General features: G+C 72.8%; 47 protein-coding genes, 1 tRNA gene and 1 pseudogene (1 of these 49 only partly in view). 20 read left to right on the top strand and 29 right to left on the bottom strand.

What is annotated here, in order from left to right:
* Positions 1-407: the final stretch of a S41 family peptidase gene (locus ACIO9K_RS32475; protein ID WP_400335167.1), read on the top strand. It extends 646 nt beyond the left edge of the window; the window shows 407 of its 1,053 coding nt (coding positions 647-1,053); its start codon lies beyond the left edge, outside the window; its stop codon occupies positions 405-407.
* Here the strand turns inward: ACIO9K_RS32475 and ACIO9K_RS32470 are convergent.
* The gene (locus tag ACIO9K_RS32470) at positions 404-2,476 is read right to left on the bottom strand and encodes an MFS transporter (protein WP_363625181.1); all 2,073 of its coding nucleotides are present in this window, start codon (positions 2,474-2,476) and stop codon (positions 404-406) included. The two genes, ACIO9K_RS32475 and ACIO9K_RS32470, sit on opposite strands and share 4 nt — an antisense overlap.
* Before the next feature lie 403 nt (positions 2,477-2,879).
* On the opposite strand from ACIO9K_RS32470, the gene ACIO9K_RS32465 reads away from it, so the two are divergent.
* Complete coding sequence (locus ACIO9K_RS32465) at positions 2,880-4,022, top strand: peptidoglycan-binding protein (protein ID WP_400335164.1); 1,143 nt, start codon at positions 2,880-2,882, stop codon at positions 4,020-4,022.
* Between the two features lie 17 nt (positions 4,023-4,039).
* Here ACIO9K_RS32465 and ACIO9K_RS32460 read toward each other — a convergent pair whose 3' ends face one another.
* The 4 genes from ACIO9K_RS32460 to ACIO9K_RS32445 form a co-directional block, all read right to left on the bottom strand.
* The gene (locus ACIO9K_RS32460; RefSeq protein ID WP_350878273.1) at positions 4,040-4,630 is read right to left on the bottom strand and encodes a TMEM165/GDT1 family protein; all 591 of its coding nucleotides are present in this window, start codon (positions 4,628-4,630) and stop codon (positions 4,040-4,042) included.
* A 327-nt stretch (positions 4,631-4,957) separates the two neighbouring features.
* The gene (locus tag ACIO9K_RS32455) at positions 4,958-5,674 is read right to left on the bottom strand and encodes an ABC transporter permease (protein WP_363580974.1); all 717 of its coding nucleotides are present in this window, start codon (positions 5,672-5,674) and stop codon (positions 4,958-4,960) included.
* A gap of 50 nt (positions 5,675-5,724) precedes the next feature.
* A complete protein-coding gene (locus ACIO9K_RS32450; protein WP_363625185.1) occupies positions 5,725-7,347 on the bottom strand; it encodes a phospholipid carrier-dependent glycosyltransferase in 1,623 nt (540 codons plus the stop codon).
* Between the two features lie 232 nt (positions 7,348-7,579).
* The gene (locus ACIO9K_RS32445; RefSeq protein ID WP_400335162.1) at positions 7,580-8,884 is read right to left on the bottom strand and encodes an MFS transporter; all 1,305 of its coding nucleotides are present in this window, start codon (positions 8,882-8,884) and stop codon (positions 7,580-7,582) included.
* Between the two features lie 146 nt (positions 8,885-9,030).
* On the opposite strand from ACIO9K_RS32445, the gene ACIO9K_RS32440 reads away from it, so the two are divergent.
* Positions 9,031-9,591, top strand: a complete 561-nt coding sequence (locus ACIO9K_RS32440; RefSeq protein WP_363580762.1) for a MarR family transcriptional regulator — start codon at positions 9,031-9,033, stop codon at positions 9,589-9,591.
* Between the two features lie 145 nt (positions 9,592-9,736).
* Here ACIO9K_RS32440 and ACIO9K_RS32435 read toward each other — a convergent pair whose 3' ends face one another.
* The 3 genes from ACIO9K_RS32435 to ACIO9K_RS32425 form a co-directional block, all read right to left on the bottom strand.
* Positions 9,737-11,566 carry a glycosyl hydrolase family 18 protein gene (locus ACIO9K_RS32435; protein ID WP_363580760.1) on the bottom strand — a complete coding sequence of 610 codons (1,830 nt, stop codon included), beginning with the start codon at positions 11,564-11,566 and terminating at the stop codon, positions 9,737-9,739.
* Positions 11,567-11,929: 363 nt separating this feature from the next.
* Complete coding sequence (locus ACIO9K_RS32430; RefSeq protein WP_363625189.1) at positions 11,930-12,556, bottom strand: hypothetical protein; 627 nt, start codon at positions 12,554-12,556, stop codon at positions 11,930-11,932.
* 151 nt (positions 12,557-12,707) lie between these two features.
* Positions 12,708-13,268 (bottom strand): DoxX family membrane protein, encoded by a 561-nt coding sequence (locus ACIO9K_RS32425; RefSeq protein ID WP_363580756.1) that lies wholly within the window; start codon positions 13,266-13,268, stop codon positions 12,708-12,710.
* Between the two features lie 200 nt (positions 13,269-13,468).
* Here ACIO9K_RS32425 and ACIO9K_RS32420 point away from each other — a divergent pair, with 200 nt between their 5' ends.
* Positions 13,469-14,101, top strand: coding sequence for a MarC family protein (locus ACIO9K_RS32420; RefSeq protein ID WP_363625191.1), 633 nt, complete (start codon positions 13,469-13,471; stop codon positions 14,099-14,101).
* A 31-nt stretch (positions 14,102-14,132) separates the two neighbouring features.
* Here the strand turns inward: ACIO9K_RS32420 and ACIO9K_RS32415 are convergent, their stop codons facing one another.
* Together ACIO9K_RS32415 and ACIO9K_RS32410 are read right to left on the bottom strand one after the other, a co-directional pair.
* The gene (locus ACIO9K_RS32415; RefSeq protein WP_400335159.1) at positions 14,133-14,678 is read right to left on the bottom strand and encodes an NADPH-dependent FMN reductase; all 546 of its coding nucleotides are present in this window, start codon (positions 14,676-14,678) and stop codon (positions 14,133-14,135) included.
* A gap of 76 nt (positions 14,679-14,754) precedes the next feature.
* A complete protein-coding gene (locus tag ACIO9K_RS32410; RefSeq protein WP_063347413.1) occupies positions 14,755-15,198 on the bottom strand; it encodes an Lrp/AsnC family transcriptional regulator in 444 nt (147 codons plus the stop codon).
* Between the two features lie 215 nt (positions 15,199-15,413).
* On the opposite strand from ACIO9K_RS32410, the gene ACIO9K_RS32405 reads away from it, so the two are divergent.
* The 3 genes from ACIO9K_RS32405 (at position 15,414) to ACIO9K_RS32395 (ending at position 18,109) form a co-directional block, all read left to right on the top strand.
* A complete protein-coding gene (locus ACIO9K_RS32405; protein ID WP_363580750.1) occupies positions 15,414-16,244 on the top strand; it encodes a tryptophan 2,3-dioxygenase family protein in 831 nt (276 codons plus the stop codon).
* Positions 16,245-16,258: 14 nt separating this feature from the next.
* Entirely contained in the window at positions 16,259-17,485 is a 1,227-nt protein-coding gene (gene kynU / locus ACIO9K_RS32400; protein WP_400335156.1) for a kynureninase, read from the top strand.
* A gap of 126 nt (positions 17,486-17,611) precedes the next feature.
* A complete protein-coding gene (locus tag ACIO9K_RS32395) occupies positions 17,612-18,109 on the top strand; it encodes a hypothetical protein (protein WP_400335154.1) in 498 nt (165 codons plus the stop codon).
* Positions 18,110-18,270: 161 nt separating this feature from the next.
* Here ACIO9K_RS32395 and ACIO9K_RS32390 read toward each other — a convergent pair whose 3' ends face one another.
* On the bottom strand, positions 18,271-19,719 hold the full coding sequence (locus tag ACIO9K_RS32390) for a choice-of-anchor A family protein (protein WP_400335152.1): 1,449 nt from the start codon (positions 19,717-19,719) through the stop codon (positions 18,271-18,273).
* 284 nt (positions 19,720-20,003) lie between these two features.
* On the opposite strand from ACIO9K_RS32390, the gene ACIO9K_RS32385 reads away from it, so the two are divergent.
* The 3 genes from ACIO9K_RS32385 to ACIO9K_RS32375 all read left to right on the top strand — a co-directional run bounded on the left by ACIO9K_RS32385 (position 20,004) and on the right by ACIO9K_RS32375 (position 22,320).
* Entirely contained in the window at positions 20,004-20,711 is a 708-nt protein-coding gene (locus tag ACIO9K_RS32385) for a 4'-phosphopantetheinyl transferase superfamily protein (RefSeq protein ID WP_363625199.1), read from the top strand.
* 154 nt (positions 20,712-20,865) lie between these two features.
* The gene (locus ACIO9K_RS32380) at positions 20,866-21,348 is read left to right on the top strand and encodes a DUF2269 family protein (protein WP_063347418.1); all 483 of its coding nucleotides are present in this window, start codon (positions 20,866-20,868) and stop codon (positions 21,346-21,348) included.
* A 135-nt stretch (positions 21,349-21,483) separates the two neighbouring features.
* Complete coding sequence (locus ACIO9K_RS32375; protein ID WP_363580740.1) at positions 21,484-22,320, top strand: helix-turn-helix transcriptional regulator; 837 nt, start codon at positions 21,484-21,486, stop codon at positions 22,318-22,320.
* 7 nt (positions 22,321-22,327) lie between these two features.
* Here the strand turns inward: ACIO9K_RS32375 and ACIO9K_RS32370 are convergent, their stop codons facing one another.
* The 6 genes from ACIO9K_RS32370 to ACIO9K_RS32345 all read right to left on the bottom strand — a co-directional run bounded on the left by ACIO9K_RS32370 (position 22,328) and on the right by ACIO9K_RS32345 (position 28,930).
* Positions 22,328-22,798 (bottom strand): hypothetical protein, encoded by a 471-nt coding sequence (locus ACIO9K_RS32370; RefSeq protein WP_400335149.1) that lies wholly within the window; start codon positions 22,796-22,798, stop codon positions 22,328-22,330.
* Positions 22,799-22,964: 166 nt separating this feature from the next.
* A complete protein-coding gene (locus ACIO9K_RS32365) occupies positions 22,965-23,843 on the bottom strand; it encodes an amidohydrolase family protein (RefSeq protein ID WP_400335147.1) in 879 nt (292 codons plus the stop codon).
* Positions 23,840-25,474, bottom strand: coding sequence for an acyl-CoA dehydrogenase family protein (locus ACIO9K_RS32360; RefSeq protein WP_400335145.1), 1,635 nt, complete (start codon positions 25,472-25,474; stop codon positions 23,840-23,842). Before ACIO9K_RS32360 ends, ACIO9K_RS32365 begins: the two co-directional genes overlap by 4 nt.
* Complete coding sequence (locus tag ACIO9K_RS32355) at positions 25,458-26,123, bottom strand: TetR/AcrR family transcriptional regulator (RefSeq protein WP_400335143.1); 666 nt, start codon at positions 26,121-26,123, stop codon at positions 25,458-25,460. Before ACIO9K_RS32355 ends, ACIO9K_RS32360 begins: the two co-directional genes overlap by 17 nt.
* 140 nt (positions 26,124-26,263) lie before the next feature.
* Complete coding sequence (locus tag ACIO9K_RS32350; protein ID WP_363625209.1) at positions 26,264-27,754, bottom strand: S28 family serine protease; 1,491 nt, start codon at positions 27,752-27,754, stop codon at positions 26,264-26,266.
* Between the two features lie 261 nt (positions 27,755-28,015).
* Positions 28,016-28,930 carry a serine protease gene (locus ACIO9K_RS32345; RefSeq protein WP_363580728.1) on the bottom strand — a complete coding sequence of 305 codons (915 nt, stop codon included), beginning with the start codon at positions 28,928-28,930 and terminating at the stop codon, positions 28,016-28,018.
* A gap of 225 nt (positions 28,931-29,155) precedes the next feature.
* Between ACIO9K_RS32345 and ACIO9K_RS32340 the strand changes: the two genes are divergently transcribed.
* Entirely contained in the window at positions 29,156-30,031 is an 876-nt protein-coding gene (locus ACIO9K_RS32340; RefSeq protein WP_363625211.1) for a metallophosphoesterase, read from the top strand.
* 54 nt (positions 30,032-30,085) lie between these two features.
* Here the strand turns inward: ACIO9K_RS32340 and ACIO9K_RS32335 are convergent, their stop codons facing one another.
* Together ACIO9K_RS32335 and ACIO9K_RS32330 are read right to left on the bottom strand one after the other, a co-directional pair.
* Positions 30,086-32,659 (bottom strand): ATP-dependent Clp protease ATP-binding subunit, encoded by a 2,574-nt coding sequence (locus ACIO9K_RS32335; RefSeq protein ID WP_400335181.1) that lies wholly within the window; start codon positions 32,657-32,659, stop codon positions 30,086-30,088.
* 205 nt (positions 32,660-32,864) lie between these two features.
* Positions 32,865-32,939 (bottom strand) — tRNA-Val (locus tag ACIO9K_RS32330).
* Between the two features lie 162 nt (positions 32,940-33,101).
* Here ACIO9K_RS32330 and ACIO9K_RS32325 point away from each other — a divergent pair.
* Together ACIO9K_RS32325 and ACIO9K_RS32320 are read left to right on the top strand one after the other, a co-directional pair.
* Positions 33,102-34,469, top strand: a complete 1,368-nt coding sequence (locus ACIO9K_RS32325; protein WP_400335140.1) for a hypothetical protein — start codon at positions 33,102-33,104, stop codon at positions 34,467-34,469.
* A gap of 115 nt (positions 34,470-34,584) precedes the next feature.
* Entirely contained in the window at positions 34,585-34,815 is a 231-nt protein-coding gene (locus tag ACIO9K_RS32320; protein WP_063347431.1) for a zinc ribbon domain-containing protein, read from the top strand.
* A 10-nt stretch (positions 34,816-34,825) separates the two neighbouring features.
* On the opposite strand, the gene ACIO9K_RS32315 is transcribed toward ACIO9K_RS32320, so the two are convergent.
* The 3 genes from ACIO9K_RS32315 to ACIO9K_RS32305 all read right to left on the bottom strand — a co-directional run bounded on the left by ACIO9K_RS32315 (position 34,826) and on the right by ACIO9K_RS32305 (position 39,489).
* On the bottom strand, positions 34,826-35,692 hold the full coding sequence (locus ACIO9K_RS32315) for an HAD family hydrolase (protein ID WP_400335138.1): 867 nt from the start codon (positions 35,690-35,692) through the stop codon (positions 34,826-34,828).
* Complete coding sequence (locus tag ACIO9K_RS32310) at positions 35,692-38,130, bottom strand: phosphoribosyltransferase (RefSeq protein ID WP_400335136.1); 2,439 nt, start codon at positions 38,128-38,130, stop codon at positions 35,692-35,694. The genes ACIO9K_RS32315 and ACIO9K_RS32310 overlap by 1 nt, the downstream gene beginning before the upstream one ends.
* A 162-nt stretch (positions 38,131-38,292) precedes the next feature.
* Entirely contained in the window at positions 38,293-39,489 is a 1,197-nt protein-coding gene (locus tag ACIO9K_RS32305; RefSeq protein WP_363620385.1) for an HpcH/HpaI aldolase/citrate lyase family protein, read from the bottom strand.
* Positions 39,490-39,862: 373 nt separating this feature from the next.
* On the opposite strand from ACIO9K_RS32305, the gene ACIO9K_RS32300 reads away from it, so the two are divergent.
* Positions 39,863-41,029: a TerD family protein gene (locus ACIO9K_RS32300; protein WP_363620383.1), complete on the top strand. Its 1,167-nt coding sequence runs from the start codon at positions 39,863-39,865 to the stop codon at positions 41,027-41,029.
* 101 nt (positions 41,030-41,130) lie between these two features.
* Here the strand turns inward: ACIO9K_RS32300 and ACIO9K_RS32295 are convergent, their stop codons facing one another.
* Positions 41,131-41,877, bottom strand: a complete 747-nt coding sequence (locus ACIO9K_RS32295; RefSeq protein WP_350878113.1) for a Tellurium resistance — start codon at positions 41,875-41,877, stop codon at positions 41,131-41,133.
* 373 nt (positions 41,878-42,250) lie between these two features.
* Here ACIO9K_RS32295 and ACIO9K_RS32290 point away from each other — a divergent pair, with 373 nt between their 5' ends.
* Positions 42,251-43,417, top strand: a complete 1,167-nt coding sequence (locus ACIO9K_RS32290) for a DUF2637 domain-containing protein (RefSeq protein ID WP_400335134.1) — start codon at positions 42,251-42,253, stop codon at positions 43,415-43,417.
* Positions 43,418-43,487: 70 nt separating this feature from the next.
* Here the strand turns inward: ACIO9K_RS32290 and ACIO9K_RS32285 are convergent, their stop codons facing one another.
* The 5 genes from ACIO9K_RS32285 to ACIO9K_RS32265 form a co-directional block, all read right to left on the bottom strand.
* Complete coding sequence (locus ACIO9K_RS32285) at positions 43,488-44,591, bottom strand: DUF475 domain-containing protein (RefSeq protein WP_363620379.1); 1,104 nt, start codon at positions 44,589-44,591, stop codon at positions 43,488-43,490.
* Between the two features lie 157 nt (positions 44,592-44,748).
* Positions 44,749-45,327: a TerD family protein gene (locus ACIO9K_RS32280; RefSeq protein ID WP_363580697.1), complete on the bottom strand. Its 579-nt coding sequence runs from the start codon at positions 45,325-45,327 to the stop codon at positions 44,749-44,751.
* Between the two features lie 242 nt (positions 45,328-45,569).
* On the bottom strand, positions 45,570-46,145 hold the full coding sequence (locus tag ACIO9K_RS32275) for a TerD family protein (RefSeq protein ID WP_363620377.1): 576 nt from the start codon (positions 46,143-46,145) through the stop codon (positions 45,570-45,572).
* Between the two features lie 208 nt (positions 46,146-46,353).
* Positions 46,354-46,812: a peroxiredoxin gene (locus tag ACIO9K_RS32270; protein WP_363580694.1), complete on the bottom strand. Its 459-nt coding sequence runs from the start codon at positions 46,810-46,812 to the stop codon at positions 46,354-46,356.
* A gap of 289 nt (positions 46,813-47,101) precedes the next feature.
* Positions 47,102-47,542, bottom strand: a complete 441-nt coding sequence (locus tag ACIO9K_RS32265) for a DUF3052 domain-containing protein (RefSeq protein ID WP_363580692.1) — start codon at positions 47,540-47,542, stop codon at positions 47,102-47,104.
* A 517-nt stretch (positions 47,543-48,059) separates the two neighbouring features.
* Here ACIO9K_RS32265 and aceE point away from each other — a divergent pair.
* Positions 48,060-50,810, top strand: coding sequence for a pyruvate dehydrogenase (acetyl-transferring), homodimeric type (gene aceE / locus ACIO9K_RS32260; RefSeq protein WP_363620375.1), 2,751 nt, complete (start codon positions 48,060-48,062; stop codon positions 50,808-50,810).
* Positions 50,811-50,993: 183 nt separating this feature from the next.
* Here the strand turns inward: aceE and ACIO9K_RS32255 are convergent, their stop codons facing one another.
* Complete coding sequence (locus ACIO9K_RS32255; RefSeq protein WP_363580688.1) at positions 50,994-52,598, bottom strand: MFS transporter; 1,605 nt, start codon at positions 52,596-52,598, stop codon at positions 50,994-50,996.
* Positions 52,599-52,813: 215 nt separating this feature from the next.
* Here ACIO9K_RS32255 and ACIO9K_RS32250 point away from each other — a divergent pair, with 215 nt between their 5' ends.
* From ACIO9K_RS32250 to ACIO9K_RS32235, 4 genes and pseudogenes are all read left to right on the top strand, one after another.
* Complete coding sequence (locus ACIO9K_RS32250; protein WP_363620373.1) at positions 52,814-53,503, top strand: TetR family transcriptional regulator; 690 nt, start codon at positions 52,814-52,816, stop codon at positions 53,501-53,503.
* 171 nt (positions 53,504-53,674) lie between these two features.
* Positions 53,675-54,979, top strand: a complete 1,305-nt coding sequence (locus ACIO9K_RS32245; RefSeq protein ID WP_363580684.1) for a sensor histidine kinase — start codon at positions 53,675-53,677, stop codon at positions 54,977-54,979.
* Entirely contained in the window at positions 54,976-55,650 is a 675-nt protein-coding gene (locus tag ACIO9K_RS32240; protein WP_063347446.1) for a response regulator transcription factor, read from the top strand. Before ACIO9K_RS32245 ends, ACIO9K_RS32240 begins: the two co-directional genes overlap by 4 nt.
* 185 nt (positions 55,651-55,835) lie before the next feature.
* Positions 55,836-56,430: pseudogene (locus tag ACIO9K_RS32235) on the top strand (hypothetical protein); the annotation flags it as partial.

The raw sequence follows: 56,430 nt of genomic DNA, 5'->3' as shown, positions 1-56,430 counted from the left end.
TGCCGTACCTGGACGACGCCCCGCAGGCTTCCCCCGCCACCCAGCACGACAAGGCGCCCACCCACCACGACAAGACGCCCGGAACGCCCGTCGCCGTCCTCACCGGCCGCGCGACCGGCAGCGCGGGCGAGGCGGTCGCCATCGCCTTCATCGGCCGCCCGGCCACCCGCAGCTTCGGCCAGCCCACCTACGGGGTGCCCACCGGCAACGCCGCCCACCGGCTGTCGGACGGCGCCGTCCTGCTGCTCACCGGCGCCGCCGAGGCCGACCGCACCGGCAGGGTGCACGAGGGCCCGATCGAGCCGGACGAGGCGGTCGAAACGGCCGACCCCCGCAAGGACGACGACCCCACGCTCGCCGCCGCCGTCACCTGGCTCTCCCACCAGACCCCCTGCGAGGCGGGCTAGAACGACCGCCCCTCGCCCCGGTACGGCGGCTCGTGGGCCGGTCGGTCGGGGCGGTCGCGCCGGTCGGCGCAGAGGGTGGAACTGAGGCGGGTGAGCAGGTCGGCGAGGTCGGCGTACTGCTGCTCGTCCCAGTCGCCGAGCAGGTCGGCGAGTTGCGAGCGCCGGGCGGCGACCAGCTTGACGGCCGCCTCCGCCCCCGGTTCGGTGAGCCGTAGCGGCAGCCCGCCGCTGCGGACGGCGAGGCCCCGGCCCTCGACTTCCCGGACGGCGCTCTCGATGACGGCGATCGGGATGATCCGCCGCTCGGCGAGTTCGGCCGGCTCGACCGAGCCGTGGTGGTGCATCTGCAACAGCAGCCAGCTGGAGGCGGGTTGGAGGTCCAGCCCGGCCCCCTCGGTGATCCGCCGGAAGAGGTCGCGCCGGGCCTCGCGGGAGCTCAGCACCGAGAGCGCGCGGGCGATCTCGTCCAGCGACGAGCGTTGGACGGGGTTGAGGCCGATGGATCCGCTCAGGTCGGGCGCGGTGGCGGTGGAGCGCAGCTTCTGCTCGCGCAGGAACAGCGACAGCACGAAGGCGACCATCGCGACGGGCACCGCGTACAGGAACACCCTGGTGATCGACTCGGCGTACGCGTGGTGGACGGCTTCCTGGGCGACGGCGGGCAGCCGGGTGATCACCCGTGGGTCGGAGGTGACGGCCTCGGGGTGGAAGCCGGGCGGCAGCGGCAGGCCGGTGAGGGCGTCGGCGAGCCGGTCGCGCAGCCCGCTGGCGAACAGGGTGCCGAAGATGGAGACGCCGAAGGAGGCGCCGATGGAGCGGAAGAAGGTGGCGCCGGCGGTGGCGACGCCGAGGTCCTGGTAGCCGACGGAGTTCTGCACGATCAGCACCAGTACCTGCATGACCAGGCCCAGCCCGAGGCCGAAGACCAGGAAGTAGAGGCTCATCTCCGTGGTGCTGCTGTGCTCGTCGAGCCGGGAGAGCAGCAGCAGGCCGACGGTGGTGACGGCCGTCCCGGCGATCGGGAAGATCCGGTAGTGGCCGGTGCGGGCGACGATCTGGCCGGAGCCGATCGAGGTGAACAGCATGCCGAGCACCATCGGCAGCATGTGGATGCCGGACAGGGTGGGCGAGACCTGCATGACGACCTGGAGGAAGGTCGGCAGGTAGGTGAGGGCGCCGAACATCGCGAAGCCGACCACGAAGGAGATCACCGCGACCAGGCTGAACGTCCGGGAGCGGAACAGCCGCAGCGGCAGCACCGGTTCGCTGGCCGTCCGCTCGACCAGGACGAAGGCGAGCAGCAGCACCAGGCCGAGCACGCCGAGCCCGACGATCTGCCAGGAGGTCCAGCCCCAGGTGGTGCCGCCGAGGGAGGTCATCAGCACCAGGCAGGTGGCGACGGCGGCGATCAGCACGGTGCCGAGGTAGTCGATCCGGTGCCGGCGCCTGACCTCCTGCCCGTGCAGGACGGCGGCGATCACCACCAGGGCGACGATGCCGATCGGCAGGTTGATGTAGAAGACCCAGCGCCAGCTGAGGTTGTCGACGAACAGGCCGCCGAGCAGCGGCCCGAGGACGCTGGTCACGCCGAAGACGGCGCCGAAGAGGCCCTGGTACTTGCCGCGGTCCCGGGGGGAGACGAGGTCGCCGACGATGGCCTGGGTGAGCACGATCAGCCCGCCGCCGCCCAGGCCCTGCAGCGCGCGGAAGGCGATGAGTTCGCCCATGTTCTGGGCGATGCCGCAGAGTACGGAGCCGAGCAGGAAGATCACGATGGAGGCCTGGAAGAAGCGCTTCCGGCCGTACATGTCGCCGAGCTTGCCCCAGAGCGGGGTGGCGGCGGTGGAGGCCAGCAGGTAGGCGGTGACCACCCAGGAGATGTGGTCCAGGCCGCCGAGGTCGCTGACGATGGTGGGCAGCGCGGTGGAGACGATGGTCTGGTCGAGGGCGGCGAGCAGCATCGCCAGCAGCAGGGCGCCGATCGGCACCCAGAGGTTGGGGGTGGTGACCTCCGGCGGGCCGGGCTCGTACGCCGGGCTGCGGTCGGACGCGGCGCGCGAGTCCGTCATGGCGGCTCCGTAGGGTCGCGGGCCCCGGCCGAGGCGGCGGGCCCGTGCGGATGATCACTCCCAGCTCACCATGCTGTCAGAAATGCCCTGGTTTGCTCCCCCGGATTGAGCCGAACGTAGCCTCCGGGCCTGCCCGAGCGGACCCTCCGGGCCTGCCGACCCAGGACGCACCGAGCCGAGCCGACCACACCCACCGCACCGACCCGACCGCCGGCACCGGGGACATCCGCCGCCCCCCGACCGTTCCTCGGGAGACAACCGCCACCAACCGGCACAACACCCCCGCCCGGGTCCGGACGCCCCTGTCCCCCCTCCGGGACGTCCTGCATAATCAGGCGCGATCGTGAGCCCGGGAACCGCCCCGGGGCACGGAGACCGCCCGAGAACCGAGGAGGACCGGCCGATGCCGGACCAGCACTGCCCGACGTGCGGCACCGCACGCTCCACCGGGTGCGGCTGCGTCCCGGACCCGAGCCTCACCGAGACGGCCGTCCTCCCGCACCTCGAAGGCCCGCCGCTGGTCCGCCCGTACGTGCCGCAGGCGGTCGGCCAGGTCGCCGAGGAGCCCGTGGCGGACGTCCCCGCCGTCGACCCGTTCGCGACCGCCGTCCTGCCGCCGGTCGCCCCGGGACAGCCGGCCCCCGTCCACCCCGCCGCGCCCCCGCCCGCCGCTGCCCCGCCCGTGGTTCCCCCGCTGGGGCCGGACGCCGACGCCTACGCCACCACCGTGCTGCCGCCGGTGCCCGCCTCCGGGCCGGGCGCTTACGCGGCGGCGACGGCCCCGCAGGCCGCGTCCGGCGGCGACCTCGGAGTCTTCCCCTTCGACCACGCGACGCCCGGGCCCGAGCCGGAGCCCGTCGGCGGCCGGGCCGCGCGCAGAGCCGCCGAGCAGGCCGCGCAGAACCCGCTGGCCCGGCACAAGCTGCTGCTGGCCGGGGTGGGCGCCGGCCTGGTCGCGCTCACCATCGGCATCGCGTACGCGGTGACGCCCTCGCCCGCGCCGACGACCCGGCAGGCGCAGCCGCTGCCCACCACCCTGGCGCCCGCGCCGGTGGAGCCGACCGCCCCGGCACCGACGGACCCGGCCACCCCGCCGCCGACCAGCGAGGCGCCGAGTCCGACGTCGTCCCCCACCCGCAAGCCGAGCCCGACGAAGACGGCCACCCCGGCGCCGACGCCGACCACCCAGGCCCCGGTCGCCGCTCCCCCGGCCCCGGCTTCCGCCCCGACCGCACCCCCGACACCCACGCCCACCCCCACCACCGCGACGCCCTCGCCGACTCCGACGCCGACCCCCACCCCGACCCCGACCCCGACCACCCGGGTGCTCCAGATCGGGATGACCGGCGCCGACGTCAAGGACATGCAGCAGCGGTTGTGGGCGGCCGAGTGCGGATACGTCGACAAGTCGATGATCACTGGCACCTTCGACTTCTGGACCAGGTCGGTGCTCGGCGACTACCAGACCAGCAACCGGATCAAGGGCGAGACCTACGTCTACGGCCCGAAGACCCGGGCCGCCCTGGAGGCCGACCCGGGCTGCTGAGCCCCGCGAACAAGGGATCAGCCGGTGATCGCCCCGAAGATGCTGATGCCGGCCAGCACCACCATGATCGCCGCCGCGACCCGGATGATCAGCTTCATCGGCACGTACTTGAGCAGCTTCTGCCCGCCCACGATGGCGAGCCCGCCGACCGCGCACAGCGCCAGCCAGGCGCCGAGGCCGACGGCCAGCGGATCGGCGTACTTGGCGGCCAGGTTGGCGGTCATGATCTGGGTCAGGTCACCGAACTCGGCGACCGCGACGACCACGAAGCTGGCCCCGGCCACCTTCCAGAAGCTGTTCGAGGACGGCTCCTTGGCGGCGTGCCCCTCCTCGTCGTCGCCCCCGCCGTGGAACAGCAGCATGGCCGCGCCGGCCAGGAACAGCACGCCGGTGACGCCCTCCACCCAGCGGTGCGGCAGCAGCGAGAGCAGGTGCCCGGCGGCGAGGGCGAGGACGACCTGAACGCCCATCGCGGCGGCGACACCCGCGAAGACGTAGCTGGCACGGTACTTGGTGCCGAGTACGAGGCTGGCCAGCGCGGTCTTGTCCGGCAGTTCGGCCAGGAAGATGATGCCGAACGTCAGCGCGGCCACGGTCAAACTCATCAGAAAGGGTCCCTCGGTCGGGCTGCCCGGCCTCCGCAGGTCCGTCAGGGGACGCTTCGGCCCGACAGCACTGGTCATGGTCACAGCACTGCGGCCGAAGGTCTCGCCGGCACCGACCCCGGAGGATCGGGTGCCCCGGGCGCCGGGCCCGTGAGGGCCAGTATGTCGACGGTCCGGTGGAGGGCTACTCCCCTTCAACGTGCTCAAGGGTACCCGACCGCGTCCGGCACCCAAGGCGGCCCGGTCCCCGCCCCCGTCCGGCACCCGCCCCGGCCCGGTACCCCGCGCTCACCAACCCAGGCTCACCAGCCCGCGTTCACCAGCCCAGGCTCACCAGCCCGCGTTCACCAGCCCCCGGCCGACCAGCTCCAGCACCACCACGATCGCCACCGACTCCACCGCGAGCAGCCCGACCAGCACGAACAGCTGCACCGCCCCCGCCTGGACGGGCGAGGCGCCGCCGAGCAGCATGCCGACGAAGGCGCCGGGGAGGGTGACCAGGCCGACCGTCCGGGTCTGGTCGAGGGCGGGCACCAGCGAGGTCGCGGCGGCGGTGCGGCAGATCTCCAGCCGGGCGTCGCGGTCCTCGAAGCCGAGCGCCAGGGCCGCCTCCACCTCGCCGCGGCGCTGCCGCAGTTCGTCGAGGGCGCGCCGCCCGGCCAGCGAGGTGGCGGTGAGCGCGCCGCCGATCAGGATGCCCGCGACGGGGATGACGGACAGGCCCTTGGCCGGCAGCAGCCCGACGGCCAGCAGCAGGGCGAGCACCGGCAGCACGCCGGCGCCGATCGGCGCGGCCGCCCAGACCCAGCCGGGGCCGGGGGTCATCCGCCGCCCGGCGGTGCGCACCGCGACGGTGAACATCAGCAGCACGAACAGCGCCGACCACCAGAGCGAGCCGACCACCCAGCTGATCACCGCGGCGACGGCGGCCAGTTGCACCACCGCGCGCAGTCCGGCCCGCAGCACCGCGTGCCCGTGGCCGAGCAGGCCCCGGCCGGCGACCGCGACGGCGGCCAGCAGCAGGGCGGCGGTGACCACCCCGAGCATCGGGGTGACGGGTAGCAGCTGGCCGCCCGCGGCGGACAGGGTCACCGGTGTCAGATCCAGCTGGTGAACCACATCCGGTCCTGCCAGGACGTCATCGGGATCACCTCCGCCGTGTACAGCGGGTAGAAGAAGGCGAAGCAGGCGACGATGGCGAGCACGATCAGCCCGGCGCCGGCCGCGCCGATCCGGCGGCGTTCGGGGCTGCATCCGGCCGGGCCGAGGATCGCCCCGAGCATCTGCGCGACGGCCAGGCACAGGAACGGCACCAGGACGACCATGTAGAAGGAGAAGACGGTCCGCTCCTGGTACTGGAACCAGGGCAGGTAGATCCCGGCGACGGCGCACAGCACGGCGCCCGAGCGCCAGTCCCGGCGGAAGAACCAGCGCCACAGCAGGTAGACCAGGGCGAAGCAGGCCGTCCACCAGAGCAGCGGGGTGCCGAGGCCGAGGATCTGGGACGCGCAGCCGCCGGTGGCGGTGCAGCCGTGCTGCCCGTTCGGGACCTGCTCCCAGTACATGGAGACGGGGCGGCCGACGACCAGCCAGCTGAAGGGGTTGGACTGGTAGGTGTGCGGGGTGCTCAGCCCGGTGTTGAAGTCGTACATCTGCGAGTGGTAGTGCCACAGGCTGCGCAGCGGCGCGGGCACCCAGCTCATCGACACCTGCGGCAGCGGGACGCCGAGGAAGGTGTCCGGGGACAGGCCGGGACGGCCGTCGGCCCAGTGCCGGTCATACCCGCCCTCGCCGTTGCCGCCGCTGGCGAGCCAGCCGGCCCAGGCGCCGACGTACACCACCAGGGCGGAGCCGACCATGGCGAGGAAGGCGGGGACGGCGTCGCGGCGCAGCATCGAGCGCCAGGGGCGGCGGGCGCCGGCCCCGCGTCGGCCGGACTGGTCCCACAGGACGGTCAGCAGGCCGAAGGCGGCGAGGATCATCGCGCCGTTCCACTTGACGGCGCAGGCGGCGCCGAGGAGCACCCCGGCGGCGATCCGCCAGGGCCGCAGGCCGAGCCGGACGCGGTCGCCGTCGCCGTCGGTGATGCCGGCCAGCCGGGCGCGGACGTGGTCGCGGTCGATCAGGAGGCTGCCGAAGGCGGCGAGCACGAAGAACATCTGGATGCCGTCGAGCAGCCCGACCCGGCTCATCACCAGCTGGAGGCCGTCGACGGCCATCAGCAGGGCCGCGGTGCAGCCGATCAGGGTGGAGCCGAAGAGCCGGCGGCCGATCCGGGCGAGCATCAGCACGGTGACGGTGCCGAGCAGGGCGGTCATGAACCGCCAGCCGAAGGGGTGCAGGCCGAACAGCTGTTCGCCGATCGCCATCACCCATTTGCCGAGCGGCGGGTGGGCGATGAACTCGGGCGCGGAGGTGAGCGGGATGTGCTGCGGGACGGCCAGGACGTCGGCGTTGGCGTGGTCCGGCCAGCTGCCCTCGTAGCCCTGCCGCAGCAGCGACCAGGCGTCCTTGGGGTAGTACGTCTCGTCGAAGACGAAGGCGTTGGGGTAGCCGAGGTTCCAGAACCGCAGGAGGCCCGCGAAGAGCGCGACGCCGATCGGCCCGAGCCAGCCGGACCAGTCGGCCGGCAGGCGGAGCAGCCGGCCCCGGGCCGGTGCCGGGGCGGCGGGGGCCGGGGCCTGGGCCGCCGGGGGGTGCGTGAGCGCCGCTTGCGTCATTGCCTCGCCGATTCGCCTGTCTCCTGTGCCGGCCGGGTCTCCTGTACCGACCGGGCCGGGCGGCCAACAGCCACTGACACTATGTGGCGGTGGTCGCGAAGCCAAGCGCGACGGGCGCCGACCAGGTGACCCGGTCGGCGCCCGTCGACACGCCTGTTCGATCGGCGGTCACGCCGCCGTCCGCAACTTCCCGCCGGCGGTCACGCAGCCGCCCACAGCCCCACGTCGGCGGTCACGCCGCCGTCTGCAACTCCCGGACGACCGTGGTGCGGACCACGGCCGGGGCCGCGTTGTCCTGCTCCGGCGTGAGGTACGGGCGCAGCCGCAGCGCCAGGACGACGATCAGCAGCGTGGAGCCCGCCATGGCCGCGAGGTAGAGCGGCCAGGTGCCGGAGCCGACCAGCAGCACGCCGACGGCCGGGCCGACCGCGATGGCGATCTGCTTCACCAGGGCGTACCCGGAGTTGTAGGTGCCGAGCAGCCGGGCCGGGGCGAGGTCGGCGACGATCGGGCCCATGGTGGGCGCGAGCAGCGACTCGCCGACGCCGAACAGGGCGTAGATCGAGACGATCGCGACCGTGGCGGCCATGGTCTCGGTCCGGATCAGGCCGGCCACCAGGGCCATCGCCCAGGCGCCGAGCCAGACCACGCCGGCCGCGGCCATCGCGGTGGTGCGGCGGCGGCGCGCGGTGATCCGCACCATGAACATCTGCAGGACGACGATGGTCAGCGCGTTGGCGCCGATCGCGAAGCCCAGGGTGGAGGGTGCGGTGCCGACGGTGTCGGTGGCGAAGGCCGCGACGCCGGACTCGAACTGGCCGTAGCAGGTGAAGAAGATCAGCCCGGCGAGCGCGCAGAGCCGCAGCATCGCCTTGTCGGCGACCAGCGCGCGCAGGCCGGTCGGGCCGTCGCTCTTCTCCTGGAGGGGGATCAGCGGGTTGGCCGGCATCCGGGCGGTGCCGGTGACCAGGGCCAGGCCGAGGAAGGTCGCCGCCTCGATGGTGAACAGCCGGGTGAGGCTGGCCGGGTCGGCGACGTTCACGATCTGGCCGCCGACCAGGGCGCCGATGCCCATGCCCAGGTTGACCAGGGTGAACTGGAGCGCGAAGGCGTGCGAGCGGGTCGCGGCCGTCGAGCAGCGGACGATCATCGTGGCGAGCGCCGGCTGGCAGGTGGTGACACCCGCGCCGAACAGGAAGGAGGAGACCAGCAGGGCCGGGGTGCCGGTGGCGTGGCCGAAGGCGAACGCGCCGGTGGCGGCGAGCGCCGTACCGGCCAGCAGGACCAGGCGGGGGCCGTACCTGTCGATGCCGCGACCGGTGAACGGCAGGACGGCGAGCGCCGCCAGCGCGAAGACGGTGAACACCATCCCGGCCGCCAGCGAACCCAGCCCGCGCACCTGGTCCACGTACACGAACATGTACGGCATCGTGAAGCCGCTGCCGAACGCGCTGAGCGCGTTGCCGATCTGGACGCGGCGCAGCGGGCCGCCCGCCCCGCGTCGCTGCCGCCCCTGCTGCTTCACCGTGCCGGTCACCGTGCACATCCCTTCCTGGATTCAACTGGATACTCTTAAGTCCAGAAGATTTCAGAGCTAAAGTTTGACAAGATAAATTCTTAGCACTGGAAGAGTGTGGAGTCAAAGGCTTAAGAGATGCACGCCCCCGTGCGACACTGGTCCGCATGACTACGGACAAGCCCCCGCCGGCCACCGCCAGGGAGCTCGGCATCACCGAGCAGGTGGCCGTCTACCAGCGGGAATTCCCCACCGTCGACCCCCAGGTGGAGACCATCGTGCAGACCCTGTCCCGGGTCGCCCGGCGGATGGGCGTGGCCTACGACCGGCAGCTGACTGTGCTGGGAATCACGGCCGCCGAGTGGGAGGTGCTCAAGGCGCTGGTGGTCTCCGGCAGCCCGTACCAGCTCGGACCGGGCGAGCTGGCCAAGCGGCTCGGGCTCACCCCGGCCGCGATGACGCACCGGATCGACCGGATGGTGACCGAGGACCTCGTCACCCGGGAGCGCGACGAGACCAACCGGGTCCGGGTGATCATCGAGCTGACCGAGAACGGCCGCGACAAGTGGCTGGAGTCGATGCGGATGGCGGCGGTGTTCGAGGAGGAACTGCTCCAGGACGTCACGGGCGAGGAGCGGGCCGTGCTGTCCGCGATGCTGGCGCGGATGCTGCGGCGGATCGAGGAGAGCCAGCCGGACGCGCTCGGGCGCACCGCCGACCTGGCCTGAGCCGCGCGCCCGGGTCGCGCGCCCGGGTCGCGCCCCCGAAACGCAACGAGTCCGGCCCGCCGGGGGTGCTCCCCCGGCAGGCCGGACCGCTTGGTTCAGGTGCTGCGAGGGTCCGTCAGTCCCTCAGTCCGTGCCGCCCGGGGGGTCAGCAGGCGCCGTTGTCGGTCCAGACGCCCCACTGGCCGCTCTGGCTCGGGTCATCGCCCTTGGTCCACCACTTGTTGGTGTAGTAGTGGCCCTTCCACGAGACCTTGGTGCCGCCGGCCGCGTAGGTGGTGTTGGCGTCCCAGCTCGGGGCGGCCGGGCAGCCGGCCGGCGAGGTCGGGGTGCCGGTGGGGGTACCGGTCGGGGTACCCGTGGGGGTACCGGTCGGCGTGCCCGTGGGCGTGCCGGTCGGGGTCTGGGTCGGGGTCGCCGTGCTGCTCGGGGTGCCGGTCGGCGGGGCCGGGCAACCGGCGGCGGAGCCGTTGGTGGCGTTCACCATCGTGTCGAACAGGCCGGTCTTGGTGCCCAGGTCGTACAGCGAGAAGGCGAAGGAGCCGCCGAGTCCGTTGCAGTGCGCGTAGTCGAGCTTGGCCTGGATCGACCGGGTGTCCTCACCGCTCCAGAAGGTGTTGCCGTCGTAGAAGTACGTGGCCTTGGCGTCGTCGTCCCAGAAGGTCCTGGACGGGTTGTCGACGAAGCCCGCGAGCTCCTTGTACATCTGGATGCCGGGGACGTTGCCGGACATCGCCGCGCCGGTCGCCGGGCTGGCGGCGGGCTGGAACAGGCCGTTCTTGCCGTTGTTCTGGACGCCGGTCCAGCCGCGGTAGTAGAACGGCACACCCATGTTGATCTTGTTGGCGGGGAAGCCGCCGGGGATCCCGTAGTCCGCGTCGCCGACCGTCCACGCCTTGATGGCGTTGTCGATCGAGTACTTGCCGTGGCCCGGCTTGACCGGGGTCGACGGGTCGTTCGGGCCCGCGTAGAGCGCGGCCTGGTGGTTGGTCGGCCCCTGGGCGTCCCAGCCGCCGTGCATGTCGTAGGTCATGACGTCGAGGAAGGTGAGGTACTGACCGATCTTGTCGGTCTCGACGTTCATGATCTTGTCCTGGCCGGCGCCGACCGCCGCCGACAGGGCGTAGGTCTTGTTGTCGGCCTTGCCCTGGGCGTCCAGCTGGGTGCGGAACTCCTTCAGCAGCGCCGTGAAGTTCTGCTTGTCGGCCGGGCTGGAGATGTTGCCGGTGTGGCCGCCGCCGCCCGGGTACTCCCAGTCGATGTCGATGCCGTCGAAGATGCCGGCGCCGGAGCCCGGGCCGCCGTAGCCGGCGTCGCTCGGGAGGTTGCCCTTGATGAACATGTCGAGGCAGGACGAGACCAGGTGCTTGCGCGAGGCGTCCGTGGCGGAGGCCGGCGAGAAGTACTTGGAGTAGGTCCAACCGCCGATCGAGAGCAGGATCTTGAGGTTGGGGTTCTTCGCCTTCAGCTTCTTCAGCTGGTTGAAGTTGCCCGCGATCGGCTGGTTCCAGACGTCACCGACGCCGTCGACCGAGATGTCCGCGCCGAAGCTCTTCTGGTAGTCGGCGAACGCGTCGGCCGCGCCGTCACCCGCGTTGGGGTTGTTGTCGTTCGTGTCGGCGGCCTTGGTCGCCTCGAAACAGCCCAGGTCGGTCGGGTGGATGTTCGCGAAGTCGTAGATCAGGTAGTCGAGCTTCCCGGCCACGCCGGTGTCCTGGATCGTCTTCGGGTAGTACGCGTTGGCGTAGACCGACCACTGGTCGTAGTAGGCGACCTTGATGCCGCCGCTGGTGGCGGCCGCGCCGGTGGTGTTGGTGGTCGCGGCGTTGGCCGCGGCGCCGCCGGTCAGCGCGAGGCCCGCGCCGAGCAGCACGGAGGCGGCGGTGCCGGCCGCGACGGCGGCCAGGCTCTTCGGGCGGCGTCGACGGCCGCCCGTCGGAGCCGGGGTCCCGGCCCTTTCAATGCGTGAACGCAGCATGGGTGCGTGACTCCTGGTTGTGGGGGTTTTCCGTCGTCCCGTGGGGGTGCGCCCGAGGTGGGGTCGGGCGACCGGGACATGACAGCTCAGTGCGGGGAATCGTGCGGGGAATCGAGCGGGATCAGCGGGATCGGGCCTGGACGGACACCGGGATGTGCCGAACCGGCGCCCGCGGCACGAGGCCGTTGACGCCGGTTCAGGGGCTCCCTGCACCTGGGCAATAAAAATGGACTAGACCAACTCCCCCGTCAAGGGGTCCCGTTGGGCCTTGAGCCGCGCTTAAGGTTCGGCCCCCGCCCGGCACCCGCGCTGACCTGCGAGCCAGCAGCGGGAAGTCAGTGGGGGAAGTCAGTGGCGGGGAAGTCAGTAGCGCAGCGCGTTCGCCACCACGGCCTTCAGGCTGCCCGAGAGGTCCCGGTTGCTGCGCGCGGTGGCCTGGGCGCTCCGGCCGGCCGCCACGTCCTGGACCGTCACCGCGGTCGCGTCCTGCACCGTGCCGGAGTCGTCGGTGAAGTCGACCTGGATCACGTACCGGTACGACTGCTGCCCGTGGTTGGTGACGGTCAGCTCCACCTGCGCCCTGCCGTCCGAGCCGGTGCTCACCGCCCCGACGGCCACGTCCCCCTTGGCGTCCAGCCCGCCCTTGATCCCGGAGACCGCCGAGGAGGCCGCCGACACCGCCGCCGAGGCCCGCGCCTCCGCCGAGGCGATCACCGCCCCCGCTCCGCCCGCCACCGAGGCCAGCGCCGAGGCGGCGGAGGCCGCGGCCGAGGCGCCCCGCTCGATCGCGGCGGAGGCCGAGGTGGCCACGCTGCTCGCGCTCTTTCCGGAGGAGCAGCCCGCCAGCGCCGCCGCGGCGACCATGGTGGCGGCCAACACTCCGGCCACCGCCCGGCGTTGGCGGCGCACCGGCGGCGCGTCCAGCTGCCGCGCGGTGATCCGCGGTCTCGAACCGATCCGGGTGAGCGGCTGGCGGTCCATGCGGTCCATGCGGTCCCTCGTTTCTGCCCCGGCGCCGGGCTGCCCGGCACGCCTTCCCGACCACCCTCCGAGGGCCGCCCAGTGGCCGCCAGCAGGACTGGTGCCTCCGGGTGACCGGGGCGAGCAGGCCGGCGAGGGCCGCCCGGGGGCCGCCGGCGCGTCAGGACAGCCCCGAGCCCTCCTGCTCGTCCGCCTCCATCGCGGCCCGCTCCTCGCGCAGCCGCACCACGTGCCGGCGCCGCGCCACCACGCCGTACGCCCCGGCGACGGACCCCGCGAAGGCCACCAGGCCCATCCACGGCTGGTCGAGGACGTGGCAGGTCAGGTGGTCCAGCGAGTACCGCCCCGGACCGGCCAGGCCGAGCGCCAGCCCGGCCGCGCCGAGGAAGGCCGGGTACTCGTAGCCGCCGGAGGTCGCGAAGAAGCCCCCGGGGGCGTGCACCGCCACCGCGCCGGCCATCGTCCCGGCCACCACCGCGCCGGCCGCGCCGGTGGCCAGCCCGGCGACCAGCAGCACGCCGCCGCCCGCCTCACCGGCGCCCGCCGCGATGGCGCTCTGTCGGCCCGGGTGGAAGCCCATGTGCTCCATCGCCTGGGCGGTGCCCTCCAGGCCTCCGCCGCCGAACCAGCCGAACAGCTTCTGGGTGCCGTGCGCGATCAGCACCCCGCCGACCGCGCCGCGCAGGGCCAGCAGGCCCAGGTCCTTACGGTTCAGACACATGTCGCATCCTCGTTCCCGGGGAGGTGATCCGACTTCCATGGGAGCCGAGAGCGCGCACCCGTTCGAGCCGGGACGGCCATCCGGGCGAATTCGTCGGCGACCGGGAATGAACCGCTCCCCGGCGAGATCCACGCCACGCCCGACCGCGGGGCGTGGCGTGGCGGAGCGGCCGCACCGACCGCCGCGGTCATGCTTGGCGCATGTTCGTCTTCAATCTGAGCAGCGCCTTCATCACCTTCTTCGCCGTGGTCGGCCCGCCCAAGGTCCTGCTGGCCTTCGCCCGGCTGGCCTCCACCCGGAGCACCCGGGAACTGCGACGGCTGGCGGCGTGGAGCACGATCATCTCGGCGGTGATCGGCCTGGTGCTCGGCTTCACCGCGGACGAGGTCACCACGCTCTTCCACATCAGCGACCAGTCGCTGCAGCTCGCCGGCGGGACGATCTTCTTCATCTACGCGGTCGCGCTGGTCTTCGGCGTCCACCTCGGCGGCGAGAACGAGGACGACGACCACCTGCCGAACCCGATGGTGGACGGCATCCGCGAACTGCTGCTGCCGTACATCGCCAGCCCGCTCGCGATCACCGCCGTGCTGGTCGCCTCGCTCGCCCGCAACGACTGGAGCTGGAAGGCCACCATCGGCGGGGCCTACCTCGCGGTCGTGGTGATCAACTACGTCTGCGTGGCCCTGCTGGCGCCGCTGATGCAGCGCACCCACCGCACCTCGCTGGAGGTGCTCTCCCGGCTGCTCGGGCTGCTGCTGGCGGCGGTCGGCGTGGAGCTGTTCCTGACCGGCCTGGCCGGGCTCGGGGTCCACCTGCCCGAAGGGCACTGAGCCCGGCCGCCGCCCGTCAGGCCACCACCCGTCAGGCCGCGGCCGCCGCCAGCCGGGCCAGCACCTCTCCGATCCGCTCCCGCACCAGCGGATCGGCGACCAGCCCGTCCGGGCCGACCGTCCCGCGGTCCAGCGGGATGCGGACGCAGGCCCCGTCCACCACCGCCGCGCCGGTGTAGCCGAGGACGGTGCGCAGGGTGGCCTCGGCGCCCTGGCCCCGGCCCGGGCCCGCCGCGTTGATCCAGCCGGCGGGCTTGTCCGCGATCTCCGTCCCGCCGACCGTCCAGTCCAGCAGGTTCTTGAAGGAGCCGGGCAGCGTCCCGGCGTACTCGGGGGTGCAGACCAGCAGCGCGTCGGCGGCCTCGACGGCGGCGCGCAGGGCGGCCACCGGCCCGGGCAGCGGGTCGGCGTCGTGGTCCGGGTTGAAGTGCGGCAGGCCGGCCAGCCCCGCGTAGTAGGTGGCCCGCAGGCCCGGGGTGGCGGCGGCCACGGCGGCGGCGGTGCGCAGCACCGTCTCGTTGGCGGAACCGGCCCGCAGGCTCCCGGGCAGCAGCAGGATGTGGCGCTCGTTCGGCATGCCGAGGAACCTACCGTTCCGGCCCCGGGCCGCTCGGCGGTCGCGACGGCGCCATCGCGCTGTGGCGCTACGGCTCCTACGCCCCGGCGGGCGCGACCACCGGCCGCCAGGGCACCGGGCTGGAGAGGATCATCGAGCTGGACGGCTGGCCGTAGCCGCCGAGCCGGTCGCACAGGGCCTCGAAATCGGCCATCGTGGGCACCGCGACCAGCAGCGCGCAGCAGGCCCCTCCGGTGACCCGGTGCAACTGGAGCACCTCCGGCCAGGCGGCCACCTGGGGGTCGCGCAGCACGCAGCGCGGACCGTAGCACTGGATCTGGACCAGCGCGGTGATCGGCAGTCCGGCCCGGCTGAGGTCCACGTGGGCGTGGTACCCGGTGATCACGCCGTCGGACTCCAGTCGGCGGACCCGTTCGGCCACCGCGGGTGCGGACAGGCTCACCCGGCGGGAGAGTTCGTTGTAGGAGAGCCTGGCGTCGGTCTGCAACTCGGCCAGCAGGCGGCGGTCGACGGCGTCCATGGCGGCTCCCGGAGTGACTGGAACGGGTGGTTTCGCGATCGTAAAGCGAATCGGCCGAACGCCTCGCGAACAACAGCCCGGATCGCGGTTGCGGTGTCCGTCGACCATTCAACCGGGGGGTCGCACCGCCGCACAATGGGCACCCCGGTGGAACCAGGCCGTCCGTCTGGTCGCCGGTCCGGGCGACGGGCCCGGGTGGATCAGGAGGAATCGGGATGGGGCACGACACGGTGGAGACGCCCAGCCTGTCGTTCGGTCGGCGCGGGGAGCCGGATCGGGGCACCCCGTACGCCCGCTACGTGTGCCTGGACGAGCTGCACAGCCTGCAGCACCCGCGCAGCAAGGTGCCGGCCGAGCTGTCGTTCATCGTCACCACGCAGGTGATGGAGCTGCTGTTCGACCTGTTGCGGCACGAGTGGACGCTCGCCCAGCGCGCGCTGCGCGAGGACGACCTGCCCGCCGCACTGGCCGCGCTGCGGCGCGGCACCCACGTGCAGGACGTGCTGGTGGAGTCCTGGGACCTGCTGGCCACCATGACGCCGCAGGAGTTCAACGGCTTCCGCGCGGCGTTCGGCCAGGCCTCCGGCTTCCAGTCCGCGGCCTTCCTGCACCTGGAGTTCCTGCTCGGCAACAAGAACGCCGCACTGCTCACGATGTACGACGGGATGCCGCGGACGCAGGCCGAGCTGACCGAGGCGCTGCGCTCCCCCGGCCTGTACGACGACGCGCTGGCCCTGCTGGCCCGGCGCGGCCTGCCGCTGCGCCCGGAGCCCTCCGAGGAGCGCTACCGCGCCAGCGACGAGGTCGCCGCGGCCTGGCGCCTGGTCTACACCGACCCGGAGCACGCCGGACTGCGGCCGCTCGCCGAGGCGCTGCTGGACGTCGCCGAGCGGGTCACCCGCTGGCGCCAGCGCCACCTGTCCGCGGTCAAGCGGACCATGGGCGGCAAGCCCGGCTCGGGCGGCTCCAGCGGGCTGAGCTGGCTGCGCAGGTCCGCCGAGCAGGACGTGTTCCCGGAGCTGTGGACGATCCGGGACGAGCTGTGAACGAGGGGATGGGCATGGTCACGCGCGAGGAGTGCGCGGCGCTGGACGCCGTCGACCCGCTGGCGGCGTTCCGCAAGGAGTTCGCCCTGCCGGACGGGGTGGTCTACCTGGACGGGAACTCGCTCGGCGCGCTGCCGGTGCGCACCGCGGAGCGGGTGCGGCAGGTGGTCGAGGAGGAGTGGGGCCGGGAGCTGATCCGCAGCTGGAACGACGCCGGCTGGTTCGAGCAGCCCTACCGGCTGGGGCGGCGGATCGCCCCGCTGGTCGGGGCCGGGCCGGAGGAGGTGGTGGTCTGCGACACCACCTCGGTGAACCTGTTCAAGGTGCTCGTCGCCGCGCTGCGGCTGCGCCCCGGGCGGCGCACGGTGCTGGGCGACGGCGAGGCGTTCCCGACCGACCTGTACATCGCCGAGGGCGCCACCGGCCTGGTCGAGGGCGCGCGCAACGTGCTGGTCCGGCCCGAGGAGCTGGACCGGCACCTGGACGGCGACGTCGCCGCGGTCGTCCTCTCGCACGTGGACTACCGCACCGGCGAGCTGCTGGACCTGCCCGGGATCACCGCCCGGGTGCAGGCCGCGGGCGCGCTGATGATCTGGGACGTCTGCCACTCGGTGGGCGCGCTGCCGGTCGAACTCGGCGCCGCGGGAGCGGACTTCGCGGTCGGCTGCACCTACAAGTACCTGAACGGCGGCCCCGGCTCGCCGGCCTTCCTGTACGTCGCCGAGCGGCACCTCGCGGCCGGCCCGCGGCAGCCGCTGAGCGGCTGGTTCGGGCACGCCCGCCCGTTCGCCTTCGAGCCCGGGTACGACCCCAAGCCGGGCATCGGGCGCTTCCTGACCAGTTCGCCGTCGCTGCTCGGGCAGGCCGCGCTGGGCGCGAGCCTGGACGTCTGGGAGCGCGCCGACCCGGCCGCCGTCCGGGCGAAGAGCCTGGCCCTGACCGACCTGTTCATCGGACTGGTCGAGGGGCTGGACGGGATCGAGGTGGTGACCCCGCGCGAGCACGCCCGGCGGGGCAGCCAGGTCGCGCTGCGGCACGCCGACGGCTACCCGGTGGTGCAGGCGCTGATCGCGCGCGGCGTGATCGGGGACTTCCGCGCGCCCGACCTCATGCGGTTCGGCTTCACCCCGCTGTACCTCTCGTACACCGACGTCTGGGACGCGGCCCGGGAGCTGGCCGAGGTGCTGGCCGGCGGGGAGTGGCGGGAGGAGCGGTTCTCCCGCCGGGGCGAGGTGACCTGAGGCCCGGCGCCGCGCCACGGCCCGCCGCGGAACAGTGACGCACGTCATGCCCAGGTAAAGTTCGACCCTCATCGCCCTTGGGAAACCTCCTGATTGACTCACCGTCAGCCACAAGGGGAGGTTTGCGTGAACATCGAACTCGGACCGCTTTCGCCCGAACCCTTCATGCTGGCCCTGGGGTTGACTCTGTTCTTCCTGATCACGTGGACGCTGGGCCACCGCATCCTCCCCCGCGTCGAGCGGATCCAGGCCAAGCGGTGGGACGCGACCGAGGGCCGCGCCGAACGTGCCGAAGCCATCCGCGCCGAAGCCGAGGCCGCCCACGACGCCGGCCGGCAGGAACTGGCTCAGGCCCGGCACGAGGCGGCCCGGATCCGACAGGAGTACGCCGAGCAGGGCGCGGCGGCCGTCGCCGCGGCCCGCGCGGAGGGCATCCGCGACCGGGACCGGCTGGTCACCGCCACCCACGCGCGGATCGCCGCCGACCGGGCCGAAGCCGCCGAACAACTCCGGCAGGACGTAGGAGAGTTGGCCGTGACGCTGGCCGGCCGGGTGGTCGGTGAACCGGTGCACGCCGTCGCCGCCGGCCGCCGCACGGTGGACCGCTTCTTCCGCTCCCGCTGAGCCGCCGTCGGCCCCTCGCCCGTGCTGGGCGAGGAGCCGACGCATGCCCGCGGCGGGCCGTCGACACGGCCCAGGCCGCCCGGTCGGGGTCGACACGGGCGGCCTGGGCCGTTGTTGCCGTTGTTGCCGTTGTTCAAACGTTCAGACGTTCCTTGCGAGCGCTAGCTGTGGCGACCGCGACGGCGGGCGGCCAGGACGGCGAGACCGCCGAGGCCGAGCAGGCCGACGCCGGCCAGGCCGAAGACCACCGGGGCGTTGCCCGCGCCGGTGGAGGGCAGCTCACCACCGCCACCGGGGTGGTGGCTGGTCGGGTGCTCGGACGGGTGGTGGCTGGTCGGGGCCGGGCCCGAGCTGGACGGACTGGCCGAGGGCGAGGAGGACGGGGACGACGACGGCGAGGAAGAGGGCGACGACGACGGCGAGGAGGACGGGGAGGAAGACGGCGAGGAGGACGGTGACGACGACGGCGAAGAGGAGGGCGAGGAGGATGGCGAGGAGGACGGGGACGACGACGGCGAGGTGGAAGGCGACGGGCTCGGCGTCGTCTGGCAGTCCGGCAGGTCCCCGTCGAACGGGTAGCTGTGGATCTCGTAGCCGCCGGTGCCGGTGTGGATCAGGTTGCCCGCGAGGTACACCCGGCCGTTCATCCCGGGCTGGGCGATGGTCGTGGTGCCGCCCGGGTTGCCGGCCAGGACCGAGCCCTGGAACTGGGCGCTGCCGAGGATCTGTGCCGAGGTCGCGGTCGGGAAGTTGTACATCAGCTTCGACCGCATGTCGGTGGTCTGGTCCCCGGCCAGGCCGGTGCCGGTGTAGGTGTTGATGATCGGGCTGTCCCCGAGCATGTTCACCACGACGGTGGCCCCGGCCGGGATGTTGTTGAAGACCAGTCCGATCTGCCCGCCGCTCGGCGAGGCGAGGTTCTGGGTGACGTTGAAGACCTGCTTCAGGCTGGTCCCGTCACCGGTGAAGGTCGCCTGGCTGGAGGAGATGTCGACGGTGCCGGTCGCGGCGGCCTTGCCGACGCAGTCGGAGATCTCCTCGATCTGGGTGAGCACCGTCTGGTACGGGGCGGCGGCGTTCGGGTCCTGGATCGACTGGCCGGTGGGGTCGATGCTGACGGTGCCGGTGACGGTGCCCGCGTGGCGCAGGTTGCCGAAGGCCGGGCCGTGGGAGTCGCTCCCGCCGATCAGGATCGAGTTGCCGGTCACGACGTCGACGTTGCCGCCGGTGGTGACGAAGTCGCTGCCGTTGGGCGGCACGACGCGCGAGCCGACGCCGACGACGCCCATGTTGTAGATGCCGCCGCCGTTCTTCTCGACGGTCAGGTTCCCCAGCGCGACGATCTTGCCCTCGGCCTCCGCGGCGCGACCGGTCACGGTGTAGTCGCCGCCGGTGAAGACGTTGATGCTGGCGTCCCGGCCGGGGAAGTCGCCGTTGTTCGGCGGCGGCCAGGTGGCGGGGCAGTCGGGGCCCGTGCAGGCGCCCAGCGGCGGGGCGAGCGGCGCGGCCGAACCGACCGTCAGCACGGCCGCCAGCGGCAGCGCCGCGACGACGGTCGCCACGGCGACCCGGACGGTCCGACGCCTGCGGGTGGCGGGTTCTCTTCTCACGGCGGTCGTTCTGTGATCCGGCGTACCGGTGCCCTGACCCATCGACACATTCCTCCGCGCATAGGAAAAGGAGCAGGTGCGCACAACCTGCCCCGTTCGTACTATCTGCTGGCGATCCCGCAGATCCGGGACATCCAACCTTAAATCGGGCGATTCCTACCCTACAGATCCTCAGATCCGATCCGAGAATCCACCGCGCGGCGCAGCAGTGGCCTCCCACCGGCCCTGCCCGGACGACCTCCGCGCCGCCCCCGCCCGACGCCCGCGCCCGTTAGGTTGGAGCAATGACCTCCGAGGCCCAGGACCAGAGCACGCCGCTCGTCGCCGTCGCGTCCGCCGACGCCGTACTGCGGCACCCCGAAGCGGGCGAGCACCTGCTCACCCCCCTCGAACTCGAACGCGCCGCCCGCTTCCGGCACGAGTCCGGGCGGATCGACTTCACCGCCGGCCACGTGCTGGTCCGGCTCTGCGCCGCCCGGCTGCTCGACGTCCCGGCGGCCTCGCTCACGCTCGCCCAGCAGTGCCCGGACTGCGGCCTGGCCGACCACGGCAAGCCGTACCTGCCGGACCACCCCGAGGTGCACGTGAGCCTGTCGCACACCCGGGGCGTGGTCGCGGCCGGAGCCGGCCACCAGCCGGTCGGGGTGGACGTCGAGCTGGCCGCGCGCGGCGGGTCGCTGGGCGCGGTCGCCCGCCGGGTGCTCTCCCCCGCCGAACTGCGCCTGGTCGAGGCGGCACCGGAGCCGGACCAGGCGTTCCTGCGGCTGTGGGTGCGCAAGGAGTCGCTGATCAAGATCGGGCGGGCCACCCTGGACACCCTGGCCTCCGTCGACCTGTCCGACCTGCCCCTGGACGTCCCGCCCGGCGCCCCGCTGCGCAGCCGCCACCAGGACCTGCACCTGCTCGACTGGGCCGACCCGGAGCACGGCGCCGCCGTCGCGGCGGTCAGCACCGCCGCGCCGAGGATCGTCCGGCTGACGACGGCGGGCTGACCAGGGCGGAGCTCCGCCGCCCTGCGGAACGAGCACGCCCACCCGCGCGGCGGGCCCCCGGATAAGCGGTGTTAGCGTGCCTGATCGCGGGCGCGCCGCCACCGGACGCCCGCCGCACCAGCTGCCCACCGCCGGATGTAAGGGTGTCCCCGCCATGGCCAAGTTCCTGCTGAGCCTGCACGTCCTCGCGTCGGTCCTGTTCATAGGCCCGGTCGCGGTGGCCGTCAGCATGTTCCCGCGCCGGGCCAAGGCCGCGCTGGCCGGCGGGCCGGACCAGGCCTCGGACGCGGGCGTGCTGCGGATCCTGCACCGGATCACCCAGGTCTACGCCCTGCTGGGGGTCGCGGTGCCGGTGATGGGCATCGGCCTCGCCCAGGTGATGGACGTGCTCGGGCAGTCCTGGATCATCGTCTCGATGGTGCTCACCGCGATCGCCGCGCTCTCGCTGCTGCTCTTCGTCCTGCCCGGGCAGCAGGCCGCGGTGGACGCGCTCGGCGCCGACACCGCGCCGGAGCAGCACGCCAAGGCCGTCCAGGGCCTGCGGCTGCTGCCGATGACGGCCGGGGTGTTCAACCTGCTGTGGGCGGTGGTCGTGGTGCTGATGGTCATCCGGCCGGGGTCGAGCACCGGCGTCTGAGCCGGGCCCCCGAAGCCGTACCGAAACCGTAGCGAACGAGGGACTCCACCGCCCGGCCGTGCCGGCCGAAGCCACGCCGACCGGGCCGGAAGGCCCTCTCCCCCGGGGCGGGCCCGGTCCAGTACCGTCCTGGCCATGACGATCATGGCGGGCATGGGCAGCCCGACGGGTACCGGAGTCGGTCCGCTGCTGCGCGGCTGGCGCGAACGGCGACAGCTCAGCCAGCTGCAACTGGCCCTGCGGGCGGACTCCTCGACCCGGCACCTCAGCTTCGTCGAGAACGGCCGCTCCCGCCCGAGCCGGGAGCTGGTGCTGCGGCTCGCCGAGCACCTGGACGTCCCGGTCCGCGAGCGCAACACCCTGCTGCTCGCGGCCGGCTACGCCCCGCACTTCCCCGAGACGCCGCTGGACGACCCGTCGATGGACGCGCTGCGCGGCGGCCTGGAGCGGCTGCTCGCCGCCCACGACCCGTACCCGGCGCTGGTCGTCGACGGGACCTTCCGGGTGCTGGCGGCCAACCGCTCGCTCGGGCTGCTCCTCGACGGCGTCGCCCCGCACCTGCTGGAACCGCCGCTCAACGCGATGCGGATCGCCCTGCACCCCGAGGGGCTGGCGCCGCGCATCGTGAACCTGCCGCAGTGGCGGCGGCACCTGCTGGAGCGGGTGGAGCACCGGATCGAGCTGCTGCGCGGCGAGGCGCTGCGGCGGCTGTACGAGGAGGTCGCCGGCTACCCGACGGCGGCGGACGACCCGGGCCCGGGCGGGGAGCAGGCGGACGGCGCCGGGCTGTTCCCGTTCGCGCTGCCGATGCGGATCCGGCACGAGGGGCGGGTGCTGTCGTTCCTGTCCACCATCACGACCTTCAACACGCCGCTGGACGTGACGGTCTCCGAACTGGCCATGGAGACCCTCCTGCCGGCCGACGCGGAGACGGTGCGGTTCCTCCAGGACGCGGTCGGCCCGGAGCGCTGAGCCTGGTTCAGGTGCGGCGCCCCTCGGTGCCGCCCCCGACGCCCCCGACGCGGCCGTCGCGGCCGTCGCGTCGGCGCAGCGCGGTGAACTGGAGGACGGCGAACAGGGCCACCACCACCGCCTGCACCGGGATCCAGACGGCGCCGGCCGTGGTCGGCTCCAGCCAGGCCGCCATCGCCACCAGGCTGAGCACCACCCAGACGGCATTGAGGTCGATCACCGCCCGCACCGCGAGCCGCGGCGGCCACCGGCGGGCGGCCAGGGCGCCGACCCCGAGGGCGTAGCCGGTGAGGAAGAGCCCGAGGGCGAGCAGGACACCACGACCGACCCCGAGCAGTTCGCCGACCGGGCCGGCGAAGGCCAGGTAGACGAGGCCGTTGCCGCCGGTGACCAGGGCGTCCAGGGCGAGCACGCCGCGCACCGTCCACAGGGGGGAAGCGGAGCCGGGGCGGGCGGGCGTGAGGGTGTTCGCGGACATGGCGGGTCAGCCTCCTGGCGGGGACGGGGCCCGGCGGCGGTGACGCCGGCCGGGCCCCCCACCCTGCCCGCCCGGCCGCCGGGCGTCGATTACCCCGCAGGTAAGGGCCCGGGGCCGAGACCGGTCGCCGGGGCGCTCAGGGCCGCGCCCCCGGCGACCGGCCGCCTCAGCCCGGCAGCCCGAAGAGCTCGGCGGCGTTGTCGTGGCAGACGGCCCGCAGCCACTCCTCCCCCAGGCCCAGCCCGGCCAGCGCCTCCAGTTGGTGCACGTACCGGTACGGGATGTTGGGGAAGTCGCTGCCGAGCAGGAAGCGGTCCTGGAGACCGCGCAGGCGCGGCAGTTCGGCGCGCGGGAACGGGACGTCGGCCTCGGCGAAGTCCGTGAAGGCGATCGTGGTGTCCAGCCGGACGGCCGGGTGGCGCTCGGCGAGGTCGAGGAAGTCGCGGTACTCGGGCATGCCGAGGTGGGCGACCACCAGGACCAGTCCGGGGTGGCGCTTCAGCACCTCGCCGATCGGACCGGGGCCGGTGAAGTCGCCCGGCACCGGCCCGGACCCGCAGTGGGTGACCACCGGCGTGCCGGTCTCGGCGAGCAGCCCCCACACCTCGTCCAGCTGCCGGTCCGCCGGGTCGTAGCCGCCGACCTGCACGTGCGCCTTGAACACCCGGGCGCCGTCCTCGATCGCGCGGGCCACGTAGCCGGGCGCCTCGGGCTCGGGGAAGAACGTCGCGGTGTGCAGGCACTCCTGGGTGCGGGCGGCGAAGTCGGCCGACCAAGCGTTCAGCCAGCCGGCCATGCCCGGCTTGTGCGGGTAGAGCATCGAGGTGAACGCCCGGACGCCGAAGTCCCGCAGCCGCTGGACGCGCTGCTCCTCGGCCTCGCGGTAGGTGATCGGCCAGGGCCGGTTCACCAGCGGGCCGGCCGCGTCGAAGTACGCCCACACCTTGTCGAGGACGTTCTTCGGCATGAAGTGGGTGTGCACGTCGATGAGGCCCGGCAGGCCCAGGGACTGCCAGAACGCGCGGACCCCCTGGGATTCGCTCACGCCGGCACCGGGCGGGCCCGGTCGATGATCCCGGCGGTGTCGACGCCGGACGGCAGGGTGCCGAAGGCGGAGCCGCGGTCGCCGGCGAGGCGGGTGGCGCAGAACGCGTCGGCCACCGCCGGGCTGCCGTGGCGGACCAGCAGCGCGCCCTGGAAGGCCAGCGCCATCGACTCGACCAGCCGGCGCGTCCGGTACTCCAGGTCGGCCTGGTCTGCGAGCTGCTTGCGCAGGTCGGCGACGGCCGCGTCCAGCCGGCGGTCCGCCCCGGCGGCGGCGTCGAGCTCGCCGAGGAAGGCTTCGACCGTCTCCGGGCGCTTCGCCATGGCGCGCAGCGCGTCCAGGGCGGCGACGTTGCCGGAGCCCTCCCAGATCGACACCAGCGGCGCCTCCCGGTAGAGCCGGGGCATCCCGGACTCCTCGACGTAGCCGTTGCCGCCCAGGCACTCCAGCGCCTCGGCGGCGTGCGCCGGGCCGCGCTTGCAGACCCAGTACTTGGCCACCGCCAGGCCCAACCGCCGTACCAGCGCCTCGGGTTCGTCCCCGGCCAGGGCCAGGTCGGTGCTCTGGGCGAGCCGCATCGCGACGGCGGTGGCCGCCTCGGACTCCACCACCAGGTCGGCGAGCACGTTGCGCATCAGCGGCTGGTCCACCAGCGGCCGGCCGAACGCGCGCCGGTGCAGGGCGTGGTGCACGGCCCGGGTGGCGCCGTAGCGCATGCCGGAGGCCGCGCCGACGGTGCAGTCCAGACGGGTCATGTTGACCATCTCGATGATGGTCGCCACCCCGCGCCCCTCCTCGCCGACCAGCCAGCCGACCGCGCCGTCGTACTCCAGCTCGGCGGAGGCGTTGGACTTGTTGCCGAGCTTGTCCTTGAGCCGCATCAGCTGGAGGCGGTTACGGGTGCCGTCCGGGAGGACGCGCGGCAGCATGAAGCAGCTGAGCCCGCCCGGCGCCTGGGCGAGCGTCAGGAACAGGTCGGACATCGGCGCCGAGGTGAACCACTTGTGGCCGGTCAGCCGGTAGGTGCCGTCCGGGTGCGGGGTCGCGGTGGTGGTGTTGGTGCGGACGTCCGAGCCACCCTGCTTCTCGGTCATCGACATGCCGGCGATCAGCCCGCGCTTGGTGCGCGGCTCGCGCAGCCCGAAGTCGTACGTGGTGGCGGCCAGCAGCGGCTCCAACTCGCCCGCCAGGGAGGGGTTGGCGCGCAGGGCCGGGACGGCGGCGTAGGTCATCGAGATCGGGCAGGTGTGGCCGGCCTCGACCTGCCCCCAGACGAAGAACTTGGCGGCCCGGGCGGAGTGGGCGCCGGGCCGCTCGTCCCGCCAGGGCGCGGCGTGCAGGCCGTGGGAGACGGCGGTGCGCATCAGCTCGTGCCAGGCCGGGTGGAACTCGACCTCGTCGACGCGGTGGCCGAAGCGGTCGTGGGTGCGCAGGACGGGCGGGTTCTCGTTGGCCAGCCGGCCCCACTCGGCGGCCTGCTCGGAGCCGGCCAGGCGGCCGAGCTCGTGCAGCTCGGCCTCGGCCCAGCCGGCGCCGGCCCGGTGCAGGGCGGCGAGCAGGGTCGGATCGGCGGCGGTGTCGTGTCCGTACGGCAGGGGCACCTGGTTGGTGACCTCATGCGTCGCTGTCATCGCGTCCTCCCAGGGCACGCAGAGTGAAGGAGACCAGGGCGGGGACCACGTCGGTGGTGCCCGCCGGCTTCGTGGGCGCGGCCGTCCGTGTGGGCGCGGCCGTTGCCTCAGGCGCGGGCGCGGCCGCGAGCGGGCCGGCCAGCGCCTCGCCGACCGCACCGACCAGCGCGGCGGCGGTCAGCACCGGGTCCTGCTCGGGGAGTTCGCCGCTCGCCACGGCGGCGGCGATCTCGGTGGCGATCACGTCCCGGAACGCCCGGCGGAACACCAGGCGCTCACTGTCCACGACCGCGTCGGCCGGCTCGACCAGCAGCGCGTACGCCAGCCGGGGCGCGCGCAGGGCGCGGGCGGCGAAGGTCTCGACGACCGCGGCGATCCGCTGCCGCGGGCCCTCCCGGAGGGCGACGGCCGCGTTGACGGCCGCCATCTCGCGGGTGACCACCCGGCGGAACAGCTGCACGGACAGCTCGGCCTTGTTGGCGAAGTGCTGGTAGAGGCTTCCGGTGGCGATCCCGGCGCGGTCCGCCACGGCGGCCATCGTGCAGCCGCCGTAGCCGCGTTCGGCGAGCAGCAGGACGGCCGCCTGCAGCACGGCCTCGCGCTGGGTGTCCAGCCGGGCTTGGACGGCGGGCGTGCGTCGGTAGGCCATAGAAGCATTGAAGCACTGATTCAGTTCTTCAGATAGGGGTCGGCCCCGCCGTATGCGCGAGGAGGCCGCCCCCGGCTGGGGACGGCCTCCTCCAAGGCGTCACACGGTGTCACGGCCCGCCGGTCACAGCGGGTGGCGCTCTACAGCGGGTGGCGCTGCGACTCCAGCTTCAGGCCCTCCTCGTCGAGCGGGCCGAACGGCGGGATCTGCTGCTTCTTGCCGAGCGAGCGGGCGGCGTCCTGGTCGCCCAGGCCGGCCCACTCCAGCACCTTGGCGGTCGCCTCCGCCGACTGCGCGGCCGGCAGCTGGCCGATGTTGGAGCCGTGGTTGCCGCCCGGCACGGTGTAGACGTAGCTGTCGTCACTGCCCCGGCCCAGCTTGAACGGCTTGGCGCCCCACGGGTCGTTGCCGCCGTAGACGTAGATGATCCGCTCGGCGTCGTGCTTCACCCAGCGGTCGATGTCCCGCATCGTGTTCGGGTTGAAGGAGATCGGGATGTCCTTCGGCACGTACGACCGGGCCGAGTACAGCTCCTTGTAGTCGTAGTGCAGCACGCCCTTGAGGTGCGAGACGTCGAAGAACGGCGCACCCAGCTCGGTCGCGGCCTGGTAGTAGTACGCGGTGTACTTCGCCAGCGACTGGTCGCTGTTGCCGGTGATGCCGGACTGCGAGTCGAACCACGCGTACAGCGCGTCGTCGGTCGCGGTGGCCGCGGCCGGGACCTTGGCGCAGTCCGCCTCGGTGCTGTACTGCCAGAACGCCCAGACCACGTCGAGCACGCCCGCCTCGTACGCCCGGTCCGGCGTGCCGAGGGTGTTGAAGGTCGAGCCGGCGGCCTTGTTGTCGGCCACGTAGCGGGTCTCCAGGCGGTCGCGGCGCACCAGCAGCTCGCGCTGGGCGGCGTTCAGCGCGGCCCGGCACTCGGGGGTGCCGACGGTGCGGAAGAAGTTGGTGTAGGCCGCGTAGTCGTTGACGTCGGTGTTGTTCGGCGCCACGTACGCGATCGTGCCCGCGACGTCGTCCGGGTAGAAGCGGCGGAAGTAGGTGGAGGACATGCCGCCCTTGCTGGCGCCGGTGGAGAGCCACTCCTGCTGGTAGATCCGCTTGAGCGCGGTCACCAGCCGGTGCGAGTCGGCGGCCTGCTGGCGGATGCCGGCCTTGGACCAGTCCGCCGGCTCGGGGCGCGACGGGGTGAAGTACCGGTACTCGATGGACACCTGGTTGCCGTCCACCAGCCGGGTCGGCTCGGTGCGGGACGGGTTGGTGCCCAGCGTGTAGCCGTTGGTGTAGAAGACGGTCGGGCGGTCGTAGCCCCGGTGCAGCACGCTGAAGCGCTGCTGGAAGGTGCCCAGCCAGGGGCGGAAGTGGTCGATCGGCTGGGTGTAGGTGAGCAGGAAGTAGCGGTGGCCGGTGGTGGTCGGCTTCTCCTCGGTGATCGTCACCCCGGGGATCGCCGCCAGCCGGTCCTTGATGTCGGCATTCGGGTCATCGGCGGGGCTCCGGCCGTGGGCGGCCCCGGCGGCGTCGGCGCCCTGGGCACCGGCGGCCAGCGCCGGGGTCGCCAGGCCGCCGAGCGCGAGCAGCGGTATCAGCAGGACGGAAACCAGCAGCCTTCGCAGCGTGGTGGTCATCAACTCTCCATTGGTCACACGGATATGACTGCCGCCCTGTCGGGACCGACAGTGCGGCGCGGGTGGTGCGGCGGCCGCCCGGTGGACGGCCGAATGGGCCACCCGCCGTTCACGGGTGGCCCATCGGGGATCGGTGCTGGTCAGCGCGGTCGCCCCGGTTCCGTCACGTCGTGACGGTCGGGCGCGGGGCGCCGGTCAGGTCAGGTCGGGTCAGGGCCTTCGCGACGGCCAGGTCAGGTCAGGACCGTCCCGACGGTCGGGTCAGGGCCGGACCAGGGTGCAGCCGGGCAGGGTGAGGTCGAACCGGTTGCCGGCGGCGAAGCAGGCCGGGATGCCGTAGGTCTCCTGCGCGTAGCCGATGCCCTGGTGCACCGTCACCGAGCCGTTCTCGTCGACCTCACACGGGTTGTCGAGGGTGCAGGACTCGCCGTTCTCGTTGATCGTGTTGTTGACCGCGACCACCTGCCCGGTGTTCGCGTCCACCACCGGCGAGCCGGAGGTGCCGCCGATCACGTTGCAGCCGGAGGTGTAGCGGACCGAGTCCTTGAAGGTCCAGTCGGCCTCGTTCAACTGGTAGGCGAAGCCGTCGATCGAGCAGGAGTAGATCTTCTTCCAGTAGCCCGAGACGACCTTGATCGAGGTGCCCTGCGTGGGGTGGGCGGCGGAGATGGTCAGCGGGGCGATCCCGTACCGGGACTGGATCGAGGCGTAGCTGGTGTTCAGCTGGTAGATCGACACGTCGGTGTCGGTCATGGCGCCGTAGACCACCTTGGTCGCGCGCAGGGTGCCGAGTCCGCTGCCGCTGGAGCTGAGGAGGGTGAAGGTCCGGCTGGAGGGCTGGTTGAGGATCACCTCGCCGGGGCCGGGCATCCCGGACTCCAGGCAGTGGCCGTTGGACAGGACGAGGGCCGGGTCGCTCGCGGCCGAGCCTGGCATCCGGACCAGCGAACCGGAACAGTTGTTGAGCGCCACCGTCCCGGCGAAGTTGACGGCGCGGGGGGCCGCCTTGGTGTCGGTGACCTGGGCCTGGTCGCTCAGGGACTGGCCGTCCCGGGCCGCGACGGACACGGCGGCGGGGGCCTCCGCGGTGGCGGCCTGGGCCGGGAGGGCGCCGGCGAGGGCGGTTGCTCCGGCGACCAGGACGGTGGCGAGCATGCCTATGAGCGGCTTCTTCATGAGAGACCTCTCGGTGTGGGGGTGCACCAAAGCTGTCGCGGACATGACTCACTGTCAAGAGTCAAGACGACACCAAGAAAGCACTTCGGCCGCAATGGCTCGTTCGCGCGGTGGCGGCGGTGCGCCGGCCCCTCCCTTCGCACCGCCGATCGCGTCAACCCGCCCCACGGCCCCCGTCCGCCACGTACTGTGGCGACATCGGACGGGTGACCACAGGGGGCAGGAGTGACTACCGAGTACCGCAGCGACGCGCCGTCGGAGCCCACGGGGGCGGGTGGGCGGTTGCTCGCCGTGAGCGACCTGCACATCTCCTACCAGGAGAACCGCGACCTGGTGGAGAAGCTCCGGCCCACCAGCCCCGACGACTGGCTGCTCGTCGCCGGAGACGTCGCCGAGCTCACCACCAGCATCGAGTGGGCGCTCGGGCTGCTCGCCGAACGCTTCGCCCGCGTGGTGTGGGCCCCCGGCAACCACGAGCTGTGGACCCACCCCGAGGACCCGGTGCAGCTGCGCGGCGTGGCCCGCTACGACCACCTGGTCGACCTCTGCCGGAGCCTCGGCGTGCTGACCCCCGAGGACCCGTACCCGCTCTGGCAGGGCGCCGGCGGACCGGCCCGCATCGCCCCGCTCTTCCTCCTGTACGACTACTCCTTCCGCGCGCCGGGCACGACCACCAAGGAGGAGTCTCTGGCGGCCGCCTACGAGAGCGGCATCGTCTGCGCGGACGAGCGGATGCTCCACCCGGACCCGTTCCCGGACCGCGACTCCTGGTGCCGCGAGCGCGTCCGGCTGACCGAGCAGCGGCTGGCGGCCTGCGACCCGGACGTACCGCTCGTCCTGGTCAACCACTACCCGCTGGTCCGCCACCCCACCGAGATCCTCTGGTACCCCGAGTTCGCCCAGTGGTGCGGCACCGAACTGACCGCGGACTGGCACCGCCGCTTCAACACCGCGGCGATGATCTACGGCCATCTACACATCCCCCGCAAGACCAGCTACGACGGCGTCCCGTTCGAGGAGGTCTCGCTCGGCTACCCGCGCGAGTGGCGCAAGCGCGGGCTGCCGGAGCCGCTGCTGCGCGAGGTCTTCCCGCAGGCGTAGGTGCGCGCTGCCCCGCCGCCCGACCGTCCGGCGGCGGGGCAGATCTCCGACGGATCAGGCCCCCCGCGCCTGCTCCCCCGCCTCCTCCCCCGCCTCCTCCCCTGCCTTCTCCTGCGCCTTCTCCTGCGCCTCCTCGAAGGTCGCCGACGCCTCCGGCCGGGCGAGCGTGACCACCAGGTCGCCGTCGCTCACCTCCGCGATCAGCGTGTCGCCCTCCTGCACCGTGCCGTCCAGCAGCAGGTTGGACACCCGGTTGTCCAGCTCCGACTGGATCGTCCGGCGCAACGGCCGGGCCCCGAACTCCGGCTGGTACCCGCGGTTGACCAGCCACTCCTTGGCCGCCTCGGTGACCTCCAACCGCACGTCCTGCGCCTTGAGCCGGCGCCGGCTGCGCTCCAGCAGCAGGTCGACCACCGACAGCAGGTCCTTCCGGGTGAGCGCGTGGAAGACGATCACCTCGTCGATCCGGTTCAGGAACTCCGGCCGGAACTGCTGGCGCAGGTCGCGCATCAGGTCGTCGCGGATCTCGTCCACGTTCCCGGCGTGGTCGAGGATGCGCTGCGAGCCGATGTTGCTGGTCATGATCACCACGGTGTTGCGGAAGTCGACCGTCCGCCCCTGGGCGTCGGTCAGCCGCCCGTCGTCCAGCACCTGGAGCAGCAGGTTGAAGACGTCCGGGTGCGCCTTCTCCACCTCGTCGAAGAGCAGCACGCTGTACGGCTTGCGGCGGACGGCCTCGGTCAGCTGCCCGGCCTCGTCGTAGCCGACGTACCCGGGCGGGGAGCCGACCAGTCGGGAGACGGTGTGCTTCTCCTGGAACTCGCTCATGTCGAAGCGGATCATCCGGTCCGGGTCGCCGAACAGCAGCGCCGCCAGTGCCTTCGCCAGCTCGGTCTTGCCCACGCCGGTCGGCCCGAGGAAGAGGAAGGAGCCGGTCGGCCGGTCCGGGTCGCCCATCCCGGCCCGGCCGCGGCGCACCGCCTGGGCGACCGCGGTGACCGCCTCGTCCTGGCCGATCACCTTCTCGTGCAGGTGCTCCTCCAGCTTGAGCAGCCGCTCCCGCTCGGTCGCGTTCAACTCCGCGACCGGGATGCCGGTCCGGGACGACAGCACCTGCGCGATGTCGTCGGCGGTCACGTCGACGACCTCCTCGCGGGACTCGGCGACGGCCGCCAGCTCGTCCTCGGTCTGCCGCAGCTCGGCCTTCAGGTTGGCCGCCCGCACGAACTCCTCGTCCGCGACGGCCTCGTCCAACTCCCGCTTCAGCTTGGTGATCCGGTCCTGCACCCCGGTCGCCTCGGTCGAGCCGCTCAGGCTGCGCAGCCGCACCCGGGCGCCGGCCTGGTCCAGCAGGTCGATCGCCTTGTCCGGCAGGAAGCGGTCGCTGACGTACCGGTCGGACAGCGTCGCCGCCGCGTCCAGCGCCTCGTCGGTGAACCGCACCTGGTGGTGCGCCTCGTACGCGTCCCGCAGCCCCCGCAGGATCTCGACCGTCTCCTCGACGCTCGGCTCGGGCACCAGCACCGGCTGGAAGCGGCGCTCCAGCGCGGCGTCCTTCTCCACGTGCTTGCGGTACTCGTCCAGCGTCGTCGCGCCGACCACGCTCAGTTCGCCGCGTGCCAGCGCCGGCTTGAGGATGTTGCCGGCGTCCATCGACCCCTCGCCGCCGGAGCCCGCGCCGACCACGGTGTGCAGCTCGTCCAGGAACAGGATCACGCTCTTCTCGGCCGCCGTGACCTCGTCGATCACCTTCTTCAGCCGCTCCTCGAACTCGCCCCGGTACTTGGAGCCGGCCACCAGGGCGGTCAGGTCGAGGGTGACGACCCGCTTGTCCCGCAGGCTCTGCGGCACGTCCCCGGAGACGATCCGCTGCGCCAGCCCCTCCACGATCGCGGTCTTGCCGACACCCGGCTCGCCGATCAGCACCGGGTTGTTCTTGGTCCGGCGGGAGAGGATCTCGACGGTCTGCTCGATCTCCTCGGCCCGCCCGACCACCGGGTCCAGCCGGCCCGAGCGCGCCGCCTCGGTGAGGTCCAGCCCGTACTCGTCCAGCGTCGGCGTCTCGCTCGGGTGCGCGCCCGTGCTGCTGCGCTCCCCGCCGACGCCGCGCCCCTCCAGCACCGTCTTCAGCGCCTCCTGCGAGGGCGCCGCGTTGCGCAGCGCCGTCCCCGCCCCGGACCGCTCCTGGTCCAGCAGCGCGCCGAGGATGTGCTCCGGCCCGATGTACGAGGCCCCGGCCGCCTGCGAACGGGCGTGCGCCGCCAGCAGCGCACGCTTGGCCGACGGCGTCAGCGCGGGCTGCCCGCCGTCCACCGCCGCCCCGTCCCCGGACGGCAGCGACCGCTCCAGGTCACCGGCCAACTGGTCCGGGTCGATCCCCGCCCGCTCCAGCATCCGGCGCGACGGCTCCACCCGGGTGGCCGCCCAGGCCAGGTGCCCGGTGTCGAGGTCGCTGGTCCCGTCCTCGCCGGCCCGGTGCGCGGCCAGCCCCAGCAGCTCCTGCGAGGACTCGCTCAGCAACCGCCCGATCGGCACCCGCTGCACGGCGGGCGGGGAGGCCATCGGACTCATTCCGAAGAAGCGGCTGAGTAGATCGGAGAACGGATCGCTCGATCCGAACGGGGGCATGGTCACGGAGGATCACCTCTCCCAAGCGGTGTGCAGCCACCCAAACACAGCCCGCCCCACCCCGCCTCCCGAGCCCCGGCCCCTCCCGCCCCCTGACGGCACCCCCAACTCCCCCGCCCCGTCGGCCGCGCCGACGGAGCGGCCCGGGAAACGACGGAGGGCCGGTCCCGGGAGACATGTCTCCCGGGACCGGCCCTCCGAACGGTGGTGGGCGCGGACGGTTTCGAACCGCCGACATCTGCTTTGTAAGAGCAGCGCTCTACCACTGAGCTACGCGCCCCCTGTCGCGGCCCGGTGGGGGCACGACGACTGCCTAGGGTACCTGGTCCCGGGGGGTGCTGTGGTGCGGGTGGTCGGGGAGTGGGGCGGGTGGGGGTGCCGGTGCGGTGGGGCGATCGGGAAGAATGGGGGTGGATCAGCGGGTCGGAGCAGGGAGCGCGCAGTGACGGTGGCCGGCGGGAGCGGGCGGGGGTGGCGTCGGGCGGGGAGTGCGCTGGCCGACGCACTGGTGGTGCCGGTGGTGCTGGCGGGTGCGCTGGGTGCGCTGGGGCTGGCCTCGGCCGGGACGGGCGGCTGGTGGGGCCGGCGCGGCGGGGAGGGTGTGCGGGCGGATGCCAAGGCGGCCCGGGACGCCGCGCAGGAGGCGTTCTACGAGCTGGACTCGACGCAGCGCGAGGTGCAGTTGGCGGTGGAGACCGTCCGGGCGGCCGAGGACGAGGCGACGGCCCGCCGGGCGCTGGCGGACCTGGCGGGGATCACCGGCCGGGTGGACCAGGTCACCGTGAACTACCTGGGCACGCTGGACGCGTACAACCTGGACGACGAGGCGCTGGACGCCGGCACCGCGGCGCGGGCCCGGCGGCAGCTGGAGGACGTGAAGGGGCAGCTCGGCTCGGCCCGGGCGGAGCTGAACGACTTCCTCCAGCGGCTGCAGCCGACCCTCCAGCGCGCGGAGCAGCAGCTGATGCGGGTCACCCCGGCGGTGGAGCAGGCGAAGCGCGCGCTGCTCCAGGCGAGCAACGCGCTGGACGCGGTGCGCGGCGCCGGGCTGCGGGCGGACGACCTGGCGGCCCGGCTGGCCGAACTGGCGCCGGAGCTCGGGTTGCTGAACGAGGGGCCGGCCCGGCACGGGGTGGCGCCGACGCTGCGACGCGCGGACGACGTGCGGCAGCGCGCCGAGGCGATCGCGGCCGACGCCGGTCAACTGCCGGAGCGCGCACGGGAGATCGACCGGCGGGTGGCGAGCCTGCGGACCCGGATCCAGGCGCTGGAGACCAAGGCGGAGACGGTCGAGCCGGCGCTGAGCGAACTGCGCCGACGGTTCAGCGCGGCCTGCTGGCAGGACCTCCAGCGGGTGTCGGAGCAGGTCGCGGAGACCGGGCGGGCGGCGGAGCGCAAGCTCGCCGAGGCCGCCCGGGCCCGGGACGAGCAGCGCTGGGCGGACGCGACGGGCGCCATCGGTACGGTGCGCGCGCTGCTGGACACCGCGGACGGGTCGGTGGTCGCGGTGAACGAGCGGCTGCGGCAGCTGAACGAGGTGCAGCACGACCCGCACCGGGAGGTGGAGCGGGCCCGGTTCGCCCTGCGCGACGCGCAGCGGCTGGCGATGACGGGCCGCAGCGCGCCGGACCCGCGGCACGCCGCCCCGCTGGACGAAGCGGTGGCGCGGCTGGACCGGGCCGTGGCCACCCTGGAAGCGGCTGGCCGGCACCCCGACTACTGGCACTTCCTGACCGAGCTGGCGGGCGTGCGGGAGACGGCGGCGCAGGTGATCGGGCTGATCCGCGGCGATCTGGGCGGGCACAGGTAGCACCGGTAGCACCGGTAGCGCCGGCCGGGCAGGACACCGGCAGCGTCCCCGGCAGCACCCACCGATAGGACACCGGTAGGCCGCCGGCAGGGCACCGCCTGGGTACCCTGCCGGTATGCCACGCTACGACTTCCGCTGCCGCTCCTGCGGCGCCACCTTCGAACTCCGCCGCCCGATGGCGCAGGCCGGCGCCCCCGCCGTCTGCCCGCAGGGCCACGAGGACACCGTGAAGCTGCTGTCCGCCGTCGCCGTCACCGGCTCCGCTTCGGGCGGCGCCCCGCGCCAGGCCCCCTCCGGCAACGGTGGTGGCGGAGGGGGCTGTTGCGGCGGCGGCTGCTGCGGCTGACCGCTCCCGCTCAGGAAGCGACGGGGGCGGCAGGGGCAGCAGGGGCGACGGAAGCGGCGGCCACCCGGGCGAGGAACCGTCGGACGATCTCCTCCCCCGCCGCCACCCCCACCTCGTCGAGGGCGGTGACGCCGGGGGCGGTCCAGCCGCCGTCGGCGAGTTCGCCGTGCCCGGGCCGCCAGGCGGCGTCGGCGGCGAGCAGCAGGTCGGCGTCGAGCAGCGAGTCGCCGGCCGCGAGCACGGTGGTCGCGCCGGTGCGCCGGACGGCTTCGGCGAGGGCGGCGCTCTTGCTGAGCGGCGCGGGGACGGCGTAGACCTTGCGGCCCTGGAGCGAGACCGTCCAGCCGCGTTCGGCGCACCAGCCGGTCAGCTCGTCGAGCCAGCCAGCGGGCAGCGCGGCGCGCTCGACGACGAGGTAGGCGAACAGCCCGTCGGCGACGCGGCGCTTGTGCGTCCACTCCGGGTCGGCGCTCAGGGCGAGCTGCCGGACGACCTCCTCCAGCGGGGCCGCACCGGAGGCGAGCCGCGCGGTGATCTCGGTGCGCCAGTCCTGGTCGGGCACGCCGTCGACGAGCAGGTGCCCGCCGTTGCCGCAGATCGCGTACGCGGGGACCCAACCGGGCGTCGGGCCGGGCAGGTTGATCCGCTCGTACTGGGCGAGGGTGCGGGTGGTGGCGGGGACGAACCAGGCCTGCCGGACGAGTTCGGCGAGCAGCGCGGCGGCCTGTTCGGTCATGAACGAGAGCGCCTTGCCGTCGTGCACCTCGACGGAGAGCAGCCGGGGCGCGAGCCGGTCGGGGACGTCCAGGGCGAGGGCCCGGTTGGAGTAGACGAGCGTCCGGTCGAGGTCGCTGGCGACGAGAACATCGGCGTTCATCAGGACTCCTTCACCACAACGGTCCTACCGGAGGCCCCGGTCGCTCCCCGACTGTAGCGGGGGTGGATGAGGCCGACGCAGGAGTACGGCAGGCCGTCCACCTCCTCGACCTCGACGCCGCGCTGGGCGGCGAGCAGCCGGACGTGGTCGAGGTCGGCGCCGGCCCCGCGCCTGGCGAGGACCCGCCAGGGGACGCGGCGCAGCAGCACCCGGGTGGTCTCGCCGACGCCGGGCTTGACCAGGTTGACGCTGTCGATGCCGTACTCGGTGCTGATCCGCTCGACGGCGGCCCAGCCGGCCCAGTCGGGCGCGCGGTCCGGGGCGGTGGACAGCCGGTCGGCGGCGGCGACGGCCTCCGGGCGGACGGCGTCGAAGTGGTCGGCCACGGTGTCGAGGAAGGCGGCGGAGACGTCCGCACCGGCCAGTTCGGCGTAGTGCTTGGCGCCGTGGAAGTCGTCCGGGCCGATCAGGCCGGGCCGCAGCACGGTGCGCGAGACCAGGCCGGAGACGGTGGAGTTGAGGCAGGCGGAGGGGATCAGGAAGTCGTCCCGGGTGCCGTAGGTGCGCGCGCAGCGGCCGGGGTCGGCGAGGACGGCGAGGTCCGGGTCGAATCCGGTGCCGGCCAGGGCCTCGGCGAGTTCGCGGGTGATCGCGCCCTTGCCGGTCCAGCCGTCGACGAAGACCACGTCGCCGGCGCGGTGGTGGGCGGCCAGGTAGCGCAGGGCGACCGGGTCGATGCCGCGGCCGCGGACGATGGAGACGGCGTAGTGCGGGGTGTCGAGTCCGTGGGCGTGGGCGAGCCAGCGGCGGATCAGGATGCCGACGGGCGTGCCGGCCCGGGCCAGCGAGGCGAGCACCAGGCCGGGGCCGCGCTCGCGCAGCAGGGTCTCGGCGACGGTGCCGGCGGCGAGCGCGATGCGGCGGGCGGAGGCGCGCAGCGCCTGGTGGAACAGCTCCTGGTACTCGGGGCTGGGCTGGTACTCGACCGGCAGCGACTCGGCGTAGTGCGCGCCGCCGTTCTGGACGGCCTCCTCGCGCTCCTCGGTGGGGGCTTCGAGCGGGACGCCGGAGAGGTCCTTGAGCAGCCAGGCCACCTCGTCGGGCCGGTAGGAGGAGAACGCCGGGCCGTACAACGGGGACGGCAGCCCAGACGGCCGGGGGGAAGGCCGGTGGGAGGGCAGCACCGCGAGCACCACCTGGTCGGTGACCTGCCGCAGCTGGCCGAGCAGGGCGCGCTCGCCCTCGCGCAGGGCGGGGGTGTCGGCGACGTCGTCGACCACCAGCACGACCGCGTCGAACCGGCGGGCCGGGTCGCTGCCGGGGGCGACGTTGTAGGCGTAGCGCTCGCGCGAAGCGTCGTCCTGCGGGTCGTCGTGGGCGGGGAAGGCGAGGCGGGTGCGGATGGCGTAGCCGGGGTCGTCCACGGCGAGGACGGGCGAGCGGGTGGTGGTGGAGTAGCGGACGCGGTCGCCGCCCAGCCGGTCGGCGAGTGCGCCGGCCAGCCTCAGCGGGGCGTACATCAGTTCCTCGAAGCCGAGGACCAGCACGCGCCGCGCCGTGGCGGGCAGTGCGTCGGCCAGCTGTGCGGCCAGGCGGGGCAGGGCGGCGTCCAGTCGGACGCGGTCGCGGGCGGTGAACCCGTGCCGGCCGCCGTCGGGGAGCCCGGCGGGCCAGTCCAGGTCGACCCGGGCGAGCGGTGCGGGCGTTCCGGGGGGCGCGGCGGGGGCGGGGGCGGCCTCGGCTATCAGCCGCTCGGCGCGGTCCAGGACGTCGGCGGGCAGCTGGACGGCGCCGCTGGCGGTGGCCACCAGGTCGAGCCGGACGCCGAGTTCGGCGGCGGTGTCGGCGAGCCGGCGGCGGTCGGCGGTGGAGCGCAGGTCGACCAGGGCGACGACGACGTAGTGGTCGCGCGGGTGGCGGGCGTGCAGTTCACGGATGGTGTTGAGGACCGTGCGGCCGGTCGAGAACTCGTCGTCGACCAGCACCAACGGGCCGTCACCGGTGAGGAGTTCGGGATCGGCGGGGAGCAGCAGGTGCGAGGTGGCGTGCGAGTGCTCCTCCTCGAAGCCGCCGAGCGGGGGCACGCCGGCCACCGGGCGGCGGGTGGAGTGCAGGTACGGGGCGTCGAGGCCGTCGGCGACGCTGTGGCCGAGGCCGGTGGCCGTCTCCGCGTAGCCGAGGACGACGGCCCGCGCGGCGGCCTCGTCGCCGAGCAACTCGCGTACCTTCCGGCCGAGTTCGAGCCCGACGCCGTGGACGACCGCGGGCCGCTGCGGGACGTGCTTGCCGAGCACGGTGGAGACCAGCAGGTGGGCGCGCTTCGGGTTCTGGGAACGCAGGGCCAGGCCCACGAGTTCGGGGAGGCGGTCCGATCCGGTCAGGGCGATGCCGGCCCGGTCGGCGACCCAACGGCCGGTCCACGTCTGCTGTGCTGTCACTGCTGGTCCTGCCTTCGCATGGTGCGGTGGTGCGGTCTTCGGATCGGTCGGAGTCGGATCGGCCGGATCGGCCGGACGGGTCGGACGGGTCGGACGGGTCGGATCGGTGGGGCCGTTCAGGTCAGCCGCGGACAGCCCCTCTCAGCCGCGCGCAGCCCCCCCTCACCCCCCGCACAGGCAGGCCGCGAGCAGCTCCGCGAAGCTCACGTCCTCCCGGGCCACCCCGAACACCTCCGCCCGCAGCAGCACCCGCTCCGCCCAGGCCCGGTGCGGCCGGGCCTCGTTCATCTTGTTGGTGTACGCCGAGCGCAGGACCCCGCCGCCGTCCTGCTCCTGCCGGAGGATGTCCCGGGCGTCGCAGTACTCCTCGTGCGTGACCACCGAGAGGGCGTGCACGGCGGGGACGTGGCTGGGGTGGATGCAGGTCTTGCCGAGCAGGCCGTTGGCCCGGTCGAGCTCGACCTCCCGGATCAGCCCGTCCAGGTCGTGCTCGATGATCCGCCGGCGGACCTCCTCGCCGGAGGCCCGGGTCGTCCCGGGGGCCTCGGCGAACGGCGTGCGGCGCAGCTGCGGCTTGAACATCCGCTCCTGGACCGGGAAGTACTCCCAGACCGGACCGGTGACGGTGTACCCGGTGCCGTCCGCCCGGCCGAGCACGTTGACCACGTCGCCGATCACCGCCGAGACCAGGGCGACGTCGTACGCGGTGAGGTCGGGCGAGCGGCGCAGGCCGTACGCGGAGCAGAGGTCGGTCACGCCGAGGCGGACGGCGAGCACCCGCTCCCGGTGCCCGGCGAGCAGGTCGGCGATGCCGAAGAGCTGCTGGCGCCTGGTCTCCAGGTGGGCGAGTTCGGGTGACTCCAGGACGGGCATGGCGAACAGCCGGCGCCCGGTGGCGGCCTCGGCGGCGGCCAGGGCGGCCAGGTACGCGCCGCCGGTCTCCGTGGTGAACTTCGGCAGGACGAACCCGCTCAGCAGCTCGACGGCCGGCCCGAGCCGCTCGGCCAGGTCGAGGATCTGGGAGGCGGCTCGAACTCTGATGAAGAGCAGGGGGTGGCCTTGTGTGCAGTCGGTGAAATCCCTGACCAGGTCATTCAACTGCTCGATCAGGTTCCGCTCCCCCGCGTCCACCTCGTGGTCGGCGATCGCGTCCTCCAGGCAGAGCACCATCGACACCACGCCCCGAGCAGCCTGTTTGCGGATGTCGGCGGCCAGCGCGGGCCGGGTGGCGGGGCTGTAGAGGGTGCCGCCGAGGGCGGTGGCCAGCACCGCGGCCTCGCTCCGCGCCGTGAACGGCCGGGGCGGTTCGAGGAAGAGGCGACCGCGTACGTCGTCGGCGAGGTGGCCGAAATGGCGCAAGGTGCTCTCCTCAGAGGTTTGACGGCCACCGGTCCGTTGCCGGGGCGTGCGGCGGCGCGGGACGACACCGCGATCCAGCGGTGCGACACCATGGTTAACCGGTCCACGGGGCTCCGTGGTTCCCGGACGGACGCCGGCGGGCCCCCCTCCGCCCGACCCCGGCGGGCCCTTGGACCGCCCATCGTACGGACGGATTCCGGCCGTCCCCGGTTCCTCGGCACTGAACTCCCGGAACATCGCCGTCCAGATCACCGATCACCGGTCGAGCACCGGCAAACCCCCGACAAGCGCAAGTCTTGGCAAAGTTCGACCCGGTTCCGACGGTCCCGGTCACGTTGTCCGAAGGGGTGGCGAACGGGCAGGATGGTCGGCTATGACGCACGTGATGGCCAAGGGCGCCAACATCGCACTGCCGGCTGCGGCGGTCCGCGCCGTGCTGCGCTGGAGCGCCACGCCCGGTGCGCCGGACGTGGACGCGTCCGCGCTGCTGCTCGGCGCCACCGGCAAGGTCCGTTCGGATGCCGACTTCGTCTTCTACAACCAGCCGCGACACCCCTCCGGCCTGGTGCGCCACCTGCCCAAGCAGCAGACCTCCGGCGGCGCCGAGATCATCGACACGATCGAGGTCGAACTCGCCAAGCTGCCCGCCGACGTCGACCGGGTGGTGCTGGCCGGCTCCTCCGAGGGCGGCTCCTTCCGCACGGTGCCCGGGCTGCGCCTGCTGCTCTTCGACGCCACGGCCGGGGACGGCACCCCCGCACTCGCCGAGTTCGCGATCTCCGACGGCGAGAACGTCACCGCCCTGGTCGCGGGCGAGCTGTACCGGCGCTCCGGCGCCTGGAAGTTCCGGGCGATCGGCCAGGGCTACACCTCCGGCCTGATCGGCCTGGCCACCGACTTCGGCATCACCGTCGACGACGAGGCGGAGGCCGACGCGGCCCCGGCGGCGGCCTCGACGGCCACCCCCACCGCCGCCGTCGACCCGCGCAGCACCCCGCTGCCCGCCCCGCGCCCGACCGCCCCGCCCGAGCCCGGCACCTTCACCCTGGCCCCGGCCGTCCCGCAGCCGTCGGCCACCCCCCAGGGCCGGCCCCAGCAGCCCGCCGCGGCCGCCCCGGGCCCGGTGCCGCCCCCGCCGACCGCCCCGCCCACCGTTCCCCCGGCCGCGCCGCCGGCTCCGACCGCGCCCCCGGCCCACCAGCCCGGCACCGGGTACGGCTACCCGCAGCAGCCACAGCCCCAGCAGCCGCCCGGCACCGGCTACGGCTATCCGCAGCAGCAGCCCGGTACCGGCTACGGGTACCCGCAACCCACCCCCCAGCCGTACCCGCAGCAGCAGGGCACCGGTTACGGCTACCCGCACCAGCAGCAGCCCGCCCCGCAGCAGCACCCCGGCAGCTACGGCTACCCGCACGCCGGCACCGGCCAGCAGCCGCCGGCCCAGGCCCCCGCGCAACCACCTGCCCAGGCCCAGGCCCAGCCGCCCACCGGCGAGGAGTTCGCCCTGCCGCCGCAGGGCCCGCAGTTCCAGCCCCGCTGACCGGCCTGCTCAGGGCACCACCGCCGCCCGGCTCCGACCAGACCGGGCGGGGCCGAGGCCGGGCGGGGCCGAGGCCGGGCAGGGCCGAGGCCGGGCAGGGCCTAGTCGGAACCGCCCTGGCTCTTGTACCCGCGCTGCCACTGCATCCCGAACCCGTACAGCCGGTCGATGTCCGCCTGGAACCCGTTGACGTACCGCACCTCACGGCGCACCGTCAGCTGGTTGTCCCCCGCGTTCTCGATCAGCACCACCGCGCACGAGCGCGCCGCCCGGGCCCGTTCGTCCAGCTTGATCTCGATCCGCGGCCCGGTCTGCGGCACGATCGTCACCACCGCGTGGGACTGCTCGAAGGCCGGCGTGCCGTCGTAGATGTAGACGAAGATCAGCAGCCGTTTGAACTTGTCCTTCTTCTCCAGGTTGACGTACATCGTCTCGCCGGACGGCGCCCCGTACTGGTCGTCGCCGCTGAGCTTGATGTACGGCGGTTGCCGGAGGTCGCCGAAGTAGCCGCCGAGCGGCTGCACCACGCCGCTGCTCCCGTCGGACAGTTCGTACATGCACGCCAGGTCGAGGTCGACGTTGACCTGCTCGTTCTGCACCGAGTCCGGCTCCAGCGGGCGCAGGATGCGGGGGCTGAAGAGGCGCTTGGCGCGTTCCCGGGCACTCGGCCGGACGGCCCCGGAGCGGGTGGTCCAGTGCAGGTTGACGTAGAGGTAGCCGGTGGTGGCCGCGGACCCGGTGATCGCGTGCTGCGGGGTCGACTTGGTGAGTATGACCTTGTGCTGACCGCCCGGGTTGTCGAAGGTGTAGTTCCGCTCCCCGCGCAGGTACTCCCAGATCGAGACCATCCCGCCCTCTCCCCCTGCTCCCGTCAGGCGATCTGACGGTCCGCCGCTCCATGATCGGGCATCAGCCCGGCCCTCGGATACCCAAACCTTCCCCTCCCCTACCCCGTCGGGCCCCCCGGCGCTCACCGCCGGGTCGACGAGTGGAGCGGCCGGCGGGTCGATTGGCGGGAGGAAGCCCCCCTCCCGTAACATGCCGCCCCTTCGGACGCGATATCGTCTAGCCGCACAGGTGTCCCGTCCGCCCCTGCGCGGGTGCGGCGGGTACGCCGTGCGGCGACGAACGAACCGTCAGGCGCGACCCGAGTACCGGGAGCTGACCGCCTGTGTCGCTCTGTGAACCCGTCCCCTGCGGAAACCCGAGGCCCGACCCGCAATGAACCTGACCTCCATACAGCTGGTCTGGACCGTCGTCGGCGGCGCAGCCCTGCTGTTCGTCGCCGTCCTGCTGGCGACGCTGCGTTTCAAGAACACGAAGAAGGAAGAGGCCGGCGACTCCTGGGAGCGCAGCGAGGAGCGTCGGCGGCGCAAGGAGATGATCTACGGCATCTCCTCCTACACGCTGCTGTTCTGCTGCGCCGGTGTCGCCGCCGCGCTGTCCTTCCACGGCCTGGTGGGCTTCGGCAAGGAGAACCTGGGGCTGTCCGGCGGCTGGGAGTACCTCGTCCCGTTCGGCCTCGACGGCGCCGCGATGTTCTGCTCGGTGCTCGCCGTCCGCGAGGCCAGCCACGGTGACGCCGCGCTCGGCTCCCGCCTGCTGGTCTGGGTGTTCGCGATCGCCTCGGCCTGGTTCAACTGGGTGCACGCGCCGCGCGGCGTGTCGCACGACGGCGCCCCGCAGTTCTTCTCCGGCATGTCGATCTCGGCGGCGATCCTGTTCGACCGCGCGCTGAAGCAGACCCGCAAGGCCGCGCTGCGCGAGCAGGGGCTCGTGCCGCGCCCGCTGCCGCAGATCCGGATCGTCCGCTGGCTGCGCGCCCCGCGCGAGACCTACGCGGCCTGGTCGCTGATGCTGCTGGAGAACGTCCGCAGCCTGGACGAGGCGGTCGAGGAGGTGCGCGAGGAGCGCCAGGCCAAGCTGGACGCCAAGGTGCGGGCCCGCACGGCCGACCGCCGCGAGCGGGCCGAGCTGAAGGCCATCTCCCGCCAGGGCGGCATGCTCGCCCGGGCCCGCGGCGGCCGCCAGGTGCCCGCGCTCACGGCTGCCGGCGACGGCCAGACCGCTACGGAGCCTGCCCTAGCCGCCGAGTCGGACACCGCCTCCTCGCACCAGGCCGCCTCGGGCCCGCTGGAGCCGGCCGCGCTGGACGCCGGCCGCCGCCCGCGTGCCGCCGTCGGCTCGTCGTACGCGCCGTCCTCCTCGGCGTCCTCCTCGCCCTACTCGTCGTCGTCCTACTCCTCGTCCTCGTCCGCCGGATCGGCCTCGGGCTCGTCCTACCGCAGCTCGACCATCGACCTGACGGCCGACGACGACACCCTGTCGATGCCCAAGCTGGACTCGCTGGAGCGCAAGCTGCGCGCGATCGAGCAGCAGCTCGGCTGAGCGGGCGCACCGCGACGTGAAACGGCCGCCCCCGGATTCCCGGAGGCGGCCGTTTCGCGTACCCGGCGGGCTATTCGCCGGTACCCGTACTCACCAGTTCCGGTTCGTCCCGCGCGGCCTCGCGCCGGTTGCGCAGGATCGACGAGCCGAGCGCCAGCCCGATGAAGGCGACGCCGATCAGGCCGGTGACGATCTCCGGGATGTGGTACTTGATCCCGACCAGCAGGATCACCGAGAGCGCACCGATCGCGTAGTGCGCGCCGTGCTCCAGGTAGACGTAGTCGTCCAGGGTGCCCTTGCGGACCAGGAAGACGGTCAGCGAGCGGATGTACATCGCGCCGATGCCCAGGCCCAGGGTGATCTGGAAGATGTCGCTGGAGATGGCGAACGCGCCGACCACGCCGTCGAAGGAGAACGAGGCGTCCAGGACCTCCAGGTAGAGGAAGAGGAAGAACGCGGCCTTGCCGCCGACCTGGAGGATCGACTTGCCGGACTTCTCGGCCTCCTCCTCGCGCTCGGCGTCCTCCTCCAGACCCGATTCGAAGATCGAGGAGAGGCCGCCGACCACGAGATAGGTGATCAGGCCGAGGACACCGGCGAGCAGAACGGTTTCAGCGTGCTCCCCGGCGAAGAAGTTGGAGGCCAGCACCAGCACGACCAGCGCGACGACGCTGGAGAAGGCGTCCAGCTTGCCGACCTTCTCCAGCGGGCGCTCGATCCAGCCCAGCCAGTTGTGCTCCTTCTCGTCGTCGAACACGAAGTCGAGGAAGATCATGAGCAGGAAGACGCCGCCGAAGGCCGCGATGGCGGGGTTGGCCGCCTCCAGGTACTGACCGTAGGTCAGGCCGGCGTGCGTCTTGTCGGAGTGCAGCGCGAGGTCGATGACCGTCGCGGGGTTGAGCTTCGCGGTGAGGCCGACCACCAGCAGCGGGAAGACCAGCCGCATGCCGAAGACGGCGATGAGCACGCCGACGGTCAGGAAGATCTTCTGCCAGTACGGGTTCATCCGCTTCAACACCGTGGCGTTGACCACCGCGTTGTCGAACGACAGGGAGATCTCCAGGATGGAGAGGATCAGCACGATGCCGAATCCTTGGGCCCCCCAGAGCAGTCCGGCCGCGATCAGGCCTAGGACGGTGATCGCGAACGACCAGCCGAAAGTGCGGAGGAACACGGGACTTGGTTACCTTTCGGGTTTCGGGCCGTGCCGGGGGCGGCCTCGTCCCGAGACGCCCTGACCGGGCCGGGCCCGGTCAGGTCACCCCCGCACTGCCTTCTGTTCTCATGATCGTAGGTTGGGTGCGATTGTTCTGATTTTCGCCTTTTCGCCCTTACTGTACGTTTACGCCGAAATCGAGGGCGATGCCGCGCAGGCCGGAGGCGTAGCCCTGGCCCACCGCGCGGAACTTCCACTCGCCCGCGTAGCGGTACAGCTCGCCGAAGATCATCGCGGTCTCGCTGGACGCGTCCTCGGACAGGTCGTAACGGGCGATCTCCTCGCCGTCGAGGGAGTTGGCGACCCGGATGTAGGCGTTGCGGACCTGCCCGAAGTTCTGCAGCCGCGCCTCGGCGTCGTAGATCGACACCGCGAACACCACCTTGTCCGCCTGTGCCGGAACCAGCTCCAGGTTGACCAGGACCACCTCGTCGTCGCCGTCGTCCTCGCCGCCGGTGAGGTTGTCACCGGTGTGCTCGACCGAGCCCTCGGGGCTCTTGAGGTTGTTGTAGAAGACGAAGTACTCGTCACCGAGCACCCGGCCGCCACCACAGATCAGGGCGCTCGCATCGAGGTCGAACGGTGCGCCCGTGGTCGAACGGGCGGACCAGCCGAGGCCGATCTGGACCTGCGTCAGGTTCGGCGCGGCCTTGGTGAGCGAGACGTTCCCGCCCTTGGCGAGCGTGACCACCATGACTGTTCTTCCTCCCTTGCCTTCTCCCGGGGCGCGCCTACAAGGTGTAGTCCCCCACGGCCCGGGCCGGCCCCGTTTGGCCGGCTGAACTTCCTGAACTCACATCCTCGCAGCGCACGGAGCCGACACGAAGCCGGGGCGGCCCCGGACCTCTGGAGGTCCGGGGCCGCCCCGTAGAAGGCTCCCGCGCCGGGCGACCGGCCGTCGTCCGCCGCCGCCCCGTGTCGTCCGGTGTCGTCCGGTCAGACGTTGACGCCGAAGTCCTGGGCGATGCCGCGCAGGCCGGAGGCGTAGCCCTGGCCGATGGCCCGGAACTTCCACTCCGCGCCGTTGCGGTACAGCTCGCCGAAGACCATCGCGGTCTCGGTGGAGGCGTCCTCGGAGAGGTCGTAGCGGGCCAGCTCCGTGTTGTCGGCCTGGTTCACCACGCGGATGAACGCGTTGCGGACCTGGCCGAAGTTCTGCCCGCGGCTCTCGGCGTCGTAGATCGAGACCGGGAAGACGATCTTCTGCACGTCCGCCGGGACGCCGGCCAGGTTGACCTTGATCGCCTCGTCGTCGCCCTCGCCCTCGCCGGTGCGGTTGTCACCGGTGTGCTCGACGGAGCCGTCCGCGCTCTTCAGGTTGTTGAAGAAGACGAAGTTCCCGTCCGAGGCGACCTTGCCCTGCTCGTTGCAGAGCAGCGCGCTGGCGTCCAGGTCGAAGTCCGTCCCGGTGGTGGTCCGGACGTCCCAGCCCAGGCCGACGACCACGGCCGAAAGCCCCGGGGCCTCCTTGGTGAGCGAGACATTGCCGCCCTTGCTCAGGCTGACACCCACTTGTCCTCCAAGAATCGGGAGGCACGCCCTGGTGCCCCCGTGGTGCGGTTCGAGGCGCCGGCCGGCGAGCGGCTCGCGTGCCCCACCCGGCCAACGGACCGAGCGTAGTGCGCGGTTCCCGTCCGGACGTGCGAACGGGCCCGGCGCGGCCGTTCGAAGTTCGCGGGGGCGGGCCCACGGCCACCGCCACGGGCCTCCACGCGGGGCCTCAGAGGGCGCCGAGGGCCTTCAGGTACTCCTGCTCGTCCCGGGCGTCCGGGAGGTCGTTGACGACGCTCCAGCGCACCGTGCCCGCCGTGTCGATCACGAAGGTGCCGCGCACGGGGCAACCCTTCCGCTCGTCGAGGACGCCGTAGGCGCGGGCGACCTCGCCGTGCGGCCAGAAGTCGGCCAGCAGCGGGAACTCCAGGCCCTCCCGCTCGGCGAAGACGCGCTGGGTGAACTGCGAGTCGCAGGAGACGCCGAGCACCTGGACCCGGTCGTTCTGCAGCTGCGCCAGCTCCCGCTGGATGGCACCGAGCTCGCCGGTGCAGACGCCGGTGAAGGAGAACGGGTAGAAGACCAGGACGACGTTCCGCTCGCCCCGGAAGTCGGAGAGGCGGACCGCTTCGCCGTGCTGGTTGTTGAGCTCGAAGTCCGGAGCCTCGGTACCGACCTCGATGGCCATGAACGTGACCTTTCTGACGCGACCGCGCCGCGCGGGCGGCGCGGCCAGCGCCATCCTCGCATCCGTTCGGGCACGTTCCGCCGAATGGATGAGGGCGGCACCCGCGCGCTCCACCGCTTTCGCCCTGGGCGAACGCGTTTCCGGGCCGGCCCCGGGGCGGACGCGACCCCGGGCGACCACGCTCCGTGACGACGAGGGCGACGCCACCCCCGGTGCCGGACCCGGAAAACGATCGGGCCCCGCCGGAGGGATCCTCCGGCGGGGCCCGGTGCGGGGCCTCAGAGCCCGCTCAGCGCTTGCCGGCCGGCTTGGCCGTGGACTTGGTGGCGAGCCGGGTGGCCGCCCAGTCCTTGGCGACCGCGATCGAGCTGGTCTGGGAGAGACCGGCGGTGCGGGCCGCGTCCGCGATGTCGGACGCCTCGATGTGGCCGTCGCGCCCGGTCTTGGGCGTCAGCAGCCAGATCAGACCGCCTTCGGCCAGGTACTCCAGGGCGTCGACGAGGGAGTCGGTGAGGTCCCCGTCGTCGTCGCGGTGCCACAGCAGGACGGCGTCGGCGACGTCGTCGTAGTCCTCGTCGACGAGATCCGTCCCGGTGAGCTCCTCGATGCCTTCGCGGAGATCCTGGTCAGTGTCGTCGTCGTACCCCAGCTCCTGGATGATCTGGCCCTCTTCGAAGCCGAGACGGGTCGCCGGGTTGGACTTGTCCGCGGGGTCCGCGGTCGCGCTCACGGGAATAACCTCCAGTATTCGGCCCGGCGTCCATGCCGAGGCTGTGGCCGTAGTCCACACGGGCGCGGCGGTTCGCGCAAGTACCCGCCCCCCGATCCCCCCCAAAGGTTGACGTGCCACAGCGGGGACACGCCGTTCGATGTGTCGGGAATCACACCGATTTGCCCTTCTCTGCATGAGACAAGGATGCTTCGGGTGGTCCCGGCCCACAGGGCGTACGGATGCCCGAGATACGAACGGCATTCGGGTCCGCGCGTGCGCGGGCGTAGAGTCTCCTGTTGGCCCTCACCCCGGCCGCCCGCCATCGGGCGGACGGGACACCAGGTCGGACCACCTCTGTACGTAGCACCCGGGGGTGTGCGGGGCGGGCGAAGTCGCCCGGACCGCGCACCGCCAGACCGTCCCGCCCACCAGGCGGAACGGTTACCGATCGGTAGAGATGACGGATCTCCGAGCGCGGTAGCACGATGGAGGCGGCGCGACACACCTCAGTTTCGACCGACAGTGAAGGAACAGCGTGGCTTCCGGATCCGATCGCAACCCGATCATCATTGGCGGCCTTCCGAGTCAGGTCCCGGACTTCGATCCCGAGGAGACCGCGGAATGGCTGGAGTCGCTTGACGCGGCCATCGACGAGCGGGGGCGCGAGCGCGCCCGCTACCTGATGCTCCGCCTGATCGAGCGCGCCCGCGAGAAGCGTGTCGCCGTGCCCGAGATGCGCAGCACGGACTACGTCAACACCATCGCGACCAAGGACGAGCCGTTCTTCCCCGGCAACGAGGAGATCGAGCGAAAGATCCTCAACGCGACCCGCTGGAACGCGGCCGTGATGGTCTCCCGGGCACAGCGCCCGGGCATCGGCGTGGGCGGGCACATCGCCACCTTCGCCTCCTCCGCGTCGCTGTACGACGTCGGCTTCAACTACTTCTTCCGCGGCAAGGACGCCGAGGGCGAGTCCGGCGACCAGATCTTCTTCCAGGGCCACGCCTCCCCCGGCATCTACGCCCGCGCGTTCCTGCTGGACCGACTGTCCGAGCAGCAGCTCGACGCGTTCCGCCAGGAGAAGTCGAAGGCCCCGTACGGCCTCTCCAGCTACCCGCACCCGCGGCTGATGCCGGACTTCTGGGAGTTCCCGACCGTGTCCATGGGCCTCGGCCCGCTCGGCGCGATCTACCAGGCCCGGATGAACCGCTACCTGGAGCACCGCGGGATCAAGGACACCTCCGACTCGCACGTCTACGCCTTCCTCGGCGACGGCGAGATGGACGAGCCGGAGTCGCTGGGCCAGCTGTCGCTGGCCTCGCGCGAGGGCCTCGACAACCTGACCTTCGTGGTCAACTGCAACCTGCAGCGCCTGGACGGCCCGGTCCGCGGCAACGGCAAGATCATCCAGGAGCTGGAGTCCCAGTTCCGGGGCGCCGGCTGGAACGTGATCAAGCTGGTCTGGGACCGCAGCTGGGACCCGCTGCTCGCGCAGGACCGCGACGGCGTCCTGGTCAACAAGCTGAACACCACGGTGGACGGCCAGTTCCAGACCTACGCCACCGAGACCGGTCAGTACATCCGCGAGCACTTCTTCGGCAGCGACCTGCGCCTGCGCAAGATGGTCGAGAGCATGACCGACCAGCAGGTCCAGCACCTGGGTCGCGGCGGCCACGACCACAAGAAGATCTACGCGGCGTTCAAGGCGGCCCGCGAGCACAAGGGCCAGCCGACGGTCATCCTCGCCCAGACGGTCAAGGGCTGGACGCTCGGCCCCAACTTCGAGGGCCGCAACGCCACCCACCAGATGAAGAAGCTGACGGTCGAGGACCTGAAGCGCTTCCGCGACCGGCTGCACCTGCCGATCACCGACAAGCAGCTGGACGAGGGCTACCCGCCCTACTACCACCCGGGCCGCGACTCGGAAGAGATCCAGTACATGCACGACCGCCGCAGCGAGCTGGGCGGCTACGTGCCGACCCGCAAGGTGCGCCCGCGTCAGCTGGAACTGCCCGGCGACGACGCGTACAAGGCGGTCAAGAAGGGCTCCGGCAACCAGACCATCGCCACCACCATGGCGTTCGTCCGGGTGCTCAAGGACCTCATGCGGGACAAGGGCATCGGCAACCGCTTCGTGCCGATCGCGCCCGACGAGTACCGCACCTTCGGCATGGACTCGCTCTTCCCGTCGGCGAAGATCTACAACCCGCTCGGCCAGACCTACGAGTCGGTCGACCGCGACCTGCTGCTGGCCTACAAGGAGTCGCCGACCGGCCAGATGCTGCACGACGGCATCTCCGAGGCCGGCTGCACCGCCTCGCTGATCGCCGCCGGCTCCTCCTACGCCACCCACGGCGAGCCGCTGATCCCGGTGTACGTCTTCTACTCGATGTTCGGGTTCCAGCGCACCGGCGACCAGTTCTGGCAGATGGCCGACCAGCTGGCCCGCGGCTTCGTGATCGGCGCCACCGCCGGCCGCACCACGCTGACCGGCGAGGGCCTCCAGCACGCCGACGGCCACTCGCAGCTGCTGGCCTCGACCAACCCCGGCGTCGTCGCGTACGACCCGGCGTACGGCTTCGAGATCGCGCACATCGTCCAGGACGGTCTGCGGCGGATGTACGGCACCAGTGCCGAGCACCCGCACGGCGAGGACGTGTTCTACTACATGACCGTCTACAACGAGCCGATCAAGATGCCGGCCGAGCCCGAGAACGTGGACGTCGAGGGCATCCTCAAGGGTCTGCACAAGTACGCGCCGGGCACCGCCGGCCAGATCCCGGCCCAGATCCTCGCCTCCGGCGTGGCCGTGCCGTGGGCCCTGGAGGCCCAGCGCATCCTCGCCGAGGAGTGGAACGTCAAGGCCGACGTCTGGTCCGCGACCTCCTGGAACGAGCTGCGCCGCGACGCGGTGGAGGCCGAGGAGTTCAACCTGCTGCACCCCGAGGAGCAGCAGCGTGTGCCGTACGTCACCCAGAAGCTCCAGGGTGCCGAGGGCCCGGTCGTCGCCGTGTCCGACTGGATGCGCGCGGTGCCGGACCAGATCTCCCGCTGGGTGCCCGGTCAGTACCAGTCGCTGGGTGCCGACGGGTTCGGCTTCGCCGACACCCGCGGTGCGGCGCGTCGCTTCTTCCACATCGACGCGCAGTCGGTCGTCCTGGGGGTGCTCACCGAGCTCGCCAAGCAGGGCAAGATCGACCGCAGTGCGCTGAAGGACGCGATCGACCGCTACCAGCTGCTCGACGTGGCCGCGGCCGACCCGGGCGCCGCCGGCGGCGACGCCTGATCACCCGCTAGACCCTGAAGGGCCGGGCCTCCAAGCACGGAGGTCCGGCCCTTCGGCGTTCCCGGGTGCACCCGAGCGGGTCCCGCTGGTCCCACCGGCCCGCGGCGGCGGATGACGGCACGCAGCGGCCCCGGACTCCGTCGAGTCCGGGGCCGCTGGTCGTCGGCCGTCGGCCGCGCGGGATCAGATGTGGACGGCCGGGCCCGCGTCGACGGTGCCCCGGCGGGTGAGCAGGCCGAGCACGGCGGCGCCGAAGGCCACCACGGCGGCGACCGCGAAGGCGAGCGACATGCCGCTGACGAAGGAGTCGTGCACGGCGCCGGCCATCGCGTCCACCGCCTGCTGCGGGGTGCCGGCCGGGGCCGGCGGGGCGATGCCGAGCTGCGCGGCCTGCTTGAGGCCCTCGGCCTCGGCGCCCTGGACCGGCGGCAGGCCAGCCCGGGCCCAGTTGCCCGGCAGCACGTCGGTGACCTTGGCGGCCATCAGCGCGCCGAGCACCGCGGTGCCGAGGCTGCCGCCGACCTGCATCGCGGCCTGCTGGAGGCCGCCGGCCACACCGGACAGCTCCAGCGGGGCGTTGCCGACGATCACCTCGGTGGCGCCGACCATGACCGGGCTGATGCCGAGGCCCATCAGGACGAACCAGAGCGACATCACGCCGGTGCCGGAGCCCGCGTCCAGGGTGGACATGCCGAACATCGCGGTGGTGGTGATCAGCATGCCGGCCACGATCGGGATCCGCGGGCCGAGCTTGCCGATCGCGATGCCCGCCACCGGCGAACCGATGATCATCATGCCGGTCATCGGCAGCAGGTGGACACCGGCCGACACCGGCGACATCCCGTGCACGTTCTGCAGGTAGAAGGTCACGAAGAAGATCGCGCCGAAGAACGCGAAGGCCATCAGCACCATCAGCAGGGTGCCCGCCGACAGCGGCACCGAACGGAACAGGCTGAGCGGGATCAGCGGCTCCTTCGCCCGGGCCTGCCAGAACGCGAAGAGCACCATCAGGACCACCGCGCCGCCCAGGAACAGCAGCGTGCGGGCGTCGCCCCAGCCCCACTCGGGGGCCTTGATGATGCCGAAGACCAGCGCGAACATCGCCACCGAGAGCAGCGCGATGCCGGGCAGGTCGAAGGACTTGGCGGCCTTCTCGGCCCGCACGTCCTTGAGGATCCACAGGCCGAGGCCGAGCGCGATCAGGCCGACCGGGATGTTGATGAAGAAGACCGACTCCCAGTTGACGTGCTCGACCAGCAGGCCGCCGACGATCGGGCCGGCCGCGGTCGAGGCGCCGATCACACCGCCCCAGATGCCGATCGCCATGTTGAGCTTCTCGGCCGGGAAGGCGCCGCGCAGCAGGCCGAGCGCGGCCGGCTGGAGCAGCGCGCCGAACAGGCCCTGGAGCACCCGGAAGGCGATCACGGTCTGGATGTTGCCGGCGAAGCCGATCGCGGCCGAGGTGGCGGCGAAGCCGACGGCGCCGACCAGGAAGGTGTTCTTGTGGCCGAACCGGTCACCGATCTTGCCGGCCGTGATCAGGAAGACCGCCAGGGCCAGCAGGTAGCCGCTGGTCACCCACTGGATCTCGGAGGGCGCGGCCTTCAGGTCCGCCTGGATGACGGGGTTGGCGATGGCGACGATCGTGCCGTCCAGGGCGACCATCATCACGCCGACCGCGACGGTCAGCAGGGTCAGCCAGGGGTGCCCCTTGAGCCCTCCCCCGCCCGGTGGCGTGCGCTGCGGCGGGACGTCCGCCTTGGCGTTCTTGACGACGGACTGGCTCATCTGGGGCCCTCCGGGGGCGTGGCAGAGAACGGAACGTGGGCGTGGCGCCGCGACCCACCCGTCCCCACGAGTGCCCGGTCGGCGAGCGCCACTTCCGGCAGATTATGTCAGCCACTGACATTCGGCAAACACTGACTTCTGACTCTGGCTGACATTTGTCAGAGCGCTAAGGTTGTGCTCCTCACCCCGCCCGCACGCGCTCGGAAGGCCCCGCCATGGCCGCTCGCACCCCCACCCCCACCGCCGCCCCGGGCACCCCCGAACGGCTGCCAGGGCTGCGCGAGCGCAAGAAGCAGCAGACCAGGGACGCCCTCGTCCAAGCCGCCCACGTGCTCTTCCTCGGCCAGGGCTTCGCCCGCACCACCGTCGACGAGATCGCCTCCGCCGTCGAGGTCTCCCAGCGCACCTTCTTCCGCTACTTCGCCAACAAGGACGAGGTCGCGCTCGCCGTGATGGCCGACGCCGAGGACTACTTCATCGAGTGCCTGTGCCGCCGCCCGGCCCACGAGTCCCCGCTCCAGGCCCTGCGCGCCGCGATCGTCCAGTCCTGGCGCGAACTCGGCGCCGAACACCGCAGCGGCCCCCGCTCGATCACCACCGCCCTCGAACTGATGCGGATGATCGAGGAGACCCCCACCCTGCTCGCCACCCACCTGCGCCGGGTCACCGAGCAGGAACGGGTGGTCGTCCGGGTGCTCGCCGAGCGCGAGGGCCTCGACCCGGCCGAGGACCTGCGCCCCACAGTGCTCGCCGCCGTCTTCGGCAGCGTGCTGCGCGCCGCCCACCTGTCCTGGACCCCCGACCAGGAGCCCGCCGGGCCCGAGGGCATGGTCACCGTCATCGAGCGCCACTTCGACCAGCTCGGCCCGGCCCTGGCCGGCCACTGGCGCACCGGCCCGCAGTAGTACCGGCCACGCGGTAGTACCGGCCCGCGGTAGTACCGCGGGCACCACTCCCGGCCCCGGAACCGTGCCGGGAGCAGTAGTACCCGGGTAGCACCCCCTACTCCGGTAGCACTCCGATGTTCGACCCCAGTGCGACGACGGGCGGACGGCACCCTCTTAGGCTGGCCCGCGATGAAGACGATCACCACGACCGAAGTCCGCGCGCAGGCCCTCCGGCTGCTCCGCTCGCTCCGGCACCACCTCACCACCCCGACCGGCGGGTACGCCCCGCTGCTCGGGGACTCGCCCCGCGCCTGGCTGCGCCGGCTTCCGTACGTCGTCGCGCTGATCATGCAGGCCTCGCTGATCCCCACCGGGATCGTCGCGCTGGTCGACTTCTACGGCGTCGCCGTGCCCATCGCCGGTGCGCTCACCGTCGCCCAGACCGCGCCGCTGCTGCTCGCCATCACCCGGCCGCTGGCCGCCTGGTGGATCAGTGCGGCCACCCTCGTCACCACGGCCTCCATCACCGCCCGGCACCACCAGTTCGGCGGCACCTGGCCGTGGACGGCGCCGATGGTCCTGGCGTACGTCTTCCTGCTGATCGCACTCGCGCTGCGGGAGAGCCGGGCCACCCTGATCGCGGTCTGGATCGCCACGATCCTGCTCACCCTCCTCACCACCACGCTCGGCTTCCCGCACGCCGACGACGGCACCACCATGCTGCTGGTCGCCCTCGGCGGCGCCGCCCTGCTGCTCGGCTGGGCCGTCCAGGACCGCACCGAGGCCCGCCGGTTGCTCGCCGAACAGGAGCACATCAGCGAGGCCGAACGCGAGCGGCGCACCCTGCTGGAGGAGCGCGCCCGGATCGCGAGGGAACTGCACGACGTGGTCGCCCACCACATGTCGGTGATCGCCGTGCAGGCGGCCAGCGCGCCGTACCGGATCACCGGCGTACCGGCCGCGGCCACCGAGGAGTTCACCGCCATCGCCGGCACCGCCCGCGAGTCGCTGACCGAGATGCGCCGGCTGCTGGGCGTGCTGCGCAGCGAGGAGTCCGCCGCCGAGAAGGTGCCGCAGCCCGGGATCGAGCAGCTGCCTCAGCTGATCGAGACGGTGGGGCGGGCCGGGGTCCCGGCCGAGCTGACGGTGGATCCGGGGCTGGCCGAGGCGGTGCCGAAGGCCGTCGGCCTGTCCGCGTACCGGATCGTGCAGGAGGCGCTGGCCAACGTGGTACGCCACGCGCCCGGTTCGCGGGCCCGGATATCCCTGGTCGACGAGGGCGCCACCCTGCTGCTGACCGTGGTGAACACGCCCCCGCCCCAGCACACCGAGTCGCTGGAGGCCTCCATGGAGGGCACCGGACAGGGACTGATCGGAATGCGGGAACGCGCCCGGCTGGTCGGTGGCAGGCTGGAGACCGGCCCGATGCCGGACGGCGGCTACAAGGTCGCCGCCGTCCTGCCCCTCGAAACCCCCCGGGAGAAGCCCGCATGACCATCCGCGTGATCATCGTCGACGACCAGGCCATGGTGCGGGCCGGCTTCGCCGCCCTGCTCAACGCCCAGAGCGACATCGACGTGGTGGGGGACGCGGCGGACGGCGCGCAGGCCCTGGAGGTGAGCGGCCGCACCCACCCGGACCTGGTGCTGATGGACGTCCGCATGCCCGTCATGGACGGTCTGGAGGCCGCCCGCCGACTGCTCGACCCCGCCGTCCCCGGCGCGCACCGGCCCAAGGTGATGATGCTGACCACCTTCGACGTGGACGACTACGTGTACGAGGCGCTGCGCGCCGGGGCCAGCGGCTTCCTGCTCAAGGACGCCCCGCCGGCCGACCTGATCTCCGCGGTCCGGGTGGTCTCGGCCGGCGAGGCGCTGCTCGCCCCCTCGGTGACCCGCCGGCTGATCGAGGACTTCGCCCGCAACCGGCCGGCCCGGCGGCGGGACCCCAAACTGCGGCTCAACGGCCTCACCCCGCGTGAGACCGAGGTGCTGGAGCTGATCGCCCGCGGCCTGTCCAACCAGGAGATAGCCGGCCGGCTGGTCCTGGCCGAGCAGACCGTCAAGACCCACATCGGGCGCATCCTCGCCAAGCTCGACCTGCGCGACCGCGCCCAGGCCGTCGTCCTCGCCTACGAGTCCGGCCTCGTGACGCCGGGCCAGTGACGCCCGCCGGCCCGGTGGTCCCGGCCGCCCCCGCCCGGGCGGCACCCCCCGTGGTACCCCGAGCGATACCCCGAGTAGTACCCCGGTAGCACCCGGGAGTTGGCCCCGCGGTGTGACGTCCGCGGGGCCGTCGCATTTCTACCTTCCTTTCCGTCGAAGTCGAACGGACGAGGGAGGGGCCGGACATGGGGAAGTTTCGGGTCAAGAGAGCCATCGCGGCCAGTACGGTGATGCTGGCCGCGGTGCTCGGTCTCGGCGGCTTCTCCACGGATGCCCAACAGGCCGTCACCGGCCCGCCGCCGGGCAGCGCCGCCTGGGTGGCCGACACCGCGCTCGGCGTCCACCCGCCCGACCCGGCCACCGCCACCCCGGCCGAAGTCGCCGCGTTCTTCGCCGAGTTGACGCCCGCCCAGCAGGACGCGCTGGCCGTCCGGCACCCGCTGGTGGTCGGCAACCTGGACGGCGCCCCGGTCCAACTCCGGTACCGGGCCAACACGCTGGCCCTCACCGCGGAGCTCGGCCGCGAACTCGCCCGGGCCACCGACCCGGCGCTCACCCCGCAGGACCACGAGCAGGCCCGCACCCGCGCCGAGCGCTACCGCGCCCTGCTGGACGGCGACCGCCGGATCCTCGTCTTCGACCCGCGCGGCCGCGGGGGGGGGGGCGCGGGGGTGGGGGGCCACGCCCCCCCCCCCCCCCCCCCCCGCGCGGGCCCCGGGGCGGACCACCACCTGGGGTACATGGACCCCTCCCCCCGGGCGTACGGGACCCCCCCCCGCC

Source organism: Kitasatospora sp. NPDC087271, assembly GCF_044744605.1.
Lineage (GTDB): Bacteria > Actinomycetota > Actinomycetes > Streptomycetales > Streptomycetaceae > Kitasatospora.
Note: the sequence above shows the minus strand (reverse complement) of the source record. Positions and strands in the feature narration are given on the sequence as shown.

What these genes read in the sequence shown, in the direction of transcription:
- ACIO9K_RS32470 (WP_363625181.1), bottom strand. Translation starts at nt 2,476, where the DNA reads ATGACGGACTCGCGCGCCGCGTCCGACCGCAGCCCGGCGTACGAGCCC.
- ACIO9K_RS32465 (WP_400335164.1), top strand. Translation starts at nt 2,880, where the DNA reads ATGCCGGACCAGCACTGCCCGACGTGCGGCACCGCACGCTCCACCGGG.
- ACIO9K_RS32455 (WP_363580974.1), bottom strand. Translation starts at nt 5,674, where the DNA reads ATGCTCGGGGTGGTCACCGCCGCCCTGCTGCTGGCCGCCGTCGCGGTC.
- ACIO9K_RS32450 (WP_363625185.1), bottom strand. Translation starts at nt 7,347, where the DNA reads ATGACGCAAGCGGCGCTCACGCACCCCCCGGCGGCCCAGGCCCCGGCC.
- ACIO9K_RS32440 (WP_363580762.1), top strand. Translation starts at nt 9,031, where the DNA reads ATGACTACGGACAAGCCCCCGCCGGCCACCGCCAGGGAGCTCGGCATC.
- ACIO9K_RS32435 (WP_363580760.1), bottom strand. Translation starts at nt 11,566, where the DNA reads ATGCTGCGTTCACGCATTGAAAGGGCCGGGACCCCGGCTCCGACGGGC.
- ACIO9K_RS32430 (WP_363625189.1), bottom strand. Translation starts at nt 12,556, where the DNA reads ATGGACCGCATGGACCGCCAGCCGCTCACCCGGATCGGTTCGAGACCG.
- ACIO9K_RS32425 (WP_363580756.1), bottom strand. Translation starts at nt 13,268, where the DNA reads ATGTGTCTGAACCGTAAGGACCTGGGCCTGCTGGCCCTGCGCGGCGCG.
- ACIO9K_RS32420 (WP_363625191.1), top strand. Translation starts at nt 13,469, where the DNA reads ATGTTCGTCTTCAATCTGAGCAGCGCCTTCATCACCTTCTTCGCCGTG.
- ACIO9K_RS32415 (WP_400335159.1), bottom strand. Translation starts at nt 14,678, where the DNA reads ATGCCGAACGAGCGCCACATCCTGCTGCTGCCCGGGAGCCTGCGGGCC.
- ACIO9K_RS32410 (WP_063347413.1), bottom strand. Translation starts at nt 15,198, where the DNA reads ATGGACGCCGTCGACCGCCGCCTGCTGGCCGAGTTGCAGACCGACGCC.
- ACIO9K_RS32405 (WP_363580750.1), top strand. Translation starts at nt 15,414, where the DNA reads ATGGGGCACGACACGGTGGAGACGCCCAGCCTGTCGTTCGGTCGGCGC.
- kynU (WP_400335156.1), top strand. Translation starts at nt 16,259, where the DNA reads ATGGTCACGCGCGAGGAGTGCGCGGCGCTGGACGCCGTCGACCCGCTG.
- ACIO9K_RS32385 (WP_363625199.1), top strand. Translation starts at nt 20,004, where the DNA reads ATGACCTCCGAGGCCCAGGACCAGAGCACGCCGCTCGTCGCCGTCGCG.
- ACIO9K_RS32380 (WP_063347418.1), top strand. Translation starts at nt 20,866, where the DNA reads ATGGCCAAGTTCCTGCTGAGCCTGCACGTCCTCGCGTCGGTCCTGTTC.
- ACIO9K_RS32375 (WP_363580740.1), top strand. Translation starts at nt 21,484, where the DNA reads ATGACGATCATGGCGGGCATGGGCAGCCCGACGGGTACCGGAGTCGGT.
- ACIO9K_RS32370 (WP_400335149.1), bottom strand. Translation starts at nt 22,798, where the DNA reads ATGTCCGCGAACACCCTCACGCCCGCCCGCCCCGGCTCCGCTTCCCCC.
- ACIO9K_RS32360 (WP_400335145.1), bottom strand. Translation starts at nt 25,474, where the DNA reads ATGACAGCGACGCATGAGGTCACCAACCAGGTGCCCCTGCCGTACGGA.
- ACIO9K_RS32355 (WP_400335143.1), bottom strand. Translation starts at nt 26,123, where the DNA reads ATGGCCTACCGACGCACGCCCGCCGTCCAAGCCCGGCTGGACACCCAG.
- ACIO9K_RS32350 (WP_363625209.1), bottom strand. Translation starts at nt 27,754, where the DNA reads ATGACCACCACGCTGCGAAGGCTGCTGGTTTCCGTCCTGCTGATACCG.
- ACIO9K_RS32345 (WP_363580728.1), bottom strand. Translation starts at nt 28,930, where the DNA reads ATGAAGAAGCCGCTCATAGGCATGCTCGCCACCGTCCTGGTCGCCGGA.
- ACIO9K_RS32335 (WP_400335181.1), bottom strand. Translation starts at nt 32,659, where the DNA reads ATGCCCCCGTTCGGATCGAGCGATCCGTTCTCCGATCTACTCAGCCGC.
- ACIO9K_RS32320 (WP_063347431.1), top strand. Translation starts at nt 34,585, where the DNA reads ATGCCACGCTACGACTTCCGCTGCCGCTCCTGCGGCGCCACCTTCGAA.
- ACIO9K_RS32315 (WP_400335138.1), bottom strand. Translation starts at nt 35,692, where the DNA reads ATGAACGCCGATGTTCTCGTCGCCAGCGACCTCGACCGGACGCTCGTC.
- ACIO9K_RS32300 (WP_363620383.1), top strand. Translation starts at nt 39,863, where the DNA reads ATGACGCACGTGATGGCCAAGGGCGCCAACATCGCACTGCCGGCTGCG.
- ACIO9K_RS32295 (WP_350878113.1), bottom strand. Translation starts at nt 41,877, where the DNA reads ATGGTCTCGATCTGGGAGTACCTGCGCGGGGAGCGGAACTACACCTTC.
- ACIO9K_RS32290 (WP_400335134.1), top strand. Translation starts at nt 42,251, where the DNA reads ATGAACCTGACCTCCATACAGCTGGTCTGGACCGTCGTCGGCGGCGCA.
- ACIO9K_RS32280 (WP_363580697.1), bottom strand. Translation starts at nt 45,327, where the DNA reads ATGGTGGTCACGCTCGCCAAGGGCGGGAACGTCTCGCTCACCAAGGCC.
- ACIO9K_RS32270 (WP_363580694.1), bottom strand. Translation starts at nt 46,812, where the DNA reads ATGGCCATCGAGGTCGGTACCGAGGCTCCGGACTTCGAGCTCAACAAC.
- ACIO9K_RS32255 (WP_363580688.1), bottom strand. Translation starts at nt 52,598, where the DNA reads ATGAGCCAGTCCGTCGTCAAGAACGCCAAGGCGGACGTCCCGCCGCAG.
- ACIO9K_RS32250 (WP_363620373.1), top strand. Translation starts at nt 52,814, where the DNA reads ATGGCCGCTCGCACCCCCACCCCCACCGCCGCCCCGGGCACCCCCGAA.
- ACIO9K_RS32245 (WP_363580684.1), top strand. Translation starts at nt 53,675, where the DNA reads ATGAAGACGATCACCACGACCGAAGTCCGCGCGCAGGCCCTCCGGCTG.
- ACIO9K_RS32240 (WP_063347446.1), top strand. Translation starts at nt 54,976, where the DNA reads ATGACCATCCGCGTGATCATCGTCGACGACCAGGCCATGGTGCGGGCC.